The 54,467-nt window shown below is 72.5% G+C and carries 56 protein-coding genes and 6 pseudogenes (2 of these 62 cut by a window edge); 42 read left to right on the forward strand and 20 right to left on the reverse strand.

Annotated elements, in window-relative coordinates:
• A protein-coding gene (locus LMU33_RS14265; RefSeq protein WP_228620679.1) for a DUF5107 domain-containing protein crosses the window boundary here: on the forward strand, positions 1-410 show its 3' portion. Its footprint begins 1,552 nt before the window's first position; 410 of the gene's 1,962 nt are visible here — the last part of the coding sequence; its start codon lies beyond the left edge, outside the window; its stop codon occupies positions 408-410.
• A gap of 5 nt (positions 411-415) precedes the next feature.
• Here LMU33_RS14265 and LMU33_RS14270 read toward each other — a convergent pair whose 3' ends face one another.
• On the reverse strand, positions 416-763 hold the full coding sequence (locus LMU33_RS14270; protein WP_228620683.1) for a VOC family protein: 348 nt from the start codon (positions 761-763) through the stop codon (positions 416-418).
• An 80-nt stretch (positions 764-843) separates the two neighbouring features.
• Between LMU33_RS14270 and LMU33_RS14275 the strand changes: the two genes are divergently transcribed.
• Positions 844-1,272 (forward strand): phage holin family protein, encoded by a 429-nt coding sequence (locus LMU33_RS14275; protein ID WP_228620685.1) that lies wholly within the window; start codon positions 844-846, stop codon positions 1,270-1,272.
• A 48-nt stretch (positions 1,273-1,320) separates the two neighbouring features.
• Here LMU33_RS14275 and LMU33_RS42210 read toward each other — a convergent pair.
• A pseudogene (locus LMU33_RS42210) lies at positions 1,321-2,314 on the reverse strand (TIGR03557 family F420-dependent LLM class oxidoreductase).
• 203 nt (positions 2,315-2,517) lie between these two features.
• Between LMU33_RS42210 and LMU33_RS14285 the strand changes: the two are divergent.
• The 14 genes from LMU33_RS14285 to LMU33_RS14350 all read left to right on the forward strand — a co-directional run bounded on the left by LMU33_RS14285 (position 2,518) and on the right by LMU33_RS14350 (position 12,746).
• The gene (locus LMU33_RS14285; RefSeq protein ID WP_228620687.1) at positions 2,518-3,978 is read left to right on the forward strand and encodes an NAD(P)/FAD-dependent oxidoreductase; all 1,461 of its coding nucleotides are present in this window, start codon (positions 2,518-2,520) and stop codon (positions 3,976-3,978) included.
• A gap of 50 nt (positions 3,979-4,028) precedes the next feature.
• Positions 4,029-5,876 carry a transketolase gene (locus LMU33_RS14290; protein WP_228620689.1) on the forward strand — a complete coding sequence of 616 codons (1,848 nt, stop codon included), beginning with the start codon at positions 4,029-4,031 and terminating at the stop codon, positions 5,874-5,876.
• Positions 5,873-6,808 carry a non-homologous end-joining DNA ligase gene (gene ligD / locus LMU33_RS14295; protein WP_228620691.1) on the forward strand — a complete coding sequence of 312 codons (936 nt, stop codon included), beginning with the start codon at positions 5,873-5,875 and terminating at the stop codon, positions 6,806-6,808. Before LMU33_RS14290 ends, ligD begins: the two co-directional genes overlap by 4 nt.
• A 45-nt stretch (positions 6,809-6,853) precedes the next feature.
• Positions 6,854-7,228, forward strand: a complete 375-nt coding sequence (locus tag LMU33_RS14300; RefSeq protein WP_228620693.1) for a gas vesicle protein GvpO — start codon at positions 6,854-6,856, stop codon at positions 7,226-7,228.
• Between the two features lie 60 nt (positions 7,229-7,288).
• Entirely contained in the window at positions 7,289-7,708 is a 420-nt protein-coding gene (locus LMU33_RS14305; protein ID WP_228620695.1) for a gas vesicle structural protein GvpA, read from the forward strand.
• Complete coding sequence (locus tag LMU33_RS14310) at positions 7,705-8,475, forward strand: GvpL/GvpF family gas vesicle protein (protein WP_228620697.1); 771 nt, start codon at positions 7,705-7,707, stop codon at positions 8,473-8,475. The genes LMU33_RS14305 and LMU33_RS14310 overlap by 4 nt, the downstream gene beginning before the upstream one ends.
• Positions 8,476-8,501: 26 nt before the next feature.
• The gene (locus LMU33_RS14315; RefSeq protein ID WP_228620699.1) at positions 8,502-8,762 is read left to right on the forward strand and encodes a gas vesicle protein GvpG; all 261 of its coding nucleotides are present in this window, start codon (positions 8,502-8,504) and stop codon (positions 8,760-8,762) included.
• On the forward strand, positions 8,762-9,397 hold the full coding sequence (locus tag LMU33_RS14320) for a DNA primase (RefSeq protein WP_228620972.1): 636 nt from the start codon (positions 8,762-8,764) through the stop codon (positions 9,395-9,397). Before LMU33_RS14315 ends, LMU33_RS14320 begins: the two co-directional genes overlap by 1 nt.
• The gene (locus LMU33_RS14325) at positions 9,394-10,527 is read left to right on the forward strand and encodes an SRPBCC family protein (protein ID WP_228620701.1); all 1,134 of its coding nucleotides are present in this window, start codon (positions 9,394-9,396) and stop codon (positions 10,525-10,527) included. Before LMU33_RS14320 ends, LMU33_RS14325 begins: the two co-directional genes overlap by 4 nt.
• The gene (locus LMU33_RS14330; RefSeq protein WP_228620702.1) at positions 10,524-10,859 is read left to right on the forward strand and encodes a gas vesicle protein; all 336 of its coding nucleotides are present in this window, start codon (positions 10,524-10,526) and stop codon (positions 10,857-10,859) included. The genes LMU33_RS14325 and LMU33_RS14330 overlap by 4 nt, the downstream gene beginning before the upstream one ends.
• A complete protein-coding gene (locus tag LMU33_RS14335) occupies positions 10,856-11,614 on the forward strand; it encodes a GvpL/GvpF family gas vesicle protein (RefSeq protein ID WP_228620703.1) in 759 nt (252 codons plus the stop codon). The genes LMU33_RS14330 and LMU33_RS14335 overlap by 4 nt, the downstream gene beginning before the upstream one ends.
• Positions 11,611-11,799, forward strand: a complete 189-nt coding sequence (locus LMU33_RS14340) for a gas vesicle protein (RefSeq protein WP_228620704.1) — start codon at positions 11,611-11,613, stop codon at positions 11,797-11,799. The genes LMU33_RS14335 and LMU33_RS14340 overlap by 4 nt, the downstream gene beginning before the upstream one ends.
• Positions 11,796-12,077 (forward strand): gas vesicle protein K, encoded by a 282-nt coding sequence (locus LMU33_RS14345; RefSeq protein ID WP_228620705.1) that lies wholly within the window; start codon positions 11,796-11,798, stop codon positions 12,075-12,077. The genes LMU33_RS14340 and LMU33_RS14345 overlap by 4 nt, the downstream gene beginning before the upstream one ends.
• A 381-nt stretch (positions 12,078-12,458) precedes the next feature.
• Positions 12,459-12,746 (forward strand): hypothetical protein, encoded by a 288-nt coding sequence (locus LMU33_RS14350; protein ID WP_228620707.1) that lies wholly within the window; start codon positions 12,459-12,461, stop codon positions 12,744-12,746.
• A gap of 168 nt (positions 12,747-12,914) precedes the next feature.
• Here the strand turns inward: LMU33_RS14350 and LMU33_RS14355 are convergent, their stop codons facing one another.
• From LMU33_RS14355 to LMU33_RS14365, 3 genes are all read right to left on the reverse strand, one after another.
• The gene (locus tag LMU33_RS14355) at positions 12,915-13,085 is read right to left on the reverse strand and encodes a hydrophobic protein (protein ID WP_228620709.1); all 171 of its coding nucleotides are present in this window, start codon (positions 13,083-13,085) and stop codon (positions 12,915-12,917) included.
• Positions 13,086-13,127: 42 nt separating this feature from the next.
• Complete coding sequence (locus tag LMU33_RS14360) at positions 13,128-13,949, reverse strand: class I SAM-dependent methyltransferase (RefSeq protein WP_228620711.1); 822 nt, start codon at positions 13,947-13,949, stop codon at positions 13,128-13,130.
• 114 nt (positions 13,950-14,063) lie between these two features.
• The gene (locus LMU33_RS14365) at positions 14,064-15,572 is read right to left on the reverse strand and encodes a bifunctional phosphatase PAP2/diacylglycerol kinase family protein (protein WP_228620713.1); all 1,509 of its coding nucleotides are present in this window, start codon (positions 15,570-15,572) and stop codon (positions 14,064-14,066) included.
• A gap of 81 nt (positions 15,573-15,653) precedes the next feature.
• Here LMU33_RS14365 and LMU33_RS14370 point away from each other — a divergent pair, with 81 nt between their 5' ends.
• Positions 15,654-16,310 carry a histidine phosphatase family protein gene (locus LMU33_RS14370; RefSeq protein WP_228620715.1) on the forward strand — a complete coding sequence of 219 codons (657 nt, stop codon included), beginning with the start codon at positions 15,654-15,656 and terminating at the stop codon, positions 16,308-16,310.
• Between the two features lie 137 nt (positions 16,311-16,447).
• Positions 16,448-18,067: an ABC-F family ATP-binding cassette domain-containing protein gene (locus LMU33_RS14375; protein WP_228620717.1), complete on the forward strand. Its 1,620-nt coding sequence runs from the start codon at positions 16,448-16,450 to the stop codon at positions 18,065-18,067.
• Between the two features lie 50 nt (positions 18,068-18,117).
• Here the strand turns inward: LMU33_RS14375 and LMU33_RS14380 are convergent.
• Positions 18,118-19,233: pseudogene (locus LMU33_RS14380) on the reverse strand (baeRF2 domain-containing protein).
• A 94-nt stretch (positions 19,234-19,327) separates the two neighbouring features.
• Between LMU33_RS14380 and LMU33_RS14385 the strand changes: the two are divergent.
• Positions 19,328-19,585, forward strand: a complete 258-nt coding sequence (locus tag LMU33_RS14385) for a DUF6158 family protein (RefSeq protein WP_228620719.1) — start codon at positions 19,328-19,330, stop codon at positions 19,583-19,585.
• Positions 19,586-19,677: 92 nt separating this feature from the next.
• Here LMU33_RS14385 and LMU33_RS14390 read toward each other — a convergent pair whose 3' ends face one another.
• Genes LMU33_RS14390 through LMU33_RS14405 form a run of 4 tightly spaced genes read right to left on the reverse strand, consistent with a single transcriptional unit; the run spans position 19,678 to position 23,054 of the window.
• A complete protein-coding gene (locus tag LMU33_RS14390) occupies positions 19,678-20,220 on the reverse strand; it encodes a type 1 glutamine amidotransferase domain-containing protein (RefSeq protein ID WP_228620721.1) in 543 nt (180 codons plus the stop codon).
• On the reverse strand, positions 20,169-20,867 hold the full coding sequence (locus LMU33_RS14395) for a diguanylate cyclase (protein ID WP_228620723.1): 699 nt from the start codon (positions 20,865-20,867) through the stop codon (positions 20,169-20,171). Before LMU33_RS14395 ends, LMU33_RS14390 begins: the two co-directional genes overlap by 52 nt.
• Positions 20,864-21,241 carry a DUF2795 domain-containing protein gene (locus LMU33_RS14400; RefSeq protein ID WP_228620725.1) on the reverse strand — a complete coding sequence of 126 codons (378 nt, stop codon included), beginning with the start codon at positions 21,239-21,241 and terminating at the stop codon, positions 20,864-20,866. Before LMU33_RS14400 ends, LMU33_RS14395 begins: the two co-directional genes overlap by 4 nt.
• A 16-nt stretch (positions 21,242-21,257) precedes the next feature.
• Positions 21,258-23,054 carry a thiamine pyrophosphate-requiring protein gene (locus LMU33_RS14405; RefSeq protein ID WP_228620727.1) on the reverse strand — a complete coding sequence of 599 codons (1,797 nt, stop codon included), beginning with the start codon at positions 23,052-23,054 and terminating at the stop codon, positions 21,258-21,260.
• Between the two features lie 400 nt (positions 23,055-23,454).
• On the opposite strand from LMU33_RS14405, the gene LMU33_RS14410 reads away from it, so the two are divergent.
• The 3 genes from LMU33_RS14410 to LMU33_RS14420 all read left to right on the forward strand — a co-directional run bounded on the left by LMU33_RS14410 (position 23,455) and on the right by LMU33_RS14420 (position 26,891).
• The gene (locus tag LMU33_RS14410) at positions 23,455-24,237 is read left to right on the forward strand and encodes a hypothetical protein (protein WP_228620729.1); all 783 of its coding nucleotides are present in this window, start codon (positions 23,455-23,457) and stop codon (positions 24,235-24,237) included.
• 234 nt (positions 24,238-24,471) lie between these two features.
• Positions 24,472-25,728, forward strand: a complete 1,257-nt coding sequence (locus LMU33_RS14415; protein WP_228620731.1) for an aminotransferase class I/II-fold pyridoxal phosphate-dependent enzyme — start codon at positions 24,472-24,474, stop codon at positions 25,726-25,728.
• On the forward strand, positions 25,611-26,891 hold the full coding sequence (locus LMU33_RS14420; protein ID WP_228620733.1) for an MBL fold metallo-hydrolase: 1,281 nt from the start codon (positions 25,611-25,613) through the stop codon (positions 26,889-26,891). Before LMU33_RS14415 ends, LMU33_RS14420 begins: the two co-directional genes overlap by 118 nt.
• 50 nt (positions 26,892-26,941) lie before the next feature.
• Here LMU33_RS14420 and LMU33_RS14425 read toward each other — a convergent pair whose 3' ends face one another.
• Together LMU33_RS14425 and LMU33_RS14430 are read right to left on the reverse strand one after the other, a co-directional pair.
• Positions 26,942-27,559 (reverse strand): DedA family protein, encoded by a 618-nt coding sequence (locus LMU33_RS14425; RefSeq protein WP_228620735.1) that lies wholly within the window; start codon positions 27,557-27,559, stop codon positions 26,942-26,944.
• Between the two features lie 14 nt (positions 27,560-27,573).
• Positions 27,574-28,347, reverse strand: coding sequence for an MBL fold metallo-hydrolase (locus LMU33_RS14430; protein WP_228620973.1), 774 nt, complete (start codon positions 28,345-28,347; stop codon positions 27,574-27,576).
• Positions 28,348-28,431: 84 nt separating this feature from the next.
• Here LMU33_RS14430 and LMU33_RS14435 point away from each other — a divergent pair, with 84 nt between their 5' ends.
• Entirely contained in the window at positions 28,432-28,869 is a 438-nt protein-coding gene (locus tag LMU33_RS14435; protein ID WP_228620737.1) for a hypothetical protein, read from the forward strand.
• A gap of 41 nt (positions 28,870-28,910) precedes the next feature.
• Here LMU33_RS14435 and LMU33_RS14440 read toward each other — a convergent pair whose 3' ends face one another.
• A complete protein-coding gene (locus tag LMU33_RS14440) occupies positions 28,911-29,303 on the reverse strand; it encodes a hypothetical protein (RefSeq protein WP_228620739.1) in 393 nt (130 codons plus the stop codon).
• Positions 29,303-31,648 (reverse strand): DUF4132 domain-containing protein, encoded by a 2,346-nt coding sequence (locus LMU33_RS41385; protein WP_283844140.1) that lies wholly within the window; start codon positions 31,646-31,648, stop codon positions 29,303-29,305. Before LMU33_RS41385 ends, LMU33_RS14440 begins: the two co-directional genes overlap by 1 nt.
• Before the next feature lie 394 nt (positions 31,649-32,042).
• Between LMU33_RS41385 and LMU33_RS14455 the strand changes: the two genes are divergently transcribed.
• From LMU33_RS14455 to dnaK, 5 genes and pseudogenes are all read left to right on the forward strand, one after another.
• Positions 32,043-34,205 (forward strand): phage holin family protein, encoded by a 2,163-nt coding sequence (locus tag LMU33_RS14455; protein WP_228620975.1) that lies wholly within the window; start codon positions 32,043-32,045, stop codon positions 34,203-34,205.
• A 41-nt stretch (positions 34,206-34,246) separates the two neighbouring features.
• Positions 34,247-34,484, forward strand: a pseudogene (locus LMU33_RS14460) (MoxR family ATPase); the annotation flags it as partial.
• 295 nt (positions 34,485-34,779) lie between these two features.
• Positions 34,780-35,274, forward strand: a pseudogene (locus LMU33_RS14465) (DUF2201 family putative metallopeptidase); the annotation flags it as partial.
• Positions 35,275-35,356: 82 nt separating this feature from the next.
• Entirely contained in the window at positions 35,357-35,782 is a 426-nt protein-coding gene (locus LMU33_RS14470; protein ID WP_228620741.1) for an OsmC family protein, read from the forward strand.
• A 137-nt stretch (positions 35,783-35,919) separates the two neighbouring features.
• Positions 35,920-37,794: a molecular chaperone DnaK gene (gene dnaK / locus LMU33_RS14475; protein ID WP_228620743.1), complete on the forward strand. Its 1,875-nt coding sequence runs from the start codon at positions 35,920-35,922 to the stop codon at positions 37,792-37,794.
• A gap of 52 nt (positions 37,795-37,846) precedes the next feature.
• On the opposite strand, the gene LMU33_RS14480 is transcribed toward dnaK, so the two are convergent.
• From LMU33_RS14480 to LMU33_RS14490, 3 genes are all read right to left on the reverse strand, one after another.
• A complete protein-coding gene (locus LMU33_RS14480) occupies positions 37,847-38,656 on the reverse strand; it encodes an SAM-dependent methyltransferase (RefSeq protein ID WP_228620745.1) in 810 nt (269 codons plus the stop codon).
• Positions 38,657-38,695: 39 nt separating this feature from the next.
• A complete protein-coding gene (locus tag LMU33_RS14485; RefSeq protein ID WP_228620747.1) occupies positions 38,696-39,559 on the reverse strand; it encodes a Sco1979 family transcriptional regulator in 864 nt (287 codons plus the stop codon).
• Positions 39,560-39,655: 96 nt separating this feature from the next.
• A complete protein-coding gene (locus tag LMU33_RS14490) occupies positions 39,656-40,486 on the reverse strand; it encodes a helix-turn-helix domain-containing protein (protein WP_228620748.1) in 831 nt (276 codons plus the stop codon).
• Positions 40,487-40,534: 48 nt separating this feature from the next.
• On the opposite strand from LMU33_RS14490, the pseudogene LMU33_RS14495 reads away from it, so the two are divergent.
• The 3 genes and pseudogenes from LMU33_RS14495 to LMU33_RS14505 all read left to right on the forward strand — a co-directional run bounded on the left by LMU33_RS14495 (position 40,535) and on the right by LMU33_RS14505 (position 42,790).
• A pseudogene (locus LMU33_RS14495) lies at positions 40,535-41,670 on the forward strand (ADP-ribosylglycohydrolase family protein).
• 56 nt (positions 41,671-41,726) lie between these two features.
• On the forward strand, positions 41,727-42,035 hold the full coding sequence (locus LMU33_RS14500; RefSeq protein ID WP_055706243.1) for a 4a-hydroxytetrahydrobiopterin dehydratase: 309 nt from the start codon (positions 41,727-41,729) through the stop codon (positions 42,033-42,035).
• A 5-nt stretch (positions 42,036-42,040) separates the two neighbouring features.
• On the forward strand, positions 42,041-42,790 hold the full coding sequence (locus LMU33_RS14505) for a class I SAM-dependent methyltransferase (RefSeq protein WP_228620750.1): 750 nt from the start codon (positions 42,041-42,043) through the stop codon (positions 42,788-42,790).
• A 108-nt stretch (positions 42,791-42,898) separates the two neighbouring features.
• Here the strand turns inward: LMU33_RS14505 and LMU33_RS14510 are convergent.
• A pseudogene (locus tag LMU33_RS14510) lies at positions 42,899-43,318 on the reverse strand (glycoside hydrolase family 48 protein); the annotation flags it as partial.
• Positions 43,319-43,335: 17 nt separating this feature from the next.
• Here LMU33_RS14510 and LMU33_RS14515 point away from each other — a divergent pair.
• The 4 genes from LMU33_RS14515 to LMU33_RS14530 all read left to right on the forward strand — a co-directional run bounded on the left by LMU33_RS14515 (position 43,336) and on the right by LMU33_RS14530 (position 46,741).
• Positions 43,336-43,476: a hypothetical protein gene (locus tag LMU33_RS14515; RefSeq protein ID WP_228620752.1), complete on the forward strand. Its 141-nt coding sequence runs from the start codon at positions 43,336-43,338 to the stop codon at positions 43,474-43,476.
• A gap of 241 nt (positions 43,477-43,717) precedes the next feature.
• Positions 43,718-44,683 carry a hypothetical protein gene (locus tag LMU33_RS14520; protein ID WP_228620754.1) on the forward strand — a complete coding sequence of 322 codons (966 nt, stop codon included), beginning with the start codon at positions 43,718-43,720 and terminating at the stop codon, positions 44,681-44,683.
• A 154-nt stretch (positions 44,684-44,837) separates the two neighbouring features.
• Positions 44,838-45,746 (forward strand): class I SAM-dependent methyltransferase, encoded by a 909-nt coding sequence (locus LMU33_RS14525; protein ID WP_228620756.1) that lies wholly within the window; start codon positions 44,838-44,840, stop codon positions 45,744-45,746.
• A gap of 293 nt (positions 45,747-46,039) precedes the next feature.
• A complete protein-coding gene (locus tag LMU33_RS14530) occupies positions 46,040-46,741 on the forward strand; it encodes an SDR family oxidoreductase (protein WP_228620759.1) in 702 nt (233 codons plus the stop codon).
• Between the two features lie 13 nt (positions 46,742-46,754).
• On the opposite strand, the gene LMU33_RS14535 is transcribed toward LMU33_RS14530, so the two are convergent.
• A complete protein-coding gene (locus LMU33_RS14535; protein ID WP_228620761.1) occupies positions 46,755-47,462 on the reverse strand; it encodes a glycoside hydrolase family 75 protein in 708 nt (235 codons plus the stop codon).
• 210 nt (positions 47,463-47,672) lie between these two features.
• On the opposite strand from LMU33_RS14535, the gene LMU33_RS14540 reads away from it, so the two are divergent.
• Positions 47,673-48,284: a hypothetical protein gene (locus LMU33_RS14540; protein ID WP_228620762.1), complete on the forward strand. Its 612-nt coding sequence runs from the start codon at positions 47,673-47,675 to the stop codon at positions 48,282-48,284.
• 358 nt (positions 48,285-48,642) lie between these two features.
• On the opposite strand, the gene LMU33_RS14545 is transcribed toward LMU33_RS14540, so the two are convergent.
• Entirely contained in the window at positions 48,643-49,479 is an 837-nt protein-coding gene (locus LMU33_RS14545) for an aldo/keto reductase (protein ID WP_308280778.1), read from the reverse strand.
• 315 nt (positions 49,480-49,794) lie between these two features.
• Between LMU33_RS14545 and pqqA the strand changes: the two genes are divergently transcribed.
• From pqqA to LMU33_RS14575, 6 genes are all read left to right on the forward strand, one after another.
• The gene (gene pqqA, locus LMU33_RS14550) at positions 49,795-49,962 is read left to right on the forward strand and encodes a pyrroloquinoline quinone precursor peptide PqqA (RefSeq protein ID WP_228620764.1); all 168 of its coding nucleotides are present in this window, start codon (positions 49,795-49,797) and stop codon (positions 49,960-49,962) included.
• A complete protein-coding gene (pqqC, locus tag LMU33_RS14555) occupies positions 49,959-50,675 on the forward strand; it encodes a pyrroloquinoline-quinone synthase PqqC (protein ID WP_228620766.1) in 717 nt (238 codons plus the stop codon). The genes pqqA and pqqC overlap by 4 nt, the downstream gene beginning before the upstream one ends.
• The gene (gene pqqD, locus LMU33_RS14560) at positions 50,672-50,956 is read left to right on the forward strand and encodes a pyrroloquinoline quinone biosynthesis peptide chaperone PqqD (protein WP_372477960.1); all 285 of its coding nucleotides are present in this window, start codon (positions 50,672-50,674) and stop codon (positions 50,954-50,956) included. The genes pqqC and pqqD overlap by 4 nt, the downstream gene beginning before the upstream one ends.
• Positions 50,953-52,071 carry a pyrroloquinoline quinone biosynthesis protein PqqE gene (gene pqqE / locus LMU33_RS14565; RefSeq protein ID WP_228620768.1) on the forward strand — a complete coding sequence of 373 codons (1,119 nt, stop codon included), beginning with the start codon at positions 50,953-50,955 and terminating at the stop codon, positions 52,069-52,071. Before pqqD ends, pqqE begins: the two co-directional genes overlap by 4 nt.
• Positions 52,072-52,553: 482 nt before the next feature.
• Positions 52,554-53,750 (forward strand): glycoside hydrolase family 88/105 protein, encoded by a 1,197-nt coding sequence (locus LMU33_RS14570; RefSeq protein WP_228620770.1) that lies wholly within the window; start codon positions 52,554-52,556, stop codon positions 53,748-53,750.
• Positions 53,747-54,467, forward strand: partial view of a polysaccharide lyase gene (locus tag LMU33_RS14575; RefSeq protein ID WP_228620772.1) — the 5' portion only. 65 nt of this gene lie beyond the right edge of the window; the window shows 721 of its 786 coding nt (coding positions 1-721); its start codon is at positions 53,747-53,749; its stop codon lies beyond the right edge, outside the window. Before LMU33_RS14570 ends, LMU33_RS14575 begins: the two co-directional genes overlap by 4 nt.

Raw genomic sequence — 54,467 nt, forward strand, 5'->3', positions numbered from 1 at the left:
CCGACCAGGAGTCCGGCCACCACGAACGGGCCGCCGACCGGTACGCGGACGCCTTCGACGACCTGTGCCGTGAGCGCCGCGACGACAAGGAGACATGGACCGCCGCCGTGGCCGCGCTCGGCCGGGAAACCCTGCAGGCACTGCTCCGGGTGCGGCGGACGGCGGACGCCCGGGCGGTCTGGGAGCGGTTGCTGCCCGCCGTGCGCCGACGCGGCCGGTTCCGCCTGCTGGAGGCCGAACTGCTGCTCGCCGAGGGCCGGCCCGAGGAGGCCCGGGCGGTCTTCGGCACGGGGTTCGAGGTTCCCGACCTGCGGGAGGGCGAGGAGGTGCTCGGCCGGTTGTGGGCCCGGCTCACCGACGAGCCCCTGCCCGCCCGCCACGACTTCCGGATGCGGCCCGACGCGGTCTGACCGGCTCAGCCCCGCTGGTCGACGTACTCGAACACCGACCCGTCCGGGTGCATCGCGATCAGGTTCCGGCCCACCGGCGTCGGCACCGGCCCCGCGATGATCCGGGCGCCGAGGTCGGTGAGCAGCCGGTGCGCCTCGTCCACGTCCTCGACGGCGATGGTCGCCGCCACCTTGCGCAGGATCTCCAGTTCCTCCTCCGGGCCGCTCATCAGCAGGAAGGAGCCGATCGCGGCGACCTGGACCCCACCGCGCCCAAAACGCAGCGCTCTGCCGCCCGACAGACGCTCGTAGAAGGGGATCGCGGTCTCGAGGTCGTCGACGCAGATGCGCAGCGAGGCGCCCAGAATCTCCATGCGCCCGAGCCTAGTTGCGGCGTCCCGGGCCGTGCAGGGCACCCGCGTTACCCGCTGTGTCCGCCGGGTACCCGCAGGGTATGGACCGTTCGGAACACCTGGAACACCTGGAACATCTCGACAAGCATCTGGTCGAAGAGCTGGCACAGGTGGCACGCGAGACGGTACGCGACGAACTGCGCGTACAGAGCCGCAAGCAGCGTCGCACCGCCCTGCTCTACGCCGCGTCCGGCGCCGCCGCGCTGTACGCGGGTGCCGCGCTGGCCCTCGCCGTCGGCCTGGCCCTCGCGACCGGCCTGCCCGGCTGGGGCGCCGCCCTGATCACCGCGGCCGTCATGGGCGCGGTGGCCTACGCCCTGCGCGGCGCCGCCCACCCGAGGCACGGCCACCCCTCGCCTCCGGCGCGCGTCGTCGGCGGCACCCCGCCGGCGGGCCCGCCGAGCGGCCTGGGCCTGCCCTACCCTCCGATGCCGAAGGAGCCCCCGGGCACCGGCGACCACAGGGCCTGAGACCACCCTGAGACCACAGGGCCCGAGCACGGCGAACCACCACCGGCTTCACCCGCCGAGCCGCGGCAGCACCTTCGTCCGGTAGAAGTCGAAGAACCCCTTCTGATCGTCCCCGATCTGGTTCACGTACACCCGGTCGAACCCGGTGTCGGCGAACGCCGTCAGCGTGGACACGTGCTGCTCGACGTCGTCCCCGCACACGACCTTCTCGCGCACCATGTCCTCGGTGACCAGCTCCCGCAGCTGCTCGAAGTGCCGCGGCGACGGCAGCACCTGCCCCATCTCCCCGGGCAGCAGCTCGTTGTACCAGAGCCGGCGCACGGTACGGACGCACTCCTCTCGATCGGCGCCGTAGCAGACCTTCGTACCGCCGCTCACCGGCTTCGTCCCGCCCCCGCGCGATGGGGGTGCCCCCGCTCGAGCGAAGCCGAGAGTGGGGGAGGAACCGGGTGACCATCTCCTCCTCCGGCATCATCGTGATGTACCCGTCGCCCACCCGGGCGGCGAGCGACGTCGCCTTCGGCCCGAAGCCGGAGATGTCGATCGGGACGGGTTCGTCGGGGACGGTGTAGAGGCGGGCGTTCTCCACGGTGTAGTGCGTGCCGTGGTGGCTGACCTCCTCGCCGGTGAACAGCCGGCGCATCACCTGGATGGCCTCCTCCAGCATCTCCAGGCGGACGTGCAGCGGCGGCCAGCGGTCGCCGAGGATGTGCTCGTTCAGCGCCTCGCCGGTGCCGACGCCCAGCCGGAAGCGGCCTTCGGTCATCACCGCGCTCGTCGCCGCGGCCTGTGCTGTCACCACCGGGTGCATCCGCACGGTCGGGCAGGTCACCGCCGTCTCGATGGGCAGCGACACCGCCTCGGACAGGGCCCCGATCACCGACCACACGAACGCGCTCTGCCCCTGCGCGTCGTTCCACGGGTGGAAGTGCTCGGAGATCCACAGCGCCCGGAAGCCGGCCTGCTCGGCCATCCGGGCCTGCTCGACGAGTTCGGCGGGGGTGTGCTCCTCGCTCGCCAGGAAATAGCCGTACTCGGGCATGGGGAAACCTCCGCGCGGGCGACGCTGGTGCGGTGTGATCCGGGCGCGCGCCGGGTAACCGGTGCCCGCCGGGCCAAACGCCGCGGGCGCGGCGCGGCGTTCGGGTGCTCCGACCGGCGTACGGGTGACCCGCGCGGCGTTTGGGTGCCCCCGCCTCGGTTACGCGGAAAGCCTCGGACGAGCCACACCGCCGGAGGCGCACCGTGAGCCGACCTCACGTCGTGATCGTCGGCGCCGGTTTCGCCGGGTACCGGGCTGCCCGCACATTGGCCCGGCTGACCCGGAACCGGGCCGACATCACTTTGCTGAACCCGACCGACTACTTCCTGTACCTGCCGCTGCTGCCCCAGGTCGCCGCCGGCATCCTGGAGGCCCGCAGGGTCACCGTGTCGCTGCCGGGCACCCTGCACGGCGTGCGCATGGTGCTCGGCGAGGCCGACCATGTCGACCTCGACGGCCGTACGGTCCACTACTCCGACCCCGAGGGCGGCATCGGCACCCTCACCTACGACCGGCTGGTGCTGTGTGTCGGCAGCGTCAACAAGCTGCTGCCCATCCCGGGGGTCGCCGAGCACGCGCACGGCTTCCGCGGGCTGCCCGAGGCGCTGTACCTGCGCGACCACGTGACCCGGCAGGTGGAGCTGGCCGCCACGGAGGACGATCCGAAGGCCTGCGCGGCCCGCTGTACGTTCGTCGTGGTCGGTGCCGGTTACACCGGCACCGAGGTGGCCGCGCAGATGCAGCTGCTCACCGACCGGCTGGCCCGCCGGCATCCGCTGTGCGCCGGGTTCCGGCCGCGCTGGATCCTGCTGGACGTGGCGCCGCGCGTGCTGCCGGAGCTGGCCGAGCGGCTGTCCCGGACGGCCGACCGGGTGCTGCGGGCGCGAGGCGTCGAGGTCCGGATGGGTACGTCGGTGAAGGAGGCCACCCACGACGGGGTGCTGCTCACCGACGGCGAGTTCGTCGCGTCCCGGACGCTGGTGTGGTGTGTCGGGGTACGGCCCGATCCGCTCGTGGAGGCGGTCGGGCAGCCGCTGGAGCGGGGCCGGCTGATCGTCGACCCCCATCTGCAGGTGCCGAGCCGACCGGAGGTGTTCTGCTGCGGGGACGCGGCCGCCGTACCGGACCTGGAGAAGCCGGGGTCCTTCACGCCGATGACGGCCCAGCACGCGTGGCGCCAGGGCCGGGTGGCCGGGGAGAACGTGGCCGCCTCGCTCGGTGTCGGCCGGCGCCGGCGGGCCTACCGCCATCGCGACCTGGGCTTCGCCGTCGACCTCGGCGGGATCCAGGCCGCCGCGAACCCGTTCGGCGTCCCGCTGTCCGGCCCGGCGGCCGGTGCGGTCACCCGCGGCTACCACCTGGCCGCGCTGCCCGGCAACCGCGTCCGGGTGGCCGCCGACTGGCTGCTGGACGCCGTACTGCCGCGCCAGGGTGTCCAGTTGGGCCTCGTGCGGTCCTGGTCGGTTCCCCTGGACACGGCCTCTCCGGAGCTGGCACGCGTACCGGGCGGGCCGGAGCGGGCGGGTGGCCCGGGGCAGGCGGAAGAAGCGGTGCGGACCCGGGAAGCGGAACGTGACGGCGAACCGTCGGCCGCCGGGCGCGGGGACCACCCCGCCCCCGGCCCGGTCAAGCGCACCGACCCGCCGGACCCCGCTGCCGAGTGACCGCCGAGCGGCCCCCGGCCATACCCCCTCGACCCACCGCAAGGAGACCCATGAACACCGCCGAACTCGCCGAGCTGGGACAGCAGTTGCGCGTGGACAGCGTGCGGGCGTCCGCCGCCGCGGGATCCGGGCACCCCACGTCCTCGATGTCCGCCGCGGATCTGATGGCCGTACTCCTCGCCAACCATCTGCGCTACGACTTCGAACGCCCCGAGCACCCCGCCAACGACCGCTTCGTGCTGTCCAAGGGACACGCCTCGCCCCTGCTGTACGCCGCGTACAAGGCGGCCGGTGCCATCGAGGACGGCGAGCTGCTCACCTTCCGCAAGCTCGGCAGCCGGCTCGAAGGACACCCGACGCCCCGGCGGCTGCCCTGGGTGGAGACGGCCACCGGATCGCTCGGCCAGGGCCTGCCGGTCGGGGTGGGCATCGCCCTCGCCGGCAAGCGGCTGGAGCGCACTGGCTACCGGGTGTGGGTGCTGTGCGGCGACAGCGAGCTCGCGGAGGGCTCGGTGTGGGAGGCCGCCGAACACGCCGGGCACAAGCACCTGGACAACCTGATCCTGATCGTGGACGTCAACCGGCTCGGCCAGCGCGGCCCCACCCGGCACGGCCACCACCTGGACGCCTACGCCCGCCGATTCCAGGCCTTCGGCTGGCACACCGTCGAGATCGACGGCCACGACGTCGACAAGATCGACCGGGCCTACGGCGAGGCGCTGTCCACGGCCGGGCAGCCCGTGGCGATCCTCGCCCGCACCCTCAAGGGCAAGGGCGTCGCCGCCGTCGAGGACCTGGAGGGCCATCACGGAAAGCCGCTGGCGGACGCCGAGGAGGCCGTCGCCGAGCTCGGCGGACCGCGCTCGCTGCACGTCCGGGTCGGCGAGCCGCCGGCCGCCGCCGCGCTGCGCGACCTGACGACTGAGGTGCTGCAGCTGCCGCGCTACGACGAGGGCGACGAGGTCGCGACCCGGGACGCCTTCGGCGCGGCCCTCGCCGCGCTCGGCAGCGCGCGCGGGGACGTCGTCGCCCTGGACGGCGAGGTCGGCGACTCCACCCGCACCGAGGAGTTCGCCAAGGCCCACCCCGACCGGTTCTTCGAGTGCTACATCGCCGAGCAGCAGCTGGTCGCCGCGGCCGTCGGCATGGCGGTGCGGGGCTGGCTGCCGTACGCCTCGACGTTCGCGGCGTTCCTCACCCGCGCCCACGACTTCGTGCGGATGGCGTCCATCAGCGGCTCCGGCATCAACCTGGTCGGCTCGCACGCCGGTGTCGCGATCGGGCAGGACGGGCCCTCCCAGATGGGCCTGGAGGACCTGGCGATGTTCCGCGCCGCGTACGGCTCGACCGTGCTGTATCCGTGCGACGCCAACCAGACCGCCCGGCTGGTCGCGGCCATGGCCGGCCTCGACGGGATCCGCTATCTGCGCACCTCGCGCGGCAAGACACCGGTCATCTACGGCCCCGACGAGGAGTTCCCGGTGGGCGGCAGCAAGACGCTCGTCTCCAGCGAGGAGGACCGGCTGACGGTCGTCGCCGCCGGGGTCACCGTGCCCGAGGCGCTCGCCGCGGCCGACCGGCTCGCCGCGGACGGCATCCGGGTACGCGTCATCGACCTGTACTCCGTCAAGCCCGTCGACGCCGAGACGCTGCACCGGGCCGCCGAGGAGACCGGCTGTCTGCTCACCGTGGAGGACCACCACGCCGAGGGCGGCCTCGGCGACGCCGTCGCGGAGGCATTCGGCGACGGCCGGCCCGTGCCCCGGCTGGTCCGGCTCGCGGTGCGCACCATGCCGGGCTCGGCCGCGCCCGACGAGCAGCTGAACGCGGCCGGCATCGACGCCGTGGGCATCGCGGCGGCGGCCAGGCTGCTGGTGGAGGAGGCGGTCGTGCGATGAACGACGCGGACGCCCGTTCCATACGGGCGGGCCACCGCACGGTGGAGGTCAAGCGGCCCGGGAAGGTGCTCTTCCCGGGTGGCGCCGGCGCCGAGGAGTACACCAAGGGCGATCTCGCCGACTACTACCGGTCCGTCGCGCCGTACATGCTGCCGCACCTGCGGGGCCGTCCGCTGATGCTGGAGCGGTATCCGGACGGTGTCGACGGGCAGCGCTTCATGCAGAAGAACATCCCGGAGCACTATCCGGACTGGATCACCCGCGCCGAGCTCCCCAAGGAGGGCGGCACGGTCACCCATGCCGTCTGCGACGACACCGCCACCCTCCTCTACCTCGCCGACCAGGCCTGCCTCACCCTGCACCGCTGGCTCTCCCGCACGGACCGCGCCGCGGGCCCGGACCACCCCGACCGGCTCGTCTTCGACCTCGACCCTCCCGGCGACGGCTTCGCCCCCGTGCGCGAGGCGGCCGGCCTGCTGCGGGAGCTGCTGGACGAACTGGGGCTGCCCGCCGCCCCCATGACCACCGGGTCCCGCGGTCTCCATCTCGTCGTCCGTCTCGACGGCCGCAGCGACTTCGACGAGGTCCGCGAATTCGCCCGTGACGTGGCCGAGTTGCTGGCCTCCCGGCATCCGGACCGGCTCACCACAGCGGCCCGGAAACAGGACCGCGGCGACCGCCTCTACCTCGACGTGCAGCGCAACGCCTACGCGCAGACCGCCGTCGCCCCCTACACCGTGCGCGCCCGCCCCGGCGCCCCCGTCGCCGTGCCCCTCGCCTGGGAGCAGCTGGACGACCCCGGGCTCAACGCCCGCCGCTGGACCATCGCCGACGCCGTCGACCAGGCCGGCACCGACCCCTGGGCCGGCCTGCCCAGCCGAGGCCGCGCCCTGGGCCCGGCCCGGCGGCGTCTCGCGGACCATCGCTCCTGAATGTTTGACCAGGGATGACCGGGCCACCCGCAGGGGGAGGTGGCCATGTCGAACACAAATAACACATCCCAGTCACAAAATTCACAGAAAGCACATAACTCACAGGAGTCACACAGCGACGACAAGCGCAGCAAGGCGGAGGAGTCTCGGCCGGCGCCCATCGAGGTGCTGCGCCAGGCGCGTGCCCAGCTCGCCGAACTCACCGGGCTCGTGCCCGAGTCGGTGACCTCCTTCGAGCAGACCGAGGACGGATGGGTGCTCGAAGTGGAGGTTCTCGAACTCGCACGGGTCCCGGACACCATGAGCCTGATGGCGAGCTACCAGATCGATCTCGACCAGGAGGCGCGGCTCACCGGCTACCGGCGCGTTCACCGATATGAACGCGGACGGTCCGACGCGCGCCGACCCGGCGGCCGCTAGGCCGCCCCCCGCCCACGGAGCCACCGTGACACCGAACACTCATGAGGAGGAGCAGCCGGCATGACCGTTGTCCCGGCACAGCAGACCGCAGGTGGAGGCGGCAGCAGCGGCCTCTACGACGTACTGGAACTGGTCCTGGACAGGGGGCTCGTGATCGACGCGTTCGTGCGGGTCTCCCTGGTAGGTATCGAGATCCTGAAGATCGACGTCCGGGTCGTCGTGGCCAGCGTCGACACATATCTGCGCTTCGCCGAGGCGTGCAACCGTCTCGACCTGGAGGCCGGCCCGCACAAGAGCCCCGGGCTTCCCGACCTCGTCGGCGAGGTCACGGAGTCCGGCGCCCGCGGCAAGTCCAAGGGGGCCCTGTCCGGTGCTGCGGAGACCATCTCCGACGCCTTCAAGCAGGCCCGCGAGGAGGGTGCCGAGGCCCGGCCCCGCGCACGTAAGGACACGGCCCGCAGGAAGGAGGAGAGGGAGTGAGTACGTACGTCTACGGGATCACCGCCCGGTCGCACCCCTCCCTGCCCGAGGGCATGACGGGCGTGGGCGAGCCGCCCCGCCCGGTACGGGTCGTCACGGCCGGTGAGCTGGCCGCCCTGGTCAGTGACGCCCCCGAGGGGCTGCGGCCCAAGCGCCGCGACCTGCTCGCACACCAGAACGTCCTCGCCGAGGCCGGCGCGGCCGGCTGTGTGCTGCCGATGCGGTTCGGGAACCTGGCCCCCGACGACGAGACCGTCACCCAGGTGCTCGACGAGCGCGCCGACCACTACCGGGAGCGGCTGAAGGCCCTGGACGGCAAGGTCGAGTACAACGTCAAGGCGAACCACGTGGAGGACGCCGTCCTGCAGCGTGTGATGGCCGAGGACGCGGAGCTGCGCTCGTTCGCCGAGACCACCCGACGTGCGGGCGGCGGCACTTACGACGACAGGCTGCGCCTCGGCGAGATGGTCGCGGCCGCCGTCAAGGCCAAGGAGGCAGAGGACGCCGCCTCGGTGCAGGCTGCTCTCGAGCCGGCCGCCGCCGCGGTCAGCGCCGGCCCGCAGTCCACGGGCTGGCTGCTCAACGTCTCGTTCCTGGTTCCGCGGGACGGGGCCGAGGGCTTCATCAAAGCCGTCGAGCAGGTCCGCGCCGGTCATCCCCACCTCGAACTGCGCGTCAACGGCCCGCTGCCGCCGTACAGCTTCGTCGAGCCCGGCCCCGCCGAGCCGGCGGCCGACACGGCCGGCACGGATGCCGGGGCGCGGTGAGACGACGGGCCCGAAAGGAGGAGGCGATGGGGCTGATCGGTGAGGTGCTGCTGCTGCCGTTCGCACCGGTGCGTGGCGCCGGGTGGGTGGTCGGCCAGGTGCTCCGCGAGGCGGAACGGATCTACTACGACCCCGCCACCGTGCGGGCCGAACTCGCCCGCCTCGAAGAGCGGCTGGAGGCGGGCGAGATCACCGAGGAGGAGTTCGACCGGCGCGAGGACGAACTGCTCGACCGGCTGGAGACCGGTATGCGCTCCGGCCACGCAACAGGCGAGGGGACGGGATGATGAACCGAACGGCACTGGGCCTCGCCATAGGGGCCGGATATCTCCTGGGACGCACGAAGAAGCTGAAAATGGCCGTCGCGGTCGGCTCCCTGGTCGCGGGCAAGAAGCTGAACCTCGGCCCTGGAGCACTCGCCGCCGTCGCGCGGCAGCAACTGCGTGACAACCCGCAGTTCAAGGAGATCGGCGATCAGCTGCGCGAGGATCTTCGGGGCGTCGGCAAGGCGGCGTCCGGGGCGATGGTCGAGCGGCAGATGAGCGCACTCGCCGACCGGCTGCACGACCGGACCGCCCAGGTCCGCGACGGGCTGTCCGGGGCGCTGCCCGCCGTGGGCTCCGACGAGGAGCAGGAGGAGTACGACGACCGCGAGGCGCGCGGGGACGACGACCGCGAGGCGCGCGGAGACGACGGACGCACGGCGCGCGAGGACGACGACCGCGAGGGCCGCCGGCGGCAGCCGTCCGGCAGGAAGGCGGGCAAGAAGCCGTCGGCGAAGAAGGCCTCCGCGGGCCGGCAGGCCGCGGCGGAGAAGACGGCCCCCGCGAAGAAGGCCGCGGCCAGGAAGACCGGCACAGCCGGGAAGAAGACGGCCGGCAGCCGTGGCGCCGGCTCGCCGAAGGGCGGTGATGACCGATGACCGAGACCCTGGGATCCGCGGCGTCCACGGCCGGCCGGGCCACGAAGGCCGCGCAGGACAACCCGCTCGCCGACCTCGCCCACAGCGAGGCCGCCGACCGGCTGAAGGACGAGGCACAGGAATACCTGGCCGCCCAGGCCGAACGGCTGCTCAGCGGCCTCGGGCGCAAGCTCGGCGAGACAACCGTCAAGCTCAACGACATCGCCGAGGGCAACAGCCCCGGCTTCGCCAAGCTGGCGCTCGACGCAGGCCGCAAGGTCGCCGAGGGCAAGGGGCCGTTGCGCTCCGCCCTGGAGCTGGGGGCCTCGAGGGTCAAGGACAACGTCACGGAGGCGGTCAAGAACCTCGGGGGCGGCAAGGGCAGGAAGAAGGGCGGGGGCGGCAACAAGCCCACGGTCATCATGGAGTCGGTGGACGTCGGCGTGCCGCTGCGCACCGCCTACGACCAGTGGACCCAGTACCAGGACTTCTCCACCTTCGCCAAGGGCGTCAAGAGCGCGAGCCGCGCCGACGACACCCACAGCGACTGGCAGGCGAAGATCTTTTGGTCCAGCCGCAGCTGGAAGGCGCACACCACCGAGCAGTGCCCCGACCAGCGCATCCAGTGGACCTCGGAGGGCGCCAAGGGCACCACGAAGGGGGTCGTGACCTTCCACGCCCTGGGCGAGAACCTCACCCGGATCCTGCTGGTCATCGAGTACTACCCGACCGGCCTGTTCGAGAAGACCGGCAATCTGTGGCGCGCCCAGGGCCGCAGGGTGAGGCTGGATCTGAAGAACTTCGCCCGGTTCATCACCCTGAAGGGAGAGGCGGAAGACGGCTGGCGCGGCGAGATCAGCGACGGCGAGGTCGTCCGCAGCCACGAGGACGCGGTGGCGGAGGAGGAGTCCGAGGAGGCCCGCGCCGAGGACGAGGGCGAGGAGCCGTCCGAGGACGAGGAAGAGCCGGAGGAGTACGAGGACCGGCAGGAGGACGAAGAGAACGAAGAGAACGAAGAGGATGAAGAGGACGAGGAGGACGAGGAGGAGCCCGAGGAGGAGGAAGAAGGGCCGTACGAGGACGAAGCCGAGGACGGTGAGGAATACGAGGAAGAGGAGCCCGAGTACGCCGAGCGCGGGGGCCGTCGATGACGACGCCCAGCCGGCTCCCCGAGCCGTACGGCCAGGGCAGTGGAGCCAACCTCGCCGACATCCTGGAGCGCGTGCTCGACAAGGGTGTGGTGATCGCGGGTGACATCCGGATCAATCTGCTCGACATCGAACTGCTGACCGTCAAGCTGCGGCTCATCGTCGCCTCGGTGGACAAAGCCAAGGAGATGGGCATCGACTGGTGGGAGAGCGACCCCGCGCTCTCCTCCCGGGCCCGCCGCGACGAGCTGACCCGGGAGAACGCCGCGCTCAGAGAACGGGTGGCCCGCCTGGAGGAGCTGGAGCCGGGCCGCGCGCCGAAGGAGGCACCATGACCGGACTGCGTTACGTCTACGCCGTGTGCCGCCCCTTCGGGACGCCCCTGCAGTCCCAGCTCACCGGCGTCGGGGGCGCCCCGCCGGCGTTGCTGCGTCACCACGGGCTGGTCGCGGTCGTCAGCCAGGTCCCGGCGGCCGACTTCTGCGAGGAGGCCCTGAAGGCGCACCTGGAGGACCTGGACTGGCTGTCCGTGACCGCCCGCGCGCACCAGGGCGTGATCGACGCCCTCACCACGGTCACCACTCCGCTGCCGCTCCGGCTCGCGACCGTCTTCCAGGACGACAGCGGGGTGCGCACCATGATCGAGGCCCGCGAGGACGACTTCCTGCGCATCCTCGACCGGCTGGAGGGCCGGGTGGAGTGGGGGGTCAAGGTGTACCTGGAGCCCGAGCCCGCCGCCGAGCCTGCCCCCGCCGGGCAGCCCGCGAGCGGCCGGGACTATCTGCGCAGGCGGCGCCAGAGCACCCACGCGACCGAGGAGCGGTGGCAGCGGGCCGAGGCCTTCGCCCGCTCGCTGCACGAGGGCCTTTCGCGGTACGCCGAGGATTCCCGGCTGCACGCCCCGCAGAATTCCGCGCTTTCCGCCGAGCCCGGCCGGAACGTGCTCAACGCGGCCTATCTGGTGCCCCGCGCGCATTCCGAGGAATTCGTGGAACTGGTGGACCGTACGAAGGACGAGGCACCCGGAATCCGGGTGGAACTCACCGGACCCTGGGCGGCCTATTCGTTCGTCGGGGAGGCGACGCCGTGACCGTGGTCGAACGACGCGAGATAGCCCTCGTCGACCTGCTCGACCGGCTGCTGGCCGGCGGAGTGGTGATCACGGGTGACCTCACCCTGCGGATCGCGGACGTCGACCTGGTCCGCATCGATCTCAACGCACTGATCAGCTCGGTGAACGCGTCCGTGCCCTCGCCATTCGAGGAGATCCTGTGAGCCCGCGCAACCGCCTGGACCTGGAACCCGACACGGTCGAGCGCGACCTGGTGAAACTGGTGCTCACCGTGGTGGAACTGCTCCGGCAGCTGATGGAACGACAGGCCGTGCGGCGCTTCGACACCGGCGAGCTGACCGAGGAGCAGGAGGAGCGCATCGGGCTCACCCTGATGCTCCTGGAGGACCGCATGGCCGAGCTGCGCGAACGCTACGGCCTGCGGCCCGAGGACCTGAATCTGGACCTCGGGCCGCTCGGACCGCTGCTGCCCCGGGACTAGCCCGACGCGGCCGTCGCCACGCTCTGATCGGCCGTCTCTCCGGCACCGCGGTCTGCGGTGGCGTCCTGACCGCCACCGAGACGTCGGCGCGGTCGGTGGCGACCGTCGAGCCGGGCTCCCTCACCCACGATCTGCAGGCCACTGCGCCCAGTTCACGCGGCGCCGTCGCCGCCTCGGCCGAACCGCACCTGGAGAACCCGTTCTTGGGGCTTGGGCTTTCGCAAGATGTGATCACCCGTTGCACCTATCCGCCCGTCAAGGACGGTCAAAGGAAATGTCGGGGGCTCGCCGCGACACTGAGGCCGTGAGGCCGGCCGAGCGGCATGACGACCCAGCGAGGTGGCCGCAAGGGGCTTTGTGCCGACGCCGCCACGATCGCGCTTGACGGACATAGCCGATCAAACGGTGTGGCGCAGCGGCGCCGAGGAGCGGGAGAGCGGTGTCGCCGCCGCCTCGGTGGCCACCGCGTCGGCGGATATCGACGCCACTGCCGACCGGGGGCCCCTCCCGCCTCGCGTCGAGGCGGTCCCTGAGGAGAAGGCCGCGCAGGCGCGTCGGCGCCGGTTTCTTGCCGCGTTGGGCGAGTTCCGGCGGTCACGGGTGCTGGTGCCGGTGGGCACGTTGCCCGGCCCGGATGCCGAGGAAGTAATTCTGGACATGGGCCCGTAGTGAACGATCAGAATCGGGTACTTTTCATTGAACAGATTTCGTACACAGCGTGACCGGAGAATGCCGACTGCTGAGTGTCCAGGAATCGCTCGCAGTCGATCCGTTCAGCGCGCGGTAGTCGGCCGGCCAAGGTCCTGGAGTGGACCCTGGCCGGCCTGTCACCTCACGTCACCACCGGTACCAGCGGCTCCTGCCGCCCCCGGCGCTCGTGCTGCGGACCAGGAAGCCCAACAGCCAGATGACCAGCACTATCAGCGCAATCCACCAGAGAATCTTCACCGCGAATCCGGCACCGAAGAGAAGCAGCGCCAGAAGCAGTACCAGCAGGATGGGGACCATAATGTGAACCTCCTGCAATTCGGGTTTCCCGAAAGTCGTGGATCAAGCTTCTTTACGGCACAGAATCTCGCCGTGCAGGACCGCGAACCAGCCGTCCTCCCGTCGGCCCCATTCCCGCCACGCCTCGGCGACGGCCCGCAGTTGTCCCTCCGTCGCGTGACCGCCCTGCGTGGCCCGTTCCGCGTAGGAGGAGGCCAGCGTGCGGTCCGCCCACAGCCCGCTCCACCAGGCCCGCTCCTCCGGCGTGGTGAAGGTCCAGGTGCTGGAGGTGGCGGTGATGTCGGTCAGTCCGGCGGCCAGCGCCCACGCCTTCAGCCGGCGCCCGGCGTCGGGCTCGCCGCCGTTGGCTCGGGCCACCCGCTCGTACAGGTCCAGCCAGTCCTCCAGTCCCGGCGCCGCCGGGTACCACGTCATCGCCCCGTAGTCCCCGTCGCGTACGGCGATGAACCCGCCCGGCTTCGTCACCCGGTGCATCTCCCGCAGCGCCTGCACCGGGTCGCCGACGTGCTGCAGCACCTGGTGGGCGTGGACGACGCAGAAGGTGTCGTCCGGGTAGTCCAGGGCGTGCACGTCGGCGACCGCGAAGTCCACGTTGGTCAGGCCGCGCCCGGCGGCGGTGGCCCGCGCCTGCTCCAGGATGCCGGGCGCGTGGTCGACGCCGGTGACGTGGCCGTCCGGGACCCGTTCCGCCAGGTCGGCGGTGATGGTGCCGGGCCCGCAGCCGATGTCCAGGATCTTCATGTGGGGCTTCAGGGAGCCGAGCAGATAGGCCGCGGAGTTCTCGGCGGTCCGCCAGGTGTGCGACCGCAGTACCGACTCGTGGTGCCCGTGCGTGTAGACGGCGGTCTCCTGCGCTTTCGGCATGGCTGTTCCCCTTCTTCACCCTCGTCTCCGCTGGTACGCACCACCGTACGCGCGCATGCCGAATGATGAGACCGGCGTTTCATATGTTGGACCTGAGTGGATCCTGGCTGTCCGTCAAGAAGCAGCGGACAGCGGCCGGTAGACCGTCAGGGCCTCCGGCAGCTTCTCCAACGTCACCTCGCCCGACACGGCCGTCACCTCACCGTCGTACGCCATCGGGGTGCCCGGCGTGATGCCGGTCAGCCGGAGCCGGTTCACCTGGACCGCCGCGTGGGCGGGGGAGCGGGTCAGCGGACCCGCGGCTGCGGCCGCCAGCAGCCGCAGCGCGGGCCGGCGGCCACCGTGCACCACCCGCACGTCCAGCAGCCCGTCCGCGAGATCGGTACGGCGGCCGGGCGCGAGCCCCATCCGGTGGTAGACGCCGTTGCCGACGAACAGCAGCCACAACGGCCGCCGTTCACCGCGCAGTTCCACCTCCAGCGGATGCCGGTCCGCGCGCAGCACCCGCAGGGCGCCGAGCAGTCCGGCGGGCCACCCGCCGATCCGGTGCGACCAGCGGTCCCGCACGCGCACCAGCTCCGGATAGACGCCCAGACTCAGCGTGTTCAGGAACAGGCCCTCGCTCTCGCCGGTGACATAGCGCACCGCGTCCACCCGCACCGCCTCCCCGCGCCGGACCGCACGGGCCAGATCGCGCTCGTCCTCCACGCCCAGGTCGAGGGCGAAGTGGTTGAGGGTGCCGCCCGGCAGCACCGCGAGCGGCAGCCCGTGCCCGAGCGCGATCCTCGCGGCCGCGTTCACCGTGCCGTCGCCGCCGCACACGCCGAGCACCCGGGCACGGGCAGCCGCCTTCGCCAGTTCGTCGCCGACCTCCTCCGGCGCACACTCGACGATCTCCGCCTGCGGCAGCGCGGCGTGCAGCGCACGGACCCGGTCGGCCGTTCCCGAGGCCCGGTTGGCGACCACCACCAGACCGTCGCCCTCGGGCAGCGCCGGCGCCTCGGCGTGCGGCCGGGACCGCCGCCGCACCTGGGCGCGGGTCGGCACCAGCCGCCGTACCAGGAAGGCCGCGCCCGCGCCGAGGGCCGCCCCGGCCAGCACGTCGCTCGGGAAGTGCACGCCCGTGTAGACCCGGGAGGCCGCCACCGAGAACGCCACCGGCGCCAGCGCCGCGCCCCACGCCGGGGACTCCAGCGCGACCCCGGTCGCGAACGCGGCGGCCGACGCGGAGTGCCCGGACGGGAACGACGTGGTGATCGGCTGCCGCTTGAGCTGCCGCACCAGCGGCACCGGGTCCAGCCCCGGCCGGGCCCGGCGCACCGAACGCTTGCCGATCGTGTTGATGGTCAGCGAGGCCACGCTGAGGGAGGCCAGGCCCCGGGCGGCCGCCCGGCGGGCCCGTGGGGTGCGGCTCGCGGCCATCGCGGCGGCCGTCGCGAACCACAGCACGCCGTGGTTGGCGCCGCGGCTGAGGCGGGGCAGCACCCGCTCGGCGCCGGGCCAGTGCCAGGCGGCGGCCGCCTCGAACAGCCGGCCGTCCAGCTCCAGCAGCCGGCACAGCGTGTTCCGGCCGGCCGAGCGGGTGGTCAGGTCCAGGTCAGTCAGGTCCAGGTCCGGGCTCATGGGGTCCGGTTACCCTGAAGTGCCCGTTTCTTGTGCCTGTCTGCGCCGGGCACCCGCCGGCGCGTGAGGAGATTCCCCCGGATGCGCCTCCTGCTCGTCCGCCACGGCGAGACCCCGTCCAACCTGCACCATCTGCTGGACACCGACGTGCCGGGACCGGCGCTGACCCCGCTGGGCGAGGCGCAGGCCGCCGCACTGCCCGAGGCGCTCGCCGGCGAGGACATCGAGGCCGTCTACGCCTCCACGCTGCTGCGCACCCGGCTCACCGCCGCCCCGCTGGCCGCCGCCCGGGGCCTGGAGGTGATCGTCCGCGACGGCATCCGCGAGGTGTCCGCCGGCGACCTGGAGATGCTGCCCGGCGAGTCCGCCGGGGGCCGGGAGTACATGCGCACGATCTTCGCCTGGGCGGCCGGGGACACCGCGCCGCGCATCCCCGGCGGGGAGAGCGGCGAGGAGGCCCTGGCCCGGTACGACGCCGTGATCGCCGAGGCCGCCGCGAGCGGCGCCGGCACGGTCGCGATGGTCAGCCACGGCGCCGCGATCCGCCTGTGGACCTCCGCCCGCGCCCACAACGTCGACGTCCCCTTCGCCGCCGCCCGCCCCCTGGGCAACACCGGCGTGGTCGCCCTGGAGGGCTCCCCGACCGACGGGTGGAAGGCCCTCTCCTGGGAGGGCACCACGGTGGCACCCGCGGGGGAGGCGGGGCCGACGGGGGAGCCGGTGGACACGGCCAGGTAGCCGTTCGGACATGCCCGTCCGGCCGGCGCACCGTGCTCGTCCGGCCCGGCGTTCTGGGTCCTCGTCCGGCCGGTGCCCGGTGTCCGCGCCCGATAAGCGTTTGCCGTCGTCCCGGGCCGCCCGGAGAATGCCTCCCCATGGGACATCTGGAAGCCGCGCACCTCGAGTACCACCTCCCCGACGGGAGGACCCTGCTCGGGGACGTGTCCTTCCGCGTCGGGGAAGGCGCCGCCGTCGCCCTGGTCGGCCCGAACGGCGCCGGCAAGACGACCCTGCTCCGGCTGATCTCCGGCGAGCTCAAGCCGCACGCCGGCACCGTCACCGTCAGCGGCGGCCTCGGCGTGATGCGCCAGTTCGTGGGCTCCGTGCGGGACGACACGACCGTACGGGACCTGCTCGTGTCCGTCGCCCCGCCCCGCATCCGCGAGGCGGCCAAGGCGGTCGACGAGGCCGAGCACGGCATCATGACGGTCGACGACGAAGCCGCCCAGCTGGCCTACGCGCAGGCCCTCGCCGACTGGGCCGAGGCTCGCGGCTACGAGGCCGAGACCCTGTGGGACATGTGCACCACCGCGGCCCTCGGCATGCCCTACGAGCGCGCCCAGTGGCGCCAGGTGAGCACCCTCTCCGGCGGCGAGCAGAAACGCCTCGTGCTGGAGGCGCTGCTGCGCGGCACCGACGAGGTGCTGCTGCTGGACGAGCCGGACAACTACCTCGACGTGCCCGGCAAGCGATGGCTGGAGGAGCAGCTCAGGGAGACCCGCAAGACCGTCCTTTTCGTCTCCCACGACCGTGAACTCCTCGCCCGCGCCGCCGAGAAGATCGTCTCCGTGGAGCCCGGCCCGGCCGGCGCCGACGCCTGGGTGCACGGCGGCGGGTTCGCCACCTACCACGAGGCCCGCCGTGAACGCTTCGCCCGCTTCGAGGAGTTGCGCCGCCGCTGGGACGAGAAGCACGCCCAGCTGAAGAAGCTGGTCCTGAACCTCCGTCAGGCCGCCGCCGTCAGCCATGAGCTGGCCTCCCGGTACGCCGCCGCCCAGACCCGCCTGCGCAAGTTCGAGGAGGCAGGCCCGCCGCCGGAGCCGCCGCGCGAGCAGGACATCACCATGCGCCTGAAGGGGGGCCGCACCGGCGTCCGGGCCGTCACCTGCAAGGGGCTCGAACTGTCCGGTCTCATGCGGCCGTTCGACCTGGAGGTCTTCTACGGCGAACGGGTCGCCGTCCTCGGCTCCAACGGCTCCGGCAAGTCGCACTTCCTGCGCCTCCTCGCCGGCGAGGACGTCGCGCACACGGGGGAGTGGAAGCTCGGCGCGCGCGTCGTGCCCGGACACTTCGCGCAGACCCACGCGCACCCCGAGCTCCACGGCCGTACCCTGCTCGACATCCTGTGGAAGGAGCACTCCCAGGACCGCGGCGCCGCCATGTCCCGGCTGCGCCGCTACGAGCTGACCCAGCAGGCCGAGCAGCCCTTCGACCGGCTCTCCGGCGGCCAGCAGGCCCGCTTCCAGATCCTGCTGCTGGAGCTGGCGGGCGCCACCGCGCTGCTCCTGGACGAGCCCACCGACAACCTCGACCTGGAGTCGGCCGAGGCCCTCCAGGAGGGCCTGGAGGCCTTCGAGGGCACGGTGCTCGCGGTCACCCACGACCGCTGGTTCGCCCGCTCCTTCGACCGCTACCTGGTCTTCGGCACCGACGGCCGCGTCCGCGAGACCCCGGAACCGGTGTGGGACGAACGCCGCGTGGAGCGCGTCCGCTAGGGGGAGCCGGACAAAGGGCGGATACGGCCGCGCCCCTTACGGGCGATTGGTCACCTCCAGCGCAGCAGCGCGCCCATGCCGCCCGGAGCGACCTCCTCACCCGTGTCGTCCAGCACCGGGGTCAGCGACACCACCGGAGCGTCCGTCACCACTGCCGCACGCACCAGCGCGTCGTCGGCGCGGGCCGGCCACGCCTGCCGCTCGCCGATGTCCTTCAGCTCCGTGCGGCGGGCCGCCAGCTGGTCGGGGTCCTCGCCGATCCACACCTCGCGCTGCATGTCGGGCGCGTCCGGCCGGATCAGCAGCTCGGCCAGCCGGTGCTCGCGCGCCGCCTCGATCAGCTGCGGCAAGCCCTCGACGGCCGCCGCCCGCCGCTCCTCGCCCGGCGTCCGCGCCTCCCGGAACCGGTCCACGTCCCCCAGGATCCGCTGTCGTACGTGCTCGGCGCGTATCTCCTCCACTTCCTGCGGCAGCAGGTTGCTGTCCTTGCCGCGGGACGTCTCCACCGCGCGGTCCTGCAGTGCCTTCGGCAGCTGCTCGTGCACCGACCTGCGCTCGCGGTCGTCCCCGCACAGGATCAGCAGGTCGGCGCCGGTCTCCTCCTGGCACGCGGCCAGCGCTTCGGCGACCTCACGCGCATTGTGCTCCCAGGTGTCCTCCACCTTGAGCTGGAAGTGCCGCTCGGACCAGTCGGAGGCCTTCGACCGGTGCATCGGCCACTGCCGGCCCGTCACCTGCCCCGCCTCCTCGTGCAGCAGCGCGCTGCGCAGTTCGATGCGGGCGCCGGTCCGGTCGATGTAGGCCACCAGCGAGAGCGGGTCCTCACCGGCGAGGTCCAGCAGCGGTGTCACCCGGGGCAGCGCGCCCCAGTACGCCTCGCCGTCCTGCGGACCCCGCGTCAGCGGCACCTCCAGGACCACCTCGCCGTCCCGGGCGAACACGGCCCGGCCGTAGGGCTCCGGCGCGTGCCGCAGACCCTCCAGGGCGTCGTGCACCGCCCGGCAGGTGGGCTCGTCCGCCCCCTGCCGGGCGAGCTCCCGGGTGACCGCTTCCGCGCTCAGATGACGACGTTGCTACTGGTCCTCCGTGTGGACAGGGGTGTCGATGTATGCAGAGGCCCAGGACCCCGGATGTTCGTACAGTGGATTCAAGAACGCGAGCTCCATGGATTCCCCCGGAAACTCCTCGAGGGGCAGTGCCGGCCGGGCGGGGTACCCGGGCCGGGACCCAAGGACACGGATACGACGAGCGGGGCACCACATGACCGGAGTCGAGCCCAGCCGATTGGACGACCAGCAGCTCATGAAGGAGCTGGAGACGATCCACCGCACGCGCCACGACACCCTCCTGTACGGCTCGAACGACGCGCTGCGGACCCATAACGAGCGCATGGCGCAACTGGAGGGCGAGTATCTGCGCCGCAACCCGCGCCGCCTGGTCAGCGCGGGCCGCACCCGCGAGGGAGCCCGGGACCGGCGGTGCGGCGAGGCGGTGACTCCGGAGGCGTCCGGCACCTGAGCGGCCGGACCGGCCCAGGAGCCGGCACACGAGAAGGGCCGGCCCGTGCGGGGCCGGCCCTCACGGTCGGGCCTTCACGGCCGGGCGGCGGCTCAGCCGGGCTCGCCGGCGAACACGTGCAGGAACGCGTCGCAGAACGCCTTCAGATCGTCCGGCTTACGGCTGGTCACCAGCTGGTTGGAGCCGTGGTCGCAGATCTTCACCTGCTCGTCCACCCAGGTGCCGCCCGCGTTGCGGATGTCCGTGCGCAGACTCGGCCAGGACGTCAGCACCCGGCCCCGTACGACGTCCGCCTCCACCAGCGTCCACGGTGCGTGACAGATCGCGGCGACCGGACGGCCCTGGTCGAAGAAGTCCTTCACGAACGCCACGGCCTTGTCGTCCATCCGCAGGAAGTCCGGGTTGGCCACCCCGCCGGGCAGCACGAGACCGCCGAACGACCCCGCCGACGACTCGCCCACCACCTCGTCCACGTCGAACGTGTCCGCCTTGTCGAGATGGTCGAACGCCTGGATCTTCCCCGGCTTCGTGGACACCAGCACCGGCTCGTGCCCGGCGTCCGAGGCCGCCTTCCACGGCTCGGTCAGCTCGACCTGCTCCACACCCTGGGGCGCCGCGAGAAACGCGATGCGCATGACTGCTCACTCTCCTTCCCTGCATCCTCCTGCGCTGCCCTCCCGGTGCGCCGCCGGGCCGCCCGCCGGCAGCGCAGCAGTTCCTCGCCGTACGGCAGCACCACGCACAGCCCGATCGCGACGCCGATCCCGGTCAGATAGCCGGGCGACAGCGGGCGCCGGCGCCTTCGCAGCGTCCAGGCGTTCTTGTCCCCTGCCCCACCCCGCACCAACGACCGCACCTGGTCGGCGTGCAGGCACATCAGCGAGGCGAGCGCGCCGAACGGCAGCGCCTCCAGAAAGCTGTGGATGTGCTGCTCGACCGGCCTGACCTCCCGGTCGCTGTCGACGGCCGTCCGCACATCCCACAGCGCCGTCGCCTCGTGCACCGCCGTCGCCCCGAGCTGCACGCTCAGCAGCAGCGGATTGATCCGGTAGCGCAGGGTCAGGGCGATCGGCAGCCCGACCTCGGCCATCATCAGTGAGTGGATCAACGACTCCTTCGTCCCCGAGGTGTCCTCGATCTGGGTGCGCCGGTGCATCAGCCAGTCGGCGAGCCCGGGCAGGAACCACCCGGGCAGCAGCCCGTACAGCAGGAACCGTGTGGTCGCCACGTCGACGTCGACGCCGGCACCCTTCGCGATATCGGTCGCCTGTCCTTTGCTCATGCGCCCCCCGTCACCGCCTCGGCGAGTTGCTGGACGTTCTCGTAGCGCGCCGAGTGGGGCAGGGCGGCCACCGCATCGCCCAGTGCGGCCGGCGCGTTGTGCCGGCGCAGGATCCGGGCCAGGTCACGAGCGGTCGCCGGGAACGAGCCCCGGCTCAGGGTGCGGGCCAGCTCCGACCGCACCCGCTCCAGCGACGCCGGCGAGCCCAGGCCGCCCACAGGTCCGCTCCACACCTCAGGGTCGTCGTCCGCGGCCGGTTCCGGATCGTGCCACTCCTCCACGCGCGTCGGGTGGCCGGACCTCAGCAGCCCCTTCAGCTCGTGTTTCATCTCGTCGTCCCGGTGGACGTTCAGCCGGTCACTGCCTCGCTGCATGGCAACCTCCAGAGGGCTAGCCCTTGTCCCTGCCGGGCAGGAATTCCTGCATCTTCGCCTTGAACCCCTGCTTGACCACCGACCCGCGGTCGGCGTCCCCCTTCAGGATCGACGCCGCCGTCGACTCCATCTGCTCCCAGGTCGCGTGCGGCGGGATCGGCGGTACGGCGGGATCGGTGAGGAACTCGATCACGCACGGCCCGTCGGCCTCCACAGCCGCACGCCAGCCCGCCTCCACGTCCTCCGGCTTCTCCACCCGGACGCCGGTCAGACCCAGCGAGCGGGCGAACGCCGCGTACTGCACGTCCGGGATCGCCTGCGACGGCAGGAATGACGGTGCACCTTCCATGGCGCGCATCTCCCAGGTCACCTGGTTCAGGTCCTGGTTGTTCCACACGCCCACCACCAGCCGCGGATCCGACCAGCGGTCCCGGTACTTCGCCGCCGTGATCATCTCCGCCAGGCCGTTCATCTGCATCGCGCCATCGCCGACCAGCGCGAACACCGGCCGGTCCGGATGCGCGAACTTCGCGCCGATCGCGTACGGCACGCCCGGCCCCATCGTCGCCAGCGTCCCGGACAGCGAACCGCGCATGCCCGGTCGCATCGTGATGTGCCGCGCGTACCAGTTCGCGACCGAACCGGAGTCGGAGGTGAGGATCGCGTTCTCCGGCAGCAGCGGATCCAGCGCCCGGGCCACGTACTCGGGATTGATCGGATCGGCCGACAGGCCGGCCCGCCGCTCCATCGTCTCGTGCCAGCGCCGTACGTTCGCGCACACCGTGTCGTACCACTCGCGCCCGCCCCGGTCGCTGTTCAGCAGCGGGATCAGCCGGCGCAGCGTCGCCTGCGCGTCACCGACGAGGTTCACCTCGTACGGATAGCGCATTCCGATCATGTGCGGGTCGATCTCGATCTGCACACCGCGCGCCTTGCCGAAGTCCGGCAGGAACTGCGTGTAGGGGAACGACGACCCGATCGTCAGCAGGGTGTCGCAGTCCCGCATCAGCTCGTACGACGGCCGGCTGCCCAGCAGCCCGATCGGCCCGGTGACGTACGGCAGTTCATCGCTGAGGACGTCCTTGCCGAGCAGGGCCTTCGCCACGCCGGCGCCGAGCAGTTCGGCGACCTCCTGCACCTCCGCGACCGCGCCGGCCGCGCCCTGGCCCACCAGGATCGCCACCTTGCCGCCCGCGTTCAGCACGTCCGCCGCCCGGCGCAGCGCCTCGTCCGTCGGGGTCATGGTGTAGTCGCTCATGCCCATGCTGGAGGGCACCATCTTGAACTCGTGCGTCGGCGGGGAGTAGTCCAGCTCCTGCACGTCACCGGGGATGATCAGCGCGGTCGGGCAGCGGCGGGCGTACGCGGTGCGGATCGCCCGGTCCAGCACGTTCGGCAGCTGCTCGGGCACCGTCACCGTCTCCACGAAGTCCGAGGCGACGTCCTTGTACAGCGTGTGCAGATCGACTTCCTGCTGGTAGGAGCCGCCCATCGCGCTCCGGTCGGTCTGCCCGACGATCGCCAGCACCGGCACGTGGTCGAGCTTGGCGTCGTACAGACCGTTGAGCAGGTGGATGGCGCCCGGCCCCGACGTCGCCGCGCACACTCCGATACGGCCGCTGAACTTCGCGTATCCGACCGCCTCGAACGCGGACATCTCCTCGTGGCGGGACTGGATGAACCGTGGCCGGTCCTCGGCCCGGCCCCATGCGGCGAGCAGCCCGTTGATGCCGTCGCCCGGATAGCCGAAGACCTGTTCCACGCCCCAGGCGCGCAGGCGCTCGAGGATCTGGTCGGCGACCTTGGTGCTCATGAAGGACCTCCCCGGTGCGGTGAGTGCGAAGCGGACGATCCGGTCAGCGCATACCGAGTCACCTGCACAGGGGACGGAAAACCTCTCCGGGCACGGACACGGGACGCTCGGGGTGGCCGGTGCGGGCGGCGGAGCCGGAAAACCGCGGTGGCCGCTGTTTGTCACCCGGCCGGGCGTGCCCGTCCCGCGAATGGGGTCCGGCCGCGCGCGCCGCGCGGCCGTGCGGGCTGTCATGGCAGCGAGGGCACGCCCCGTGCCCCGTACCCGAGACGCCGTGGGGGCAGCGCCCCTGCACCGCCCACCGGTGCCCGACGTGGTGCGTACCGGATATGCGTACCGGCGTCCGGCGTACCACCACCACCGCCGACCGATCCGCCGTGTCCGCCGAGGAGCCCGTCCCATGCGCCGCACCGCCCGTGCCCTGTCCGTCGCCTTCGTCGCCGGGGCCGTGCTAGCCCTGGCCGGGCCCGCCGCCTCCGCCGCCGACGCGGTCCCCGGCACCCCGTCCCCGACCCTCACCACCGCTCCGATCGGCGCTCCGTTCCCGGCGGTCACCACCGCTCCGACCGGCGCTCCGTTCCCGGCGGTCACCACCGCTCCGACCGACACTCCGTTCCCGACCGTCACCACCGCTCCGACCGGCGCCCCGTTCCCGGCCCTCACCACCGCTCCGACCGGCGCCCCGTTCCCGGCCCTCACCACCGCTCCGATGGGCGTCCCCGACCCGTGCGGGGCCGCCCCACAGCAGTGCGGCGACTCCCCCGTCGGCCGCCCGAGCCCGAGCGGCGGGGGTTCGGGGTGTAAGTCGGGGGAGGCGTGCCCGGGTGGTGGGGGTTCGGGGTGCAAGCCGGGGGAGGCGTGCTCGGGTGGTGCGGGTTCGGGGTGCAAGCCGGGGGAGGTCTGCTCGGACGACGACGGCCACCGGTGCACGCAGGGCCGCTTCGAGCCCTGCCTCGCCGGTCATGCCTGCGGCGGCTCCGACGGGCGGCAGGGCCCCGGAGCCGACGACTGCGGCCCGCCCACCGTGCAGCACGGAGTCGAGGCGGGAGCGGGAGGCAGCTTCACCGACTCGGTCCCGGCACTCGCCGCCGGCGCCGCCCTCATGGCCGCGGCCTGCGGCGGAGCCGGCTACCGGCTGTACGGTCGCTGGCGCCCCGCGGGAGTCCGGTCCACGGACGAGTGACCGGGGCGACGCCCGTCACCCCCATGGAGTGCCGTCCGGCGGGTACACACCCTCCCGAGGACACCGGCAGACGGACCCCACACACCGCAAGCGACAAGGCAGGCCACGAAAGCACCCACCCCACGCTCCCACCACCCACGCCCCACAAAGCAGCCCACGACGACACAGTCCGCCGGTCCCGGCCGCCCGGCCCGGACCGGCGGCACACGGCACCAGGACCGCGCGGAGGCGGACATGCGGCGGACGGACCCCGAGGGCCACGGCCCGGTCCGCTACGGCCCGCCCCTGCCCGGCGACGGCCTCCCCGTGCTCCCCGAACTCATGGCCGTGCTCGCCGCGGCGGCGAGCCGTGCCGAGCCCCAGCCCGTCGGCGGCGCACCCGCCCTCCTCGAAGCGGCCTGCGGCTACTGGACCCGGCGCGGACTGCCCACCGTCCCCGACCAGGTGGCCGCCGGCCCCGGCGCACCGGCCCTGCTGCTCGCCCTCACCGCCGCGCTCGCCGGAGACGGCGCCGACGTCCTCGTACCGCGCCCCTGCGCCGCCTGGTGGGCGCCGTACGCGCGGGTGCTCGGCCGGCCCGCCTACCACGTGCCCACCCCCGCCGAGAGCGGCGGCGTCCCCGATCCCTACGCGCTGCTGGAGACCGTCCGCCGGGTCCGCGCCGAGGGCGGTGACCCGCGGCTGCTCGTCCTGTCCGTCGCCGACGACCCGACCGCCACCGTCGCCCCGCCGGAACTGCTGCACGAGACCGTCGAGGCCGCCACGGCCGAAGGACTGCACCTGGTCAGCGACGAGACCTGGCGCGACACCCTGCACCACGCCCACGACACCGTGCTGCTCAGCCCCGCCGAGATGCTGCCCGACCGGGTCACCGTCGTCACCGACCTCGCCGGATCCCTGTTGCCGGCCGGCTGGCCCGCCGCAGTCGCCCGCTTCCCGGCCACGGGACCCGGCCGGCAGCTGCACGCGCGCGTGCTCGACATCCTCACCGGGCTCGGCGCCCACATCGCCGCACCCGTCGCGGCCGCGGCCGGCTACGCCCTCGACGAACCACCGCCCGTCACCGAGCGCCGCGAGGCCGCCGTACGGCTGCACGCGCGCGTGGCCGCCGCCGTGCACGCCGCCCTCGTCGCCGCCGGCGCGCTCGTCCGCCCCCCGCAGGCAGGCCGCCACCTGTACGCCGACCTCGGCCCGTTGCGCGAACCCCTCGCCGAGCAAGGCGTGAGCGACGCACAGGAGTTGGAGGACCTTCTCACCGCCCGGCTCAGCATGCCCGCACCCGGCGGCCACCGCTTCGGCGACGAGCTCGGGGCGTTGCGCGTACGACTCGCCACGGGTCCCCTGCTGGGCGGCGACGACGAGGAACGCGCGGAATGCCTCACCTCACCCGTGCCGTTGGAACTGCCACATGTGCAACGCGCGTTGATCTCCTTGACGTCGGTCCTCGACGATCTCCGCGACGACGCTCAGCGATGGGAGCCTCCTCGATGACGCAGCAGACGCACGATCCCGAGACGCATGAGCCCGAGACGCATGAGCCCGAGACGCACGAGCCCGGATCGGCCACGACGACCACCACGACCACAACGGCAACGACGACCACCACTACGACGACGGCAACGGCGACCGCACTGAACGCACCGACTCGCGCCACCGGTACGCCGACCCCCCTGGCATCTCCGTTCCCGCCGCTGGCCGAGCCCCGCCCCCTCGGCGAACACCGCGTGTGGCCACGCACCTTCCACGACCGGCTCACCGCCCCCCTGCCGGGCCTCAAGGCCCTCGCCCGCTTCGCCCGTGAAGGCGCCGTACGCCCCGGCGCCGAAGGCCTCGACGAGGTCCCCCGGCTGCCCTGCGCCCCCGCCCCGCTGCCCCGCGTCGACACCCGCACCCTCGCCGTCACCTGGGCCGGACACGCCAGCTGGGTCGTGCGGATCGGCGGCCTGACGGTGCTCACCGACCCCGTCTGGTCCCGCCGCATCCTCGGCACCCCGGCCCGTATCACCCCCGTCGGCGTCCCCTGGGACAGCCTGCCCCGCGTCGACGCCGTCGTCATCAGCCACAACCACTACGACCACCTCGACGCCCCCACCCTGCGCCAACTCCCGCTGGACACCCCGGTGTTCGTGCCGGCCGGCCTCGGCCGCTGGTTCCGGCGCCGCCGCTTCAGCTGCGTCACCGAGCTGGACTGGTGGGAGGGCGCCGAACTGTCCGGTGTCCGCTTCGACTTCGTCCCCGCCCACCACTGGTCCAAGCGCACCCTCACCGACACCTGCCGCAGCCTCTGGGGCGGCTGGGTCCTCACCGACACCGACGGACAGCGGCTCCACTTCGCCGGAGACACCGGCTACGGCCACTGGTTCTCCCGCATCGGCCGCCGCTACCCCGGCATCGACCTCACCCTCATGCCCATCGGCGCCTACGACCCCCGCTGGTGGCTCAGCGACGTCCACTGCGACCCCGAGGAGGCCGTACAGGCGACCTTGGACCTGGGTGCGCGCCGGATGGCTCCCATGCACTGGGGCACCTTCGTCCTCTCGGCCGAGCCGGTCCTGGAGCCGCTCAGGCGGGTGCGGGCGGCCTGGGAGAAAGCGGGGCTGGAGCGGGAAGACCTGTGGGATCTGCCGGTCGGGGCTTCGAAGGTGCTGGACTGAAGCGCCCGCAAACGCACCCGCAGCCCGGACACGACCGCAATGGAACGGCGCTACCGGAACCGCCGCACCACACCCGGCATCGCGCTGATCAAGACGGTCAGCGCGACCGCCACCACGACCCCCTCCCACGGCTCCTCGAACAACGACCCACCCAGAACCCCGATGACCTCATACGTGGCCGTCCAGGCCAGACAGGCGGGCAGATTCCCCCGCGCAAATCGCCTGGACGGCCAGTCAGCCATCAGGCACGCCAACATCACCGGTATGCGCCCCGCAGGAACGAGCCGGGACAACACCAGCACGGCAACCCCATGCTCGGCCAACTTCTCCCTGGCCGACGCCAGCCGCGCGTCCGGCGCCCGCGACCGTATCGCCTCCAGCCACCGCGACCCGTTGCGCGACCGCATCCCGCGCCGCCCCAGCCAGTACAGCGTCGCATCACCCAGGAACGCCGCCAGTGACGCCGTCACGAACACCAGCGCCAGCGAGAACGGCGCCGTACGATGGAACGCCACCACCGCGGCCGAACTCACCAGCGCCCCGGTCGGCACCACCGGCACCAGCGCCCCGATCAGCACCAGCAGGAACAGCGACGGATACCCGATCGCCTGCTGCGTCGACTCCGGCGGCACGGTCGACGTGGTGGACGCGGCGGCCAGCACCGCCACCGAGGCCGCCCACCTCACCGCGCGACCTCCAGCCGCACACTCTCGCCGTGCCCCAGCTTGTGCACCGCCACCCCCGGCGCCGCAACGGCCGCCAGCCGCACGAACTCGTCGCCCGGCGCATGGAACTCGTGGGGGCGCACCGCGTCCATCCCGATCGGCCAGTACGTGCCGTAGTGCACCGGCACCGCCATCCGCGGCGCCAGCCGCGCCAGCGCCCGCGCCGCCCGTCCGGCGTCCAGATGCCCCCCACCGAGGTACGGCCCCCAGCCGCCCACCGGCAGCAGCGCCACGTCCACCGGCCCGACCTGCTCGGCCATCGCGTCGAACAGCCCGGTGTCCCCGGCGAAGTACGTCCGGGCCTCTCCCTCCACGACATAGCCGAGCGCGGGCGAGCGGTGCGGGCCCACCGGCAGCCGCCGGCCGTCGTGCAGCGCCGGCACCACCCGTACCAGCAGCTCACCGATCGGCACCACGTCCCCGGGCACCACCTCCACGACCCGCAGCCGACGCAGCCGGCGCAGACCGGGCACCGCGCGTGGTGCGCCCCGGGGCACGAGCAGGCGCGTGCCCGGGGCGAGCTCCGCCAGCGAGGGCAGATGCAGATGGTCGGCATGCAGATGCGAGACCAGCGCCACGTCCGCCCGCCGGGCCTCGGCCGGCGGCACGGCACCCCGGCGCCGCCGCAGATGCGCGAGCCGGCGGGCGAACAGCGGATCGGTCAGCACGCGTATGTTCGCGTCCTGGACGGTGCAGGTGGCGTGACCCCACCAGGTGATCTCCACCGGCACCCTCTTCGCCTCCTTCACGCGACTCCCCGAAGCCTACGGGCAGGAGTAGGGTCTGCGGCGAAACCCGGAGGTGAGGGGGACGCCATGGGACAGCTGCGGGGTACCTCCGACACGCCCGCGCCCGCGCCGGTGCGGGTCATCGCGATCGCCAGCCTGACCCCGCTGGAGGAACTGGAAGCGGACCCCTTCCTCGTCGACGCCCGAAGCCAGCACGCCATGTGCGCCCGCTGGGCCGCCGAACGCGGGTACGTCATCGGCCGGGAACTCCTCGTCGGCGGACTGCGCTTCGACCACGGCGCGCTGTGGGACGGCGTCCGGCCCGGGGTGGACGTGTTCGTCGCGCCCAGCCTGCGCGTGCTCCGGCGCGCCCTGTCCTCGGTCGAGGCGTTCACCGCCGAGTGCGCGCGCCGGGGCGTGCGTGTGGAGACCGTCGGGCGGGCCGAGCCGTCGTACGACGCACAGATGAAAGCCCGCGTGCACCGCCGGCTGTCCATGCCGACGGCCGGCTACGACGGCCGCTAGGGTCCGCTGGATTCCGCCAGGTTCAGCTCCCTGCCGGCCCTTCAGCCGCCGACGAGGGCGACGAGCTTGATGAAGACCAGGCCGGGATCGACGGTGAGGTCCACGACCTCGTCGAGATCCTCCACCTGGCGATCGCCGGCCAGCACGAAGAACCCGTTGGCGAGGAAGGCGCGCTCGGCGATCTCGGCCTGCCGCTCCCAGTCGATGCGGCGGGGCTCGCGCAGTCGGTAGCCGTTGAGCTCGACCTCGGCGTCGGCGGGGCGCACGAGGCCGTTGAACCGGTTGCCGGGACGGGCGTTGTACCGGGCGACCTCCTTCTGGACCCGGAGTCCGATCAGCTCCCGTACGGTCATCCGGTCCGGCAGCCCGGCGACCTCCCACTCGCCGAGCGGCCTGCCCGTCGCGGTCTCGTCCCGGAACGTCACTGTGGCCATCAGGCACCTCGCTCGATCTGCGTGAGAATGGTCCGGTCGGTGATCTTCGTGTCGGCGGCGAGCAGGAACGCCTTGCTGAGGATCAGGGAGAGCCGGTCGTCCTCGAACGGAAGGAACACCGTGCCGTCCTTCGGCGGCCGTGCCGGGACGATGCACAGGTAGCTGTCGTCGGGCTCCATCAGGATGTTGGCCGAGCCCAGGTGGATTCTGTAGGTGCGCAGATCGCCGCGGACGGTCAGGAAGCGGCCGTCGAGCGCGCACCGGTCGGCGATCTTCAGGCGGGGCAGGATGCGTTCCAGGGCGTCGCGGCGCGCCTCGGCGCTCTCCGTGAGCGCGCCGAAGGAAGCCCGCTCCCAGTAGGCGCGCCCGGGGCCGCCGTCGGTCCAGTCGGGGTCGGCGGCGATCGAGGTCACGCCGACGAAGAGATCCACGTCCCGCATCGCCTCGCTGAACACCAGCGGGGGCACGTCGGCGAGCGGGGCCTCCCGCCAGGCGCCCGCCTCCAGGCGGTCGAAGCGCACCTGGTCGGTCGAGGCGAGTTCCTCGTCGCCCGCCCAGTCGGCCCAGCTGTGGAAGAAGCGGACCCGCCACCGCCCGCCCGCGAGGGTGCGCTCGGCCTCGTCGCCGTCCCCGCCGTCCCACGGGCCGAGCAGGTCGCTCTTCCATCCCCGGGCCCGGAACAGGGCGAACATCCTGCGGTAGCGGACCAGGTGGGCGGCGAAGCGGTTGGAGTAGACGCGGGTCTGCTCCTCGGCCGGCGTGAGGAGGTAGATCTCGCGGAACGCCTGCTTGAAGGGCTGCCGTATGCGCTGCTCGGTGAGCAGATCACGCCAGGCCCGTACGGCGTGCGGTTCGGAACGCAGCGGGTGCCACAGCCGTACGGAGGCGTCGTCGGGCGCGTCGGGAAGGCGCTCCTGCGTCTCGGGCAGCACGGCGTGCCACTCGCCGGGTGCGAGCTCGATCTCCCATATCAGCCGTCGCACCAGGGTCCCGGCGAGAGGATGCCCGGCCAGTTCGGTGCGCCACCAGCCGTACGGATGAACGGCGTCGACGGTGAAGCCGCCCTCCAACGCGCGTACGAGGGTGACGAGTTGCGCGTTCACCCGCTTCACCAGGTCGCGCACTTCCTTGACCAGGGCGCTGTGGTCGCGGCGGACCGGGGCCGGGAGGCTGCGCAGCGGGCGGCCGTCCTTCTCCCAGGTCAGCGTGGCGGACTCGGCGACGGTGACGACGGCCTGGTAGTCGCCTGCCGCACGGCGCAGGACGCCGACCGCCGGCGGGCCGCCGACGGATGCGGTCTCGAAGCCCAGTCCCGGCAGCCGCAGTGCCACGTCGGTGCGTTCCGCCAGGGCCGTGTCGACCTTCTTGAGCATCTTGTCGAGCTGCTTGGGCACGCCGGCGTGCCGGACGGTCCGGCGCACCGTGCGGATCGCGGTCACCAGCTCGGGGGTCGGGAAGTCCTGCGCGGCGCGGACCACCTCGTACAGCAGGGCCTGCGAGGGGAGCGTCTTCGCCGCGGTCGGGGCGAGGGAGATGCCGGGCAGCAGCCGCTCGAACAGCTCCGGCAGCCAGGGCTCGTCGCGCAGCAGTGCCACCCGCAGGGCCTGGCCGAGCGTGGTGATCTCACGGTCCGTGAACGCCTTGTCCGCCCGGTAGGGGATCTCGCCGCGCCGGATGGCGTCGGTGCGGTCGGCCGCCGCCTCCAGCGCACGGCGCGTGAACGCCACGTAGGCGGGGTTGTCCGCCGATCTGCGCCAGGCGTGCGCGTCGGGCGACACGAACCTGTGGTCCCGGTCGATCCCGGACAGCAGCGTCTGCTCGGCCGGGGGCAGTCCCGCGACGACGGCGATCTCGTCCGCGACGATGGGGCCCACGTCGTGCGAGAGGCGCTCCACGGCCGTGCGCAGCGTGCCGTCGCCGCCGAGCCGCGCGATCGCGAGGAGCGCGTACGGCTGCCGCGCGGTGTCCTTCTCCAGCCAGAACGCGACCAGGGCGCGGGCCTGTTCGGACACGTCGGGCAGCGGTCCGGTGCAGCGCTCCAGCACGTCCAGGGCCTGGTTCAGGTTCGCCCACCCGCGCTCCTCGTACTGCTCGACGAGTACCTCGAACATGCGCCGGCACGCGTCGGGCGTATAGCGCGGCCGCCGTTCCCGGGCCGCGTCCTCGACCGCGAAGCGGACCGCCGCCATCCCCCGCGGGGCCGTGGCGTCCACCCGGTGGGCGGCCACCAGCAGGCTGCCGAGCTCCTCGTCGGAGACCTGCGACACATCCGGGCGCGTGTCCCCGTCCTCGGGGCCGAACTCCGGGTCGGTCAGCGCACGCATCAGCCGTGCCGCGAGCTCCATCAGGCACCCCTCTTGATCTGCTCGTGCCCCATGGCCCGCCGCATCCCGGGCCGCTGACGCTCCGGTAGGTCGCCGGAACGTCGGACACAGGGGTGGGCGGCGGATCGCGCGCCGTCGGGCGGGGCGGTCCTGCGGGTTGCGGTCATCGAGGCGTCGTAGAGCATGCCGGGATGATGGCAGGGGGGTCTGACAACGCGATCAGCCCGGCCCCGGGCGGTCGCCTTCTCGGCGCACCGGCCCTGATCGCGGTTCCGGTCCACATGGAGTCGTTGCGGTTCCGTCGGCACCGCCCGCAACCCGTCGAGGAATCCTGGCATCGGGCCCGTGTGACAAGGTGGAGCGAGGCCCCGGCGTCGAACGGGCCGGGACGTGAGGTGTGCGGGGCGTGCGGGGAGTGCGGGGAGTGCGGTGGCGGCGGGTCGCCAGTCAGATCGGTCGGAGCATCGCCGTATGGGCGGTCTCCACCCTCACCATGCTGGTCCTCGCCGCACTCCTGCCCGACTTCCGGCTCCAGTCCGCAGACGGCGACAGCGTGACTCGCATCGCCGTCACCGCCGCCTGCGGCGCGGGAGCCTTCGGTGTGCTGTCGGCCGTGGTGTGGCCGCTCCTGGTCCGCCTCCTGCTGCTCGTACCCGCCCTCGTGCTGGGCCTGTTGGTCTTCTTCCTCAACGGCTCCCTGCTGCTGCTCGCCCTGCGCGTCAACCCCTCCGGCCGCGGCGAGGCCGCCCCCGAGACCGCCGTCGTCGTGGCCGCGGTGATGTCCGCCGTCGCCTCCGCCACCGGCGCCGCCCTCGCCGTACGCGACGACGAGACCTACCGGCGCCGCCTGCACCGCCTCGCCGCCCGCCGCCGCAGATCCGACCCGCCCTGCCCCACCACCCCCGGCCTGCTCCTCGTCCAGCTCGACGGCGTCGGCCACGACGTCCTCAAGGCCGCGGTCCGCAAGGGGGTGATGCCCACGGTCGCGGGCTGGCTGGAGCCCGGTGACGGCATACGGCCGACCGGCGACGACGTCCCCCGGCCCACCCACCGCCTCACCCCCTGGCGCACCGACTGGTCCAGCCAGACCGGTGCCAGCCAGCTCGGCATACTCCACGGCAGCACCTTCGACGTGCCCGCCTTCCGCTGGTACGAGAAGGACCGCGGGGAGGTGATGGTGTGCAACCGCCCGACGAGCGCCGCCGAGTTGCAGCGCCGCGCCATGCGGCACACCGGCGACGGCGGACTGCTCACCGTGGACGGCGCCAGCCGCGGCAACCTCTTCAGCGGCGGCGCCGGCGAACAGGCCCTCGTGCTGTCCATCGCGGCCCGCCGCCGGGGCCGGGAGAACCGTTCCCGCGCCGGTTACTTCGCCTACTTCTCCGACCCCGCGAACGCCGTCCGCACCGCCCTGTCCTTCGTCGCCGAGGTGGTCCGCGAGATCGGCCAGTCCACCCGCGCCCGCCTGCGCGGGCAGCGCCCACGGGTGAGCCGCGGCGGGCTCTACCCGCTCGTCCGCGCCTTCGCCACCGTCGTCGAACGGGACGTCGTCCTCGCCGCGGTGATGGGCGACATGCTCGCCGGGCGCACCGCCGTCTACGCCGACCTCGTCGCCTACGACGAGGTCGCCCACCACTCCGGTCCGTGCGGCCGGGACGCCGAGCAGGTGCTGCGGCGCCTCGACCGCGCCCTCGCCCTGCTGCAGCGGGTCGCCGAGCACGCGCCCCGCCCGTACCGCATCGTCGTCCTGTCCGACCACGGGCAGAGCCCCGGTGAGACCTTCCGCTCCCGCTACGGGCTCACCCTCGGCGACCTGGTCCGGGCCGGGTGCGGGCTGCACGTGCCGCGCCGGGCGGAGGGCACGCACAGCGGTGCCGAGGCCCGTGCCGCCGTCCGGGCCGCACTGCGCCGGCCCGTGGAGGAGAAGGGCGAGCAGCAGCGCCCCGTCCGCCGCTCCGAGCCGATCGTGCTGGCCTCCGGCAACCTCGGCCTGGTCTCCTTCCCGGACGTGCCCCACCGCATGACCAAGGAGGAGATCGACGCCCGCCACCCGGCCCTGCTCACCACCCTCGCCAACCACCCCGGCATCGGCTTCCTGCTGGTGCGCAGCGCGGAGCACGACGGGGTGGTGCTCGGTGCCCACGGCGCCGAGATCCCGCTGGCCGGGCTCGACGACCAGCCCGGCCCGCTGGCCCGGTTCGGTCCCGGCGCCGCCGACGCCGTCCGCCGTACCCACTCCTTCCCGCACACCGCCGACATCATGGTGAACTCCGCCTACGACCCCGCCGACGGCGAGGTGCTCGCCTTCGAGGAGCAGATCGGCTCCCACGGCGGCCTCGGCGGCGCGCAGTCCCACCCGTTCCTGCTCTCGCCACTGGAGTTGTCCGCACCGGTCGACGGAGTGAAGGAACTGACCGGCGCCGAGCAGGTGCACCAGGTGCTGCGCCGCTGGCTGGGCGAGCTCGACGGACCCCAGGTCCCGCTCACCGCCGACACCGGTACCGACGGCACGGGCACCGACGACACCGACACCGATGACAGCGGTACCGACGGCACCGAGGACGAGCGGGCCGCGTGAAGTTCGGCTGCGCCCGACCGGCCGGACACCGACACTCCGCCTTGCAGGCTGCCGTCACCGTCACTCCCGCCCGTGTCCCCGGACTCCTCCTCGGCCTCGCCACCGTCCGGCCCGTGTTCCTCTGGGGCGCCCCACGGCATCGGAAAGTCCTCCCTGGTGCGGGAGTTCGCCGACTCGCCCGGCTTGGGGTGCGTGAGCCTGCCCGGTACGCAGCTGGCCCCCGAGGAACTGATCGGCGTGCCGCAGATCCACGACGGGCGGTCGGTGTTCTGCCCGCCGACATGGCCGGCGGCCGCCGGGACTCACTCGACGGTGAGCGGACTCCACAGCGCCCCTGGGACGCGCAACTCGCCCGGTGGTTCGACGAGTTCGCGCCCCACCCGGAACCCGTACGGTCCTTCGCCCGCCCCACCCGCTGTCAGGCCTCCACCCCCGGCATCCCGCGCGTGGGCCGCTGGTTTCCGCCCGAGGGGGTCGCGGGCTGCACTTTCGGGGTGGTCCTCGACAGCTCCGGCTCGATGAGCCGCACTTTGCTCGGCAGGGTGCTCGGTGCGATCGCCTCCTGCGCCGAGGCCCGGAGCCCGTACGGTCCTTCGCCCGCCCCGCCCGCTGTCAGGCCTCCACCCCCGGCATCCCGCGTGCGGGCCGCTGGTTTCCGCCCGAGGGGGGTCGCGGGCTGCACTTTCGGGGTGGTCCTCGACAGCTCCGGCTCGATGAGCCGCACTTTGCTCGGCAGGGCGCTCGGTGCGATCGCCTCCTGCGCCGAGGCCCGGGACGTGGGGGCCGCCCGCGTGGTGTTCTGCGACGCGGCCCCGCACGACGCCGGCTATTTCCCGGTCACCGAGATCGCGGGCCGGGTCCCGGGGTGCACGGGCGCGGCGGCACCGCCCCGCAGCCCGGCGTCGACCTGCTGAACCGGGCCGAGGACTTCCCGCCCGCCGCACCGGTGCCGGTGATCACCGACGGCTGGTGCGACGTGCCGAGGGTGCGCCGCGAGCACGCCTATCCGATCCCGCGGGGAAGTCACCTCCCGTTCACGCCGCGTGGGCCGGTCTTCAGAGTGAGATGAGCCCGGATGTGATCGGATAGGGGCACGGAACACCCCCGTAACGGGATCTCACGTCACGGGACCCGACGCGAAAGGAATGATCGTGGCCACCACGCGCACCGCGCACACCGTCTGGGAAGGCAACCTGCTCGAGGGCAACGGCGTCGTCACCTTCGACTCCTCCGGCATCGGCGAGCAGCCGGTCACGTGGGCGTCGCGCTCCCAGGACGCGAACGGCAAGACCAGCCCCGAGGAGCTGATCGCCGGCGCTCACTCCAGCTGCTTCTCCATGGCCCTCTCGCACGCCCTGGCCGGCGCCGGCACCCCGCCCACCAGGCTCGACACCAAGGCCGACGTGACCTTCCAGCCGGGCGAGGGCATCACCGGCATCCACCTCACCGTGCGCGGCGAGGTGCCGGGCCTGGACGCGGAGGGCTTCGCCTCGGCCGCCGAGGAGGCCAAGAAGAACTGCCCGGTCAGCCAGGCCCTGGCCGGTACGACGATCACCCTGACGGCCGAGCTGGCCTGACGCCCGTACGGCCCCGGATGCCGCGTCCCGTTCCTGGGGCGCGGCATCGCCGTGTGCGGGTACCCGGCCATTGACAGCGTCGCGGGCACGTCCTCTGCTGGGAGTGCGGCAGGCGCCCGGGCGGAAGGGGACGGACCATGGCACGTGCGGTCGGGATCGATCTCGGGACGACGAACTCGGTAGTGGCCGTCCTGGAGGGCGGCGAGCCCACTGTTGTCGCCAACGCGGAGGGCGCGCGCACCACGCCGTCCGTGGTGGCGTTCGCGAAGAACGGGGAGGTGCTGGTCGGCGAGGTCGCCAAACGGCAGGCCGTGACCAACGTGGAGCGCACCGCCCGCTCGGTGAAACGGCACATGGGAGACGCGAGCTGGCGTTTCCCCGAGCAGGGCTCCATCGACGGCAGCCGCCTGCGTGCGCAGGAGCTGTCCGCGCGGGTGCTGCAGAAACTGAAGCGCGACGCGGAGGCCTACCTCGGCGAGGACGTCACGGACGCCGTGATCACCGTACCGGCGTACTTCGACGACGCCCAGCGGCAGGCCACCAAGGAGGCCGGCGAGATCGCGGGCCTGAAGGTGCTCAGGATCATCAACGAGCCGACCGCCGCCGCCCTCGCCTACGGCCTGGACCGGGGCGACGAACAGACGGTCCTCGTCTTCGACCTCGGCGGCGGCACCTTCGATGTGTCCCTGCTGGACATCGGCGACGGCGTCATCGAGGTCAAGGCCACCAACGGCGACACCCACCTCGGCGGCGACGACTGGGACCAGCGGATCGTCGAGTACCTGGTGAAGCGGTTCAAGGGGAGTTACGGCATCGACCTGGGCGCCGACAAGATGGCGGTGCAGCGGCTGCGCGAGGCCGCCGAGAAGGCCAAGATCGAGCTGTCGTCGTCCTCGGAGACGACGATCAACCTGCCCTACATCACCGCCTCCGCCGAGGGCCCGCTGCACCTGGACGAGAAACTGACCCGTGCCCAGTTCCAGGAGCTGACCGCCGATCTGCTCGACCGCTGCAGGAAACCGTTCCACCAGGCCGTCAAGGACGCCGGGATCCAGCTGTCCGCGATCGACCACGTCATCCTGGTCGGCGGCTCCACCCGGATGCCCGCCGTCACCGACCTGGTGCGCGACCTCACCGGCAAGGACCCGCACAAGGGCGTCAACCCCGACGAGGTGGTCGCCGTCGGCGCCGCCCTGCAGGCCGGCGTCCTGCGCGGCGACGTCAAGGACGTCCTGCTGCTCGACGTCACGCCGCTGTCCCTGGGCATCGAGACCAAGGGCGGCATCATGACCAAGCTGATCGAACGCAACACCACGATCCCGACGCGCCGTTCGGAGATCTTCACCACCGCCACCGACAACCAGCCCTCGGTCGGCATCCAGGTCTACCAGGGCGAACGCGAGATCGCCGCCTACAACAAGAAGCTCGGCGTCTTCGACCTCACCGGCCTGCCGCCCGCCCCGCGCGGCGTGCCGCAGATCGAGGTGGCCTTCGACATCGACGCCAACGGGATCATGCACGTCTCCGCCAAGGACCTGGCGACGGGCCGCGAGCAGAAGATGACCGTCACCGGCGGTTCGGCGCTTCCCAAGGACGACATCGACCGCATGATGCGGGAGGCCGAACAGTACGCCGAGGAGGACCGCAAGCGCCGCGAGGCCGCCGAGACCCGCAACCAGGCCGAGCAACTCGTCTACCAGACCGAGAAGTTCATCCGCGACAACCACGACCGCGTCCCCGCCGACACACGCGGCGAGGTCGAGACGGCCGCGGCGGAACTGAAGACCCTGCTGGAACAGAACGCCGACACCACCGCCCTGCGCACCGGCGTGGAGAAACTCGCCACCGTCAGCCAGAAGATGGGGCAGGCCATGTACGCGTCTGCCGCCGGCGGCCAGACCGCACAGGAGGACGAGACCCCGGCCGACACGGAGACCTCGGCCGACACGGAGGGCGTGGTCGACGCGGAGATCGTGGACGACGAACACGACAGCAAGGGCGGAGCCGCCTGACGCCTGCCCGGCCGGGGGCGCACGGCGGCAGCCACCAGCGGAGGAAGGGCGGTCAGCGCTTGACCGCCACCCCCGCGTACACCGGCACGACGCCCTCCGCCTGGGCGGCCACGTCCACCGGCTCCGGACGCCAGCCGTACACGGGGATGACGCCGGGGCCGAGCAGCTCCAGGCCGTCGAAGAAGCGGTAGAACTCGGGCAGCGTGCGGGGGTGGAACGGCGTGCCGCTCCTGCGGAACAGCTCGGCCGCTCTGGCCACACCCTCGGGGCTGAGGTCCTGGGTGACCTGGGACAGGATCAGGAAACTGCCGGGGGCGAGCTCGTCGACGTACCGCTTGACCAGACCGAACACGTCGTCTTCCCGCTCACCCAGGTAGTGGGTGAGCGCGATCAGGGACAGCGCGACCGGGCGGCCGAAGTCGAGGAACTCGCCCGCCGGCCCCAGGATGGTGTCGGGATCGCGGACATCGGCGTGGATGTAGTCCGTGCTGCCCTCGGCGGCACTCCGCAGCAGGGCCTCGGCGTGCCGGAGCACGATCGGGTCGTTGTCCGCGTAGACCACCCTGGACTCCGGGGCCACGCCCTGGGCGACCTGGTGCAGGTTGGGCTCGGTCGGGATACCGGTCCCGATGTCGAGGAACTGCCGTACCCCGGCCTCGGCCGCCGCACGGACGGCCCGGTGCATGAACCGCCGGTTGGCCCGCGCCCCGCGCACCACCGTGCCGTCCACGGCGAGGATCCTGCGCGCCAGCTCCTCGTCCACCGGGTAGTTGTCCTTGCCGCCCAGCCACCAGTCGTACACCCGGGCGGGGTGCGGACGGCTGGTGTCGATCGGCGTGGGCGTGGCATCGCGTGCGGTCATACGGCTGTTTCCCCCAGAGAAATCGGTCCGGACGTGACGTCACAAGGTCTTGCGGAACTCCCGCAGCAGGTTCTGTGTGCGCTGTGCCGACGCGGCGCGGGCCGTCATGTGGTCCAGCACCTCCAGATGCGCGGCCACCTCGCGGCGGGAGTCCAGGTACAGGGCGCCGGTCAGGTACTCGGTGAACACCATGTCCGGCAGTTCCGGCTCGGCGAAGCGGAACAGCGTGAACGGCGCGTACGTCCCCGGATGCGGGCCCGCCGCGAACTCGGCGAGCTGGAGGGTGACCCGGTCCCGCTCGGCGTACTCCAGCAGCTTGTCCAGCTGCTCGCGCATCACCTCGCCGCGCATGCTCACCGGGCGCCGCAGCACCGTCTCGTCCATGATCACCCAGAGGTGGGGCGGGTCGTCCCGCTCCAGCAGCCGCTGCCGCTCCATGCGCAGCGACACATGCCGCTCCACGGACTGCGGCGAGGTCTGCCCGATCGTCCCGGCCTCCAGCACCGCCCGCGCGTAGTCCTCCGTCTGCAGCAGACCGGGTACGAAGTGCGGCTCGTAGGAGCGGATGATCCGGGCGGCGCCCTCCAGGCTGACGTACAGGCTGAACCAGTCGGGGAGCACGTCGTGGAACCGCTGCCACCAGCCCGGCTGGTTCGCCTCCTCGGCCAGCCGCACGAACGCGGCCGCCTCCTCCTCGGGCACCCCGTAGGTGTCCAGCAGCACCTGCACGTACGGGATCTTCAGCGCGACCTCGGCCGTTTCCATCCGCCGTACGGTCGCCGACGCCACCCTGAGGACCTTGGCGGCCTCCTCCCGGCCGAGGCCCGACGCCTCGCGCAGTTCCTGCAACCGTTTACCGAGCACCACCTGGCCCACAGTGGGCGCAGCCCGCCGCTCACTCACGCCACGCCTCCCCTACGCGCCGAAGTACGCGGGCAGTCTGCCATGTGATCCCCTGTCGCACACCAGTCCGAGGCCATGAGGACCGCGGGGCGGGGGTCAACCGGCCAGCCCGTGCAGGTACTTGGCGGTCGCCGGGTCCGCCGGCAGGAACGTCTCGATGGCGAGCTCGGCGACCGTGACGTCCATCGGCGTGTTGAACGTGGAGATCGACGACACGAACGACAGGATCCGGCCGTCGTGCTCGATGAGCATCGGCAGCGCGAAGTACGGGACGGGCTCGGCCGGTTCAACACCCGGCGCGTCCTCTGGCACCGGGTAGGCGGCCACCTCCTCGTACAGGGCGCGCAGCTGGTCCGAGCGCTGCAGGGCGATCTGCCGCTCCATCTGCGCGAGCAGATGCCCGCGCCACTCGCGCAGATTGCGGATGCGTGGTGCGAGACCCTCCGGATGCAGGGTCAGCCGCATCGCGTTCGGCGACGACATCAGCGTCTCCGGCACGCCGTCCAGCAGCATCATGATGCCCCGGTTCGCGGTGACGACCGTGTACCCGGCGTCGACCACCAGCGCCGGATAGGGCTCGTAGCCCTGGATGAGGCGTTCCATGCCGTCGCGCAACGCGTCCAGCGCCGGGTCGTCCAGCGGGGTCTCCGGATAGTGCGGGGCGTAACCGGCCGCCAGCAGCAGCGCGTTGCGCTCGCGCACCGGCACGTCCAGATGTTCGGCGAGCCGCAGCACCATCTCCTCGCTCGGCCGGGACCGGCCGGTCTCGACGAAGCTGATGTGCCGGGCCGAGGAGTCGGCGCGCAGCGCCAGCTCCAGCTGGGAGACACGGCGCCGCTCCCGCCAGGCGCGCAGCAGCGGGCCGACGCCCTTGTCGGCGGCGGGGGCGGTGGCGGACGCGGAGGGACCGGAAGCGACAATGGCCATACGTCCGACCGTAGTCGAGGAGTCGCTGAGGAGTTGCTTCAGTTGCGCATGAACGAGCCGTGGTCCGGGCCGTGGCGGTCCTCGTCCCCGCAGGCGTCCCTTCAGGCCTCGGCCGTGTACCGGGCCAGGGTCCGCGGCTGTCTCCTGGGCGGCGCGCTCGGTGACGCCTCGGCTACCCGGTGGAGTTCTCCACCCTGGACCGTATCCGCGCCACCCACGGTGCGCGCGGCGTAACCGGTTTCGTCCCCGGGGCTCACGGTGCGATCGGCCTGATCAGCGACGGCACCCAGATGACCCTGTTCACCGTCGAGGCCCTGATCCAGGCGCACGCACGGGAGCGCGAGAAGGGCATCGGCGGCGCCCGGCCCCTGCTGCTGCGTCAGGCCTACGAGCGCTGGCTGGAGACCCAGTCGAAGCCCGGCCCCGAGCAGCCGGCGCAGCCGCAGCCCGGCACCGCACCGGCCGGCGGCCTGGTCACCGAGGCCTGGCTGTACTCCCCCGGAGGGGGCACCCCCGGCCGCGCCCCCGGCAACGCCTGCCTGTCCGGTGCGGCCCGGATGTACGCGCCCGACCCCGCGCTCCCGCTGGACGGCACACCGGGCGAGGTCAACCCCGACTCCAAGGGCTGCGGCACGGTCATGCGCTCGGCCCCCTTCGGACTGGTGGGGCCCGCCGAGGAGGCCGTCGCCATGGCCGCGCGCGGTGCCCAGATCACCCACGGCCACCCCACCGGCTGCTACGCCGCCGGTGCGCTCGCCGCGATCGTGGCGCACCTGGTCGCCGGGGAGTCCCTGGAGGGCGCCGTACTGCGCACGCTGCGGCTGCTGGAGCGGCACCGCGGCCACACGGAGACCACGGCCGCCCTGCGCGCCGCCCTGGACCTCGCCGCCGACGGGACGCCGGCGGCCGAGAAGGTGGAGTCCCTCGGCGCGGGCTGGGTCGCCGAGGAGGCCCTCGCCCTCGGCGTCTACTGCGCGCTCGCCGAGCCCGATGCCGGGCAGGCCCTGCTGCCGGCCGTCAACCACTCGGGCGACAGCGACTCCACCGGCTCGATCTGCGGCAACCTGCTCGGCGCGCTCCGCGGCGACACCGGCCTGCCGCACGCCTGGGTGGCCCGGGTGGAGGGCCGGGACCGGATCGCCGCGCTCGCCGACGACCTCGCGGCGGAGTGCGCACGCGGCTGACGTGGCAGGCTGAACCCGTAGCCCGTGTTGCAGCCCCCTCGAAGGGAGACCCGGCCATGGCCGTCGAACCGCTGTCGCAGAAGGAGATCGAGGACCGGCTCGCCGAACTGCCCGGCTGGTCGGTGGACGACACCGGCCGGCTCACCCGCTCCTACCGCCTCGGCTCGCACGTCGCGGCGGCGGCGCTCGTCATGCACATCGCCGCCGTTCAGGACGAACTGGACCACCACTCCGACCTCACCCTCGGCTACAACACCGTCTCCCTCAGCGTCCACACACACAGCGCGGGCGGCGCGCTCACCGCGAACGACTTCGCGCTCGCCCGCAGGGTGGAGGACATCGCCCCAGGTCACCACGCACACTGAGGGGCGTGCTCGACTACGAGAAGGAAGCCGACGCCTATGACGCGTTGCGCGGCGGCGAGGCCCGCGCCGCGGCGGCCGCACGGGCGGTGCTCGGCCTGATCCCCGACGGGCCGGGCCGCCTGCTCGACGTGGCCTGCGGCACCGGCATCGTCACCCGCCGGCTGGCCGGCGACCGTCCCGCGCTCCGGGTGACGGGTGCCGACCTCACCGCCGCCATGGTGCGCAGGGCGGTCGCACGGCTGCCGGGCGCGATCGTACGGGCCGACAGCCGCCGGCTGCCGTTCCGTACCGGCACCTTCCACGCCGTCACGAGCATCTGGCTGCTGCACCTGCTGCAGGACGCCGAGGACGTCCGCGCGATCGTCGCCGAGTGCGCCCGGGTGCTGCGGCCCGGCGGGGTCTACGTCACCACCGTCGACAAGGCCGCGGCGCACGACGTCGGCAGCGACATCGACGCCGTCCTCGCCTCCCGTCCGCGCCGCCCCGCGCAGGACGCCGCCGCCACCGTCACCGCGCACGCCGTCCGGCACGGGCTCCGGCCGGCCGGGGCCACCGCGTTCCCCGGCGTCGGGCAGGGCCGCAGCCCCCGCGCCACCGTCGCCGACCTGCGCCGCGGCTGGTTCACCCTGCTGCCACCGGGCGAGCCGCGCACCGAGGAGTTCGCCGCGAGCCTCTCCCGCCTCCCGGACCAGGACCGCCCCCGCCCGGACCCGGTGTTCGCGGTGCGTGCGTTCCGGAAGACGGCGGCGGGCTGACGGCCATGGCCGGCAACACCTTGGGGGGAACGCGCGACGACCGGGCGGCCCCCTGTGTGGGTGGGGGCCGCCCGTCGCGGTACGCGGAGCCTTGGCGGGGCCGGGCCATTCGAGAAGCTCCGGGTACGAGCCCATGGCCAGGGCGATGTCCGCCTGGGCCCAGAACCGGTGGTAGGTGAAGCTGGGCGCGGCGCCGCCCTTGAGGTAGGTCTCGATCTTCGACCAGGCCGGGTCGTTCTTGTAGAAGGACCGGATCGAGGTGAACGTGGCCGAGGAGTTGACCGCGTCGCCGTTCGGCATGGTGCCGCTCCAGCCGCTCGGCACGTACACGCCGTCGCCGAACCGGCTGTGGTCGCTGCGGGTCTCGGGGACGGCGATGCCCAGGCCGTCCGGGTGGTTGTTCCACATGCCGTCCAGCAGCGCCTTCACCGTGGACTTCGCCGTCGCGTCACCGGACTTGGCGCCGTAGTAGGTCAGCGTCTTGGTGTACGCCGCCGCCACGCCGACGTCGTCGGTGTAGTCGGCGAGGCAAGGACTTCGACCGGATGTGCGACCCGAGCTACGGCGGCAACGCCCGCAACGGCAACAACCCCACGGGCGCGCTGGCGAACGCGCCGCCGGCCGGGCACTGGTTCTCCGCCCAGTTCCAGCAGCTGATGCAGAGCGCGTATCCGCCGCTGCCCTGACCCGGTGACCTCCGCCGGGGTCCGGCGCTACCGGCCAGGCCCCGGCGGACCGCGCGCTCCGCCGACGAACACCAGCCGCCCACCCGCCACAGCTCACACGACACCGCCACGGGACCTCCCGGAGACAGGGTCCGGTCAGGGCATGTCCTCGACCGGGACAGGCACGGCCAGAGCTTTCCTGGGACCGGAGGTGTGGCCTCCGCCATAGCCGCGGTTGGTCTGCACCTGGTGGGCTGTCGGGATGCGCCAGACCACTCCTCTCGCCGCAGCAGCCGTCGCAGTGTTCGCCCTCGTCGCCGCGTGCGGGAGCCGGCAGCCGGCCTCCCGGCAGCACGAAGAGCCGGCCGGCTCCGCTGATTCCTCGGCCCTTCCCGTCGACCGTTACGAACTGACCAGGACGGACAACGAAACCATCGACAGGGCACGCTGGGCCCTGGCGCGTTCCTGCATGAACGACCTGGGATTCCCCGCGCTTCGTACGCTGAGCCTGGACCCGCCCCCGGCTTGGCCGATGCCTCCGCAGCAGGCCGGAGTACTGGTTGCCGTAAGTTTCACCGCCGACACCGACCGGTACGGCGTCAGCGACCCCAAGCAGGCGGCCGTCCACGGCTACCAGGGCGCGTACGCGGAGTGGAAGGCCAACCGGAAGACCGCCGACCGGAAGTGGACACTGCCCCAATACGTGGCTCTGACCGGCGAGTTCGAGTACCAGCGCAACAAGAACACCGTCCACGGGCACACCGTCCCCGCGCACGGCTGTCTCGGCCAGGCCGACCGCACCTTGTACGGCTTCCGGCCCCAGGACCGCCGTGACCCGGTGCTGGACGTGAAGGGAGAGGGCATCACCGAGGGCGAGAAGACGAACGAGTGGAAGGCCGCGGACCGCGCCTGGTCAGCGTGCATGAAGGCCCGCGGATACCACTACGCCAAGCCCTCCGACGCCCGCAATGACCCCAGGCGGAGCGAGAAGGAGTTCGCACAGAACCCCCACCGCGACCCCCATGTTCCCTCCGGGCTGGAGAAGGCGACCGCCGTGGCGGACGCCGTCTGCAAACAGAAGACCCACTACGTTCCCACGGTCCGCGCCATCGACATTCGCGTCCAGAAACACCTGATCCAGCAGAACCGGACCGCTCTCGAAGAGGCATACCGCCAGAGCAAGGCCGCTGCCGACAAGGCCCGAGCGATCTTGAGAAACCTGGCCTGAGACGCACGCTGTGCGGTGGCCGGCCGGATACCGCAGGGACCTGGCGGTCGTCTGCTTGCCGTATCGGCACCTTTTTTGCGGCACCGGCAAGGAAAGTGGCATCTCCTTCTGCGCCGTCGCACTCTGGCCGCATCCGAGCGAGAGGCTGAGCGACATGGCACACGACCACCAGGCCCACCACGGGCACTCCACACAGCACGGCCACGGTCACACCCATGGCGGCGACGTCGACTGGGCCGCGATCGCCGAGCTGATGGAGGCGGAGGCCGAGGTGTGCGCCCCGGTGTACGCACGCGCCCTGGCCTGGCTGGGCAAGGAAGTGACCGAGCCCGGGCTGATCGTGGACGCGGGCAGCGGGCCGGGAGTGATCGCCTGCCTGATGGCGGACACGTTCCCCGGCGCGCGGGTGGTCGCTGCCGACGCCTCCGAACCGCTCCTGGAGCGCGCCCGGGCCCGGGCCGCCCGCCAGGGCGTCGCCGACCGCTTCGGTACCATCGCCGGTGAACTACCGGACTCCCTCGGAGAGTTGGCCTATCCGGCGGACCTGCTGTGGGCCAGCCGAAGCCTGCACCACCTCGGTGACCAGAAGGCCGCGCTCGCCGCGTTCGCCGCCCGGCTCGCACCCGGCGGGACCCTGGCCATCCTGGAGGGCGGACTGCCCAGCCGCTATCTGCCCCGCGACATCGGCTTCGGCCGCCCGGGCTTGCAGGCCCGCCTCGACGCGGCCCAGGAGGAGCGCTTCGCGCGGATGCGCGCCGAGCTGCCCGGCGCGGTCCCCGAGACCGAGGACTGGCCCGCCCTGCTGACCGCGGCCGGACTGAAGCACACCGGCACCCGCAGCTTCCTCCTCGACATCCCCGCCCCCGTGCCGGACCGGGCCCGCGCCTTCGTCGTCGGGTGGCTGACCCGCACCCGGGACATCCACGGCGACGTCATGGACGCCGAGGACCGAGCCACCCTCGACCGCCTCCTCGACCCCGCCGACCCCGGTGGCCTCCACCGACGCCCCGACGTGTTCGTACTGTCGGCCCACACGGTGCACCGGGCGGTACGACCGGTGTGACCGGGCGCGGCCCGGCATGTCTCCGGTGGCCGGGTGAGGTGCCGAGCACGCCCACGACTCCGGCGCCGCAGGCTCGCTGGGCCGCTGGGCCGCGCATCTCGGGGCCGCTCCGCCCCGACGCCCCATGTGCCCGTCCTCGCACGGCCGTCGGGCCCGCAGCAGTCCGCTGCCGCGGCCCGGCACTGCTGCCCGCCGTCGGTGCCGTACCGCTGCCGTACCTGCGACGGCGCTTGACTTCGAGAGTTCTCCAAGTGATGGACTGCCGGTCTCACCGACACACAGGGGGACCGCACATGAACGACTCTCCGGTCGCACTCGTCACCGGCGGCGCCACGGGCATCGGCGCCGCCGTCGCCCGGCAGCTGCTGGCCGCCGGCCACCGGGTCGCCGTCACCGGCCGTACGCAGGCCCGGCTGCGGGACTTCGCCGAGGGGCTCGGCAATCCCGGGGAACTGCTGACGGTCGCCGGTAACGCGGCGGCATTCGAAGACGTACAGGACGCCGTCGACCGTACGCTCAAGGCATACGGCCGACTGGACACGGTCGTCGCCAACGCCGGCTTCGCCACCCACGACACCGTCGCCGACGGAGACCCGGCCGGCTGGACCGAGATGGTGCTCACCAACGTCCTCGGCCCCGCCCTGCTCATCCGGGCCTCCGTGGAGGCGCTGAAGGAGTCGCGCGGCCGGATCGTCCTCGTCGGCAGCGTCGCCGGGTTCGTGAACACCCCGGGCAACATCTACGGCGCCACCAAGTGGGCGGTCACCGGGCTCGCCGAGAACACCCGGCGCCAGGTCACGGAGTTCGGGATCGGTGTGACACTGGTCGCCCCCGGCCGGGTGGAGACCCCTTTCTGGGACGGGCTCGGCAGCCTGCCGCCGGGACACCTGCTGACCCCCGACCAGATCGCCGACTCGGTGGTCTGGGCGATCCGGCAGCCGGCCGGGGTCGACGTCAACACCGTGGTCGTACGTCCGCTGGGGCAGCCCAACTGACGCACGGATACTGCTAGTTGTTGGCCAGGAACTGCTTGGCCAGCTGGTCCCCGAGAGAGACCGCGGCGCTGTGGCTCTCGATGGGGGAGACCTTGGAGTTCTTGAACAGGATGTAGGTCACGCCCGAGTCGGCGCCGCCGGTCTTAGGGTCGGGATCGATGCCGAGCGCCTTGGCGGTGGCGTACGACGCCTCGCCGATGATCTTCGTGGGGCCGGTGTCGCCGACGACGGCGTACTCCACCTTGTTGTTGTAGATGACCGCGACCACGCCGCCGCCCTTGATGCCGGCGCTGGAGTAGTTCCAGATGCTGCTGGAGCTCGGGACGACGATGTACGGGAGCGACTCCGCCTTCAGGGGCTTGCCGTCGGACTGGTGGAAGGCGGTGTCGTCCTGGTACCAGGGGTCGCGGTTCTCGTTGCAGTTGGTGGTCCGCTGGCCGTCGCAGTCGATGTCCATGTCGGCTTTCCAGAACACCGCGCCGTTCTTGCCGCACACGGGGACCGTGGCGGACGTCTCGTCGTCGGTCTTGTACTTGCCGTTCGATATCTGGGAACAGGACTTCACCTTGGCGAGCAGATCGGCGGCACTGACCGAGCCCTCCTGGGCGGAGGCCGGAGCGGTCCGCGCCGCCGCGCCGGCGGACGCGTGCGCGGGCAGCACTCCGGCGGCGAGCAGGGCGGCCCCGGAGACCGCGGCAAGGGTCAGGGTTCGAAGGCGCACTGTGGGGGCCCTTCTGTTAGGAAAGTTTCCTTACCAGGTGCCGTACACCGTGGACCCGTGTGCATGTCCTCGTCAAGCCTCCGGTTGCGAGCTCCCGAAAGCTGTGCGTATTGCGGGGATTTGAGACCGTGGCAAAACTGAAGAGGACCACTTTTCCGGATATGTCTGCCGCGTCGGTCGGCAGGGCCACCGCTCCGGGAGGCGAGGCGCATGTTCGTACGCACGGTGTACGCGACCGGCGATCCGGCGCAGCTGGGCATGGCCGTGGGGGCCCTGAACACGCGGGGGCACGACCTGCTGGAGGAACGGCCCGGCTACCGGGGCGCGGGTGTCTTCGTCGACCGCGACCTCGGCAAACTGCTCACGGTCAGCTGGTGGGAGTCCGCGGAGGCGCGCCGCAACAGCGACGAGGTGATGAGCGCCCGGCGGCTGGAGCTGTTGCAGCCCTTCGCGGGGACCGTCGCGGTCGAGAACTACGAGGCCGCCGTCTTCCACCGCGTGCACCGGCCCGTCACCGGCGGCGGGCTGCGGGTCACCCGGCTCGAGTTCGACCCGGCGGACGCGGACCTCGCCACCGACACCTTCCACGCCGGTGTGCTGCCCCGGCTGGAGGCCCTGCCCGGATTCGCCGGCGCGGCCCTCTTCCTGGACCGCGACCGGGGCCGCGGCATGGCGGGTGCCCTCTTCGCCGACCGCGTGTCGCTCACCGCGTCCCGGGCCGGGCAGGCGGCGATCCGGCGCGAGAGCGCGGCCAAGGCGCACGTGATGGTGGTCGCCCTGGAGGAGTTCGAGGTCCTCCACGCGGACGTGCGGGGCGACTGAGCCCGCCGACGCCAGGGCGCGCGGCCGACCGAGTGCCGGGGGTGGGCGGGCTTGTGCGTGGGGCGGGCGGGCTTGTGTGCGGGGCGCATTCCGGAGCCGGCGGGGCGGTAGGTGCCGGGTGGCGTCGGCTCATGATCCGGAAGGGGGCGCACACGGCCGTGCGGTTCGGGGCGGCGCGGGTCTGGTGCGTGGTGGGCTGGGTGGTGTGGGGCGTGGGGCCCGGCATGGGAGGCGGCCCGTATGGCCCGAGGCGCCGCGGGTCGGCTGCGCGGCGCGCCGCGCAGCCGACCCCGGAGCGCACACGGCCGCCGCCCCTCCGCGCGGACGGGGCGGGCGGCCGTGGCGTGCGCGTGGGGTGTCAGCCCATGTCGAAGACGGCCGGGTCGGGGCCCAGGCGCCGGTCCTCGTTGAGGGCGCGGATCGCCGCGAGGTCCTCGTCGTCCAGGCTGAAGTCGAAGACCTCGATGTTCTCCTTGATCCGGGACGGCGTCACCGACTTCGGGATCACGATGTTGCCGAGCTGGATGTGCCAGCGCAGCACGACCTGGGCCGCGGTGCGGCCGTGCTTCTGCGCGATGGCGACGATCGCCGGCACCTCCAGCAGGCCCTTGCCCTGGCCGAGCGGCGACCAGGCCTCGGTCGCGATGCCCTGCTCGGCGTGGAACTCGCGAGCGGCCTGCTGCTGCAGGTGCGGGTGCAGCTCGATCTGGTTGACCGCCGGGATGACGGAGGTCTCCGAGATCAGGCGCTCGAGGTGCTCGGGAAGGAAGTTGGACACGCCGATGGCGCGGACCCGCTTGTCGGCCAGCAGCTTCTCGAACGCCTTGTAGCTGTCGGTGGACGTGCCGCGGGCCGGCAGCGGCCAGTGGATCAGGTACAGGTCGACGTAGTCGAGACCCAGCTTCTCCAGCGACGCGTCGAAGGCGCGCAGCGTGGAGTCGTACCCCTGGTCGCTGTTCCAGAGCTTGGTGGTGACGAAGACGTCATTGCGGGGCAGGCCGGAGGCGGCGATGGCCTTGCCGGTGCCCACTTCGTTGCCGTAGATGGCCGCGGTGTCGATGCTGCGGTACCCGGCCTCCAGTGCCGTGGCGACGGCCCGCTCGGCCTCGTCGTCCGGCACCTGCCACACGCCGTAGCCCAGCTGGGGCATCTCGACGCCGTTGTTGAGGATGATCGGGGGGACCTTGCTGCTCACGAGCCTCTTGATCCTTCGGTTGTCGACAGGTGGTACTCCTATCGTCAACGATCACGCGCCGCCACGCATTCCTGACGGCGACATTCGCCTCTACTGACCGGTCAGTCAGTGCCAGGAGCAGAGATTGGCCGGAAACGCATCCGACGTTTTCGGTCCGGACCATTGACCGGAGCTCTCCGTCCCGCAACTCTGTATCGCGCCACCGGACGTGTCACTGAACCCGGTGCATACATGTGAACCGGCCCTGACCAGGTCGCGTCTTCCCTCCGGCTCCCTTCCGAGACTCCCCACCCTCAGGAAAGCGAGTACGCACACATGAGCGAGAGTCCTTCCCTGCCTGCCCTGACACGCCACACCGCCCCGAATACATCGGATGAAAAGCCCTGGAAAAGCCCGGACTACCACATCGTGGAGACCGCGCTGGAGGTGACCGCGTACGCGCTCGCCGACCGCCGTCCGCCCCAGCCGCCCCCGGCCGCATGACCGCGGCAGCACCCGAACTCGACGGCCGCGCCGCCTGGCCGGCCGCCGAGTTCACCGAGCGGCTGCGCGCGGTCACCGCGACGCGCTACCACGACCGGCACCCCTTCAACCAGCGGATGCACCGCGGCGAACTGACCCCCGCCGAACTGCGCCGCTGGATCGCCGCCCGCTTCCACTACCAGCGGCACATCCCCGTCAAGGATGCGCTGATCCTCGCGAAGCTCGACCGGCCCGAGGAGCGCCGCGCCTGGCTGCGCCGCATCCGCGACCAGGACGGTACCGACGCCACGGGGGGCGGTATCGAGCGCTGGCTGCGGCTCGGCGAGGCGGCCGGCCTGGCCCGCCAGGAACTGTGGGACACCTCCCGGGTCCCGCCCGGGGTGCGGTTCGCGGTGGAGGGGTACGTCACCTTCTGCCAGCGCAGCCCGCTGCTGGACGCCGTCGCGGCCTCCCTGACCGAGCTGTCCGCCCCGGACCTGATGCGCACCCGCATCGCCGCCTTCGAACGCCACTACCCGTGGATCGACGCGGCGGGCCTCGGCTACTTCCGCACCCGTGTCACCCAGGGAGCCCGGGACGCCGAGCAGGCCCTCGCCCTGGTCCTCGCCCGGGCCCGCACCCGCGAGGAGCAACAACGGGCCGTCACGGCACTGGAGTTCAAGTGCGAGGTCCTGTGGGCCCTGCTCGACGCGGTGGACCGGAGCGACCCGTGACAGCGGCGTCGCCGGCCTCGCCCGCCATGTCATGGCGCCCCGTTCTCGCCCGTGGTGTGGTGCTGCGGCACGACCGGGTACGGGGCACCGACCTGTTGCTGCTGCCGGAGCGGGTGGTGGTGCTCGACGGCAGTGCGGGCGGTGTGCTCCGGCTGTGCGACGGCGTCCGGGACGTGGCCGCCGTCGTCACCGAGCTGGCCGTACGCCACCCCGCCGCGCCGGTCGCCGCCGAAGTCCCCGAGTTTCTGAACCGGTTACGGAAGGAGGGCTGGCTGAGATGACCGCACCTCCCGCACCTCCCACACCTCCCCATCCCCCCGGTCCTCCTTGGGCCCTGCTCGCCGAGCTCACCCACGCCTGCCCACTGCGCTGCGGTTACTGCTCCAACCCCGTCGAACTGGTCAGCCGGTCAGGGGAGCTGTCCACGGAGCAGTGGTCGGAGGTCTTCCGGCAGGCGGGCGCGCTCGGTGTCGTCCACACCCATCTGTCCGGCGGCGAGCCGCTGCTGCGGCGCGACCTGCCCGACCTGGTGGCCGCCGCCGACGGTGCGGGCCTGTACACCCAGCTCGTCACCAGCGGGGTGGGCCTCGGTGAGCGGCGGCTGGCGGAGCTGAACGGGGCCGGGCTGCGCAGTGTGCAGCTGTCGGTGCAGCACGCGGACCGGGTCACCGCCGAACGGATCGCGGGAGCACGGTCGTTCACCGCGAAGGAACGCGCCGCCCGGCTGATCCGCGAGGCCGGACTGCCCCTCGGGGTGAACGCCGTACTGCACCGCGGCAACCTGGACGACCTCGACGGCCTGATCCGGCTCGCGCTCGACTGGGGTGCCGACCGGATCGAGCTGGCGAACACCCAGTACCACGGCTGGGCGGCCCGCAACCGTGCCGGGTTGCTGCCCACACCCGCCCAGGTCGAGCGCGCCCGTGCCCGAGTGGCCCGCTGGCGTGAACGCCTCGGCGGCACACTGGAGTTGGTGTGGGTGGCCCCCGACCTGGTGGACGCCACCGCGAAACCCTGCATGGGCGGCTGGGGCGCCGTCTCGCTCACCGTCGCCCCGGACGGCACGGTGCTGCCGTGCCCCGCGGCCGGGACCCTGCCCGGTCTGGACCCGCCGAACGTGACGCACCGCGAACTTGCCTGGATCTGGCGGGAGTCGAGGGCCTTCAACGCCTTCCGGGGCGAGTCCTGGATGCCCGAACCGTGCCGCGGCTGCGCCCTGCGCACCGTCGACCACGGCGGCTGCCGCTGCCAGGCATACGCCCTGACCGGCGACGCCACCCGCACCGACCCCGCCTGCCGGCACGCTCCGGACCACCCTCTCGTCGAGGCGCTTGTGCAGGGTGCCGCCGACTGTGCTGATCCACCCGCGTATGTCTACCGAGGGGGAGTCCGTTGAGATACCGACGCTCGCGGGCCGGGCTGTCCGGCGACGTTCCCCGCACGACGGCCCCTGTCTGCCGGGACGCCTCGGGATCGGCTTCTCGTCGAGGCGCTTGTGCAGGGTGCCGCCGACTGTGCTGATCCACCCGCGTATGTCTACCGAGGCGGAGTCCGTTGAGATGCCGACGCTCGCGGGCCGGGCTGTCCGGCGACGTTCCCCGCACGGCGGCCCCTGTCTGCCGGGACGCCTCGGGATCGGCTTCTCGTCGAGGCGCTTGTGCAGGGTGCCGCCGACTGTGCTGATCCACCCGCGTATGTCTACCGAGGCGGAGTCCGTTGAGATGCCGACGCTCGCGGGCCGGGCTGGCCGGCGACGTTCCCCGCACGACGGCCCCTGTCTGCCGGGACGCCCCGGGACCGGCTTCTCGTCGACGTCCTGGTCCGCGGCACCGCTGACCCCGCTGATCCATCCGCGTACGCCTACCGAGAAGGAGGACCATGAGACGCCGACGTCTGCGGGCCGCGCTGACCGCGGCGACGGTCGCCACCGTCACCCTGGTCGCGCTGCCCGCCGCCGTACCCCCGGCGAGCGCCGCCCCGGCCCCCGCGCCCCGTCCCGCCGCCGCCCGCGACTGGTCGACGGCCGTCGTGGACTCCACCATGGCGCGCTACACGCCGGCCACCATCGGCGGCTGGTCGTACCCCGTGGGCCTGTACCTCTACGGCCAGTACCTCGTCTACCGGCGCACCCACGATCCCCGCCTGCTCGCCTACATCAAGGCCTACGTCGACCGGTTCGTGCACAGTGACGGCACGATCGACCAGTCCTTCAACAGCCTCGACAGCATGCAGGCGGGCCGGCTGCTGGTGGTCCTGCACCACGAGACCGGCCAGGACCGCTACCGCAAGGCCGCGCGGAAGATCCGCGACCGCCTGAACAGCTATCCGCGCACCTCCGACGGCGGCTTCTGGCACGCCGACACCAGCAGCCGGGCCCACCAACTGTGGGCGGACGGTGCCTACATGGTGAACACGTTCCTGGTCGAGTACGGCAAAGAGTTCGGCGACAGTGCCTACACGAACGACGAGGCCGCCAAGCAGTTGGCCGTCTACGGCGGTCACCTCCAGGTGGCGAACGGCCTGTTGCGGCACGCCTACGACGAGTCCAGGTCGGCGAGCTGGGCCGACCCGGCCACCGGACTCGCCCCGGAGCACTGGTGCCGTGCCGTGGGCTGGTACGCGATGGCGCTGGTGAACGTCCTCGACGCGATCCCGGCCGACCAGCCCCGGCGTCCTCAACTGCTCGGCACCTTGCGTACGTTGGCCTCGGCGCTGGAGAGGTACCAGGACCCGGCGTCCGGTCGCTGGTTCCAGGTGATGGACAAGGGCTCCCGGCCGGACAACTGGACCGAGACCTCCTGCTCCAGCATGTTCGCCTACGCCCTCTCCCGCGGCGTCCAACAGGGCTATCTGTACCCGCGCTTCGACGCGGTCGCCCGGCGCGGCCACCAGGGTGTGCTGGCCCGGCTGTCGGTCGGCGCGGACGGCCGTACGAACCTGGCCGACATCTCCGTCGGCACCAACGTCGGCGACTACGCGTACTACGTGGGCCGCACCCGGGCCACCAACGACTTCCACGGGCTCGGGGCCTTCCTGATCATGAACGAGCAACTGCGAGGTGATTCAGTGTCATGAGCACGTCCAGAAGGGTCGTGCTGGGTGCCGCGCTCGGCGGTGCCGTGACAGCAGCGACCGGCCTGCCCGCCACCGAGGCGCACGCCGCCTCCTGGCAGCTGAAGTGGTCGCCGTCGGCACGCAGCGACGGGCTCGGCGCCTTCGAGACCGTCGAGGACGACCGCGCGCACTCCCACCCTGCGGGCCATCCGCACATCTTCGCCACCGGCGACAACTGGCGCTTCAACATGCACACGGTCGACCGGGACACCTCCACCGACCGCCAGCGCCAGGAGGTCACCGGGCTGCGCACCGGCGCCGGCAGCTATCTGAGGTGGACCGAGGGCCAGACCTGGCGGCTCACGTACTCGATGTACATCCCCAGCACCCTCAAGGCGACGACCACCTTCACCCACATCATGCAGATGAAGCAGCCCGGCGCCGGCACCTCGCCGATCGTCGTGCAGTCGCTGCGGCGCCTGAACGGTGTCCAGACCATCGAACTGCGGCTCGCGATCGGCGACATCCTCGTCGGCCGTACGAACCTCGACCCGCTGCACGACAAGTGGACCGACGTCGACTTCCAGATCAAGATCGGCAACGGTTCGGCCGGTTCCGTCCGCTGGATCCTCAAGAACGGTTCCACCACCGTCGTCGACAAGTCCAGGTCCGGTGTCGACACCTTCCTCGCCGACCGGGTGCGCCCCAAGTGGGGCATCTACCGCTCCCTCGGCGACA

Origin of the sequence: Streptomyces barringtoniae (genome assembly GCF_020819595.1) — a bacterium.
Classification (GTDB): Bacteria; Actinomycetota; Actinomycetes; order Streptomycetales; family Streptomycetaceae; genus Streptomyces; species Streptomyces barringtoniae.

What these genes read in the sequence shown, in the direction of transcription:
- LMU33_RS14410 (WP_228620729.1), top strand. Translation starts at nt 23,455, where the DNA reads ATGCGCCGCACCGCCCGTGCCCTGTCCGTCGCCTTCGTCGCCGGGGCC.
- LMU33_RS14415 (WP_228620731.1), top strand. Translation starts at nt 24,472, where the DNA reads ATGCGGCGGACGGACCCCGAGGGCCACGGCCCGGTCCGCTACGGCCCG.
- LMU33_RS14290 (WP_228620689.1), top strand. Translation starts at nt 4,029, where the DNA reads ATGAACACCGCCGAACTCGCCGAGCTGGGACAGCAGTTGCGCGTGGAC.
- LMU33_RS14270 (WP_228620683.1), bottom strand. Translation starts at nt 763, where the DNA reads ATGGAGATTCTGGGCGCCTCGCTGCGCATCTGCGTCGACGACCTCGAG.
- LMU33_RS14525 (WP_228620756.1), top strand. Translation starts at nt 44,838, where the DNA reads ATGGCACACGACCACCAGGCCCACCACGGGCACTCCACACAGCACGGC.
- LMU33_RS14540 (WP_228620762.1), top strand. Translation starts at nt 47,673, where the DNA reads ATGTTCGTACGCACGGTGTACGCGACCGGCGATCCGGCGCAGCTGGGC.
- LMU33_RS14375 (WP_228620717.1), top strand. Translation starts at nt 16,448, where the DNA reads ATGGGACATCTGGAAGCCGCGCACCTCGAGTACCACCTCCCCGACGGG.
- LMU33_RS14440 (WP_228620739.1), bottom strand. Translation starts at nt 29,303, where the DNA reads ATGGCCACAGTGACGTTCCGGGACGAGACCGCGACGGGCAGGCCGCTC.
- LMU33_RS14315 (WP_228620699.1), top strand. Translation starts at nt 8,502, where the DNA reads ATGGGGCTGATCGGTGAGGTGCTGCTGCTGCCGTTCGCACCGGTGCGT.
- LMU33_RS14320 (WP_228620972.1), top strand. Translation starts at nt 8,762, where the DNA reads ATGAACCGAACGGCACTGGGCCTCGCCATAGGGGCCGGATATCTCCTG.
- pqqA (WP_228620764.1), top strand. Translation starts at nt 49,795, where the DNA reads ATGAGCGAGAGTCCTTCCCTGCCTGCCCTGACACGCCACACCGCCCCG.
- LMU33_RS14435 (WP_228620737.1), top strand. Translation starts at nt 28,432, where the DNA reads ATGGGACAGCTGCGGGGTACCTCCGACACGCCCGCGCCCGCGCCGGTG.
- LMU33_RS14395 (WP_228620723.1), bottom strand. Translation starts at nt 20,867, where the DNA reads ATGAGCAAAGGACAGGCGACCGATATCGCGAAGGGTGCCGGCGTCGAC.
- LMU33_RS14500 (WP_055706243.1), top strand. Translation starts at nt 41,727, where the DNA reads ATGGCCGTCGAACCGCTGTCGCAGAAGGAGATCGAGGACCGGCTCGCC.
- LMU33_RS14405 (WP_228620727.1), bottom strand. Translation starts at nt 23,054, where the DNA reads ATGAGCACCAAGGTCGCCGACCAGATCCTCGAGCGCCTGCGCGCCTGG.
- LMU33_RS14390 (WP_228620721.1), bottom strand. Translation starts at nt 20,220, where the DNA reads ATGCGCATCGCGTTTCTCGCGGCGCCCCAGGGTGTGGAGCAGGTCGAG.
- LMU33_RS14400 (WP_228620725.1), bottom strand. Translation starts at nt 21,241, where the DNA reads ATGCAGCGAGGCAGTGACCGGCTGAACGTCCACCGGGACGACGAGATG.
- dnaK (WP_228620743.1), top strand. Translation starts at nt 35,920, where the DNA reads ATGGCACGTGCGGTCGGGATCGATCTCGGGACGACGAACTCGGTAGTG.
- ligD (WP_228620691.1), top strand. Translation starts at nt 5,873, where the DNA reads ATGAACGACGCGGACGCCCGTTCCATACGGGCGGGCCACCGCACGGTG.
- LMU33_RS14480 (WP_228620745.1), bottom strand. Translation starts at nt 38,656, where the DNA reads ATGACCGCACGCGATGCCACGCCCACGCCGATCGACACCAGCCGTCCG.
- LMU33_RS14305 (WP_228620695.1), top strand. Translation starts at nt 7,289, where the DNA reads ATGACCGTTGTCCCGGCACAGCAGACCGCAGGTGGAGGCGGCAGCAGC.
- LMU33_RS14325 (WP_228620701.1), top strand. Translation starts at nt 9,394, where the DNA reads ATGACCGAGACCCTGGGATCCGCGGCGTCCACGGCCGGCCGGGCCACG.
- LMU33_RS14275 (WP_228620685.1), top strand. Translation starts at nt 844, where the DNA reads ATGGACCGTTCGGAACACCTGGAACACCTGGAACATCTCGACAAGCAT.
- LMU33_RS14370 (WP_228620715.1), top strand. Translation starts at nt 15,654, where the DNA reads ATGCGCCTCCTGCTCGTCCGCCACGGCGAGACCCCGTCCAACCTGCAC.
- LMU33_RS14420 (WP_228620733.1), top strand. Translation starts at nt 25,611, where the DNA reads ATGCCTCACCTCACCCGTGCCGTTGGAACTGCCACATGTGCAACGCGC.
- LMU33_RS14490 (WP_228620748.1), bottom strand. Translation starts at nt 40,486, where the DNA reads ATGGCCATTGTCGCTTCCGGTCCCTCCGCGTCCGCCACCGCCCCCGCC.
- LMU33_RS14365 (WP_228620713.1), bottom strand. Translation starts at nt 15,572, where the DNA reads ATGAGCCCGGACCTGGACCTGACTGACCTGGACCTGACCACCCGCTCG.
- LMU33_RS14360 (WP_228620711.1), bottom strand. Translation starts at nt 13,949, where the DNA reads ATGCCGAAAGCGCAGGAGACCGCCGTCTACACGCACGGGCACCACGAG.
- LMU33_RS14300 (WP_228620693.1), top strand. Translation starts at nt 6,854, where the DNA reads ATGTCGAACACAAATAACACATCCCAGTCACAAAATTCACAGAAAGCA.
- LMU33_RS14520 (WP_228620754.1), top strand. Translation starts at nt 43,718, where the DNA reads ATGCGCCAGACCACTCCTCTCGCCGCAGCAGCCGTCGCAGTGTTCGCC.
- pqqC (WP_228620766.1), top strand. Translation starts at nt 49,959, where the DNA reads ATGACCGCGGCAGCACCCGAACTCGACGGCCGCGCCGCCTGGCCGGCC.
- LMU33_RS14385 (WP_228620719.1), top strand. Translation starts at nt 19,328, where the DNA reads ATGACCGGAGTCGAGCCCAGCCGATTGGACGACCAGCAGCTCATGAAG.
- LMU33_RS14570 (WP_228620770.1), top strand. Translation starts at nt 52,554, where the DNA reads ATGAGACGCCGACGTCTGCGGGCCGCGCTGACCGCGGCGACGGTCGCC.
- LMU33_RS14515 (WP_228620752.1), top strand. Translation starts at nt 43,336, where the DNA reads ATGTGCGACCCGAGCTACGGCGGCAACGCCCGCAACGGCAACAACCCC.
- LMU33_RS41385 (WP_283844140.1), bottom strand. Translation starts at nt 31,648, where the DNA reads ATGGAGCTCGCGGCACGGCTGATGCGTGCGCTGACCGACCCGGAGTTC.
- pqqE (WP_228620768.1), top strand. Translation starts at nt 50,953, where the DNA reads ATGACCGCACCTCCCGCACCTCCCACACCTCCCCATCCCCCCGGTCCT.
- LMU33_RS14330 (WP_228620702.1), top strand. Translation starts at nt 10,524, where the DNA reads ATGACGACGCCCAGCCGGCTCCCCGAGCCGTACGGCCAGGGCAGTGGA.
- LMU33_RS14530 (WP_228620759.1), top strand. Translation starts at nt 46,040, where the DNA reads ATGAACGACTCTCCGGTCGCACTCGTCACCGGCGGCGCCACGGGCATC.
- LMU33_RS14355 (WP_228620709.1), bottom strand. Translation starts at nt 13,085, where the DNA reads ATGGTCCCCATCCTGCTGGTACTGCTTCTGGCGCTGCTTCTCTTCGGT.
- LMU33_RS14335 (WP_228620703.1), top strand. Translation starts at nt 10,856, where the DNA reads ATGACCGGACTGCGTTACGTCTACGCCGTGTGCCGCCCCTTCGGGACG.